The organism is Bradyrhizobium sp. cf659, assembly GCF_900113725.1.
In the GTDB taxonomy this organism is placed as follows: domain Bacteria; phylum Pseudomonadota; class Alphaproteobacteria; order Rhizobiales; family Xanthobacteraceae; genus Bradyrhizobium.
This window is the reverse complement of the sequence record NZ_FOQJ01000001.1, coordinates 1,749,087-1,806,436: the sequence shown is the minus strand read 5'-3', so window position 1 is coordinate 1,806,436 and position 57,350 is coordinate 1,749,087. Positions and strand designations below refer to the sequence as shown.

General features: G+C 66.0%; 49 protein-coding genes and 1 pseudogene (1 of these 50 only partly in view). 23 read left to right on the top strand and 27 right to left on the bottom strand.

The genetic code is table 11. The annotated features are described in order from the left end of the window. A protein-coding gene (locus BM118_RS08720; RefSeq protein ID WP_092184036.1) for a GntR family transcriptional regulator crosses the window boundary here: on the bottom strand, nucleotides 1–771 show its 5' portion. The gene continues 174 nt to the left of window position 1, outside the view; the window shows 771 of its 945 coding nt (coding positions 1–771); the start codon lies at nucleotides 769–771; the stop codon falls past the left edge of the window. 67 nt (nucleotides 772–838) lie between these two features. Between BM118_RS08720 and BM118_RS08715 the strand changes: the two genes are divergently transcribed. Genes BM118_RS08715 through BM118_RS08680 form a run of 8 tightly spaced genes read left to right on the top strand, consistent with a single transcriptional unit; the run spans nucleotide 839 to nucleotide 10,096 of the window. Further along, nucleotides 839–1,999 (top strand): C45 family autoproteolytic acyltransferase/hydolase, encoded by a 1,161-nt coding sequence (locus BM118_RS08715; RefSeq protein ID WP_092184034.1) that lies wholly within the window; start codon nucleotides 839–841, stop codon nucleotides 1,997–1,999. Next, nucleotides 1,999–3,564 (top strand): ABC transporter substrate-binding protein, encoded by a 1,566-nt coding sequence (locus tag BM118_RS08710; protein ID WP_441299747.1) that lies wholly within the window; start codon nucleotides 1,999–2,001, stop codon nucleotides 3,562–3,564. The genes BM118_RS08715 and BM118_RS08710 overlap by 1 nt, the downstream gene beginning before the upstream one ends. Nucleotides 3,565–3,573: 9 nt before the next feature. Next, a complete protein-coding gene (locus BM118_RS08705; RefSeq protein ID WP_092184032.1) occupies nucleotides 3,574–4,518 on the top strand; it encodes an ABC transporter permease in 945 nt (314 codons plus the stop codon). Continuing rightward, nucleotides 4,515–5,327 (top strand): ABC transporter permease, encoded by an 813-nt coding sequence (locus BM118_RS08700; RefSeq protein ID WP_092184030.1) that lies wholly within the window; start codon nucleotides 4,515–4,517, stop codon nucleotides 5,325–5,327. Before BM118_RS08705 ends, BM118_RS08700 begins: the two co-directional genes overlap by 4 nt. Beyond that, the gene (locus tag BM118_RS08695; RefSeq protein ID WP_092184028.1) at nucleotides 5,324–6,931 is read left to right on the top strand and encodes an ABC transporter ATP-binding protein; all 1,608 of its coding nucleotides are present in this window, start codon (nucleotides 5,324–5,326) and stop codon (nucleotides 6,929–6,931) included. The genes BM118_RS08700 and BM118_RS08695 overlap by 4 nt, the downstream gene beginning before the upstream one ends. Before the next feature lie 14 nt (nucleotides 6,932–6,945). Beyond that, nucleotides 6,946–8,487: an ABC transporter substrate-binding protein gene (locus BM118_RS08690; protein ID WP_092184026.1), complete on the top strand. Its 1,542-nt coding sequence runs from the start codon at nucleotides 6,946–6,948 to the stop codon at nucleotides 8,485–8,487. Next, nucleotides 8,484–9,329, top strand: coding sequence for a polysaccharide deacetylase family protein (locus BM118_RS08685; RefSeq protein WP_092184024.1), 846 nt, complete (start codon nucleotides 8,484–8,486; stop codon nucleotides 9,327–9,329). Before BM118_RS08690 ends, BM118_RS08685 begins: the two co-directional genes overlap by 4 nt. Continuing rightward, a complete protein-coding gene (locus tag BM118_RS08680) occupies nucleotides 9,326–10,096 on the top strand; it encodes a polysaccharide deacetylase family protein (protein ID WP_092184022.1) in 771 nt (256 codons plus the stop codon). Before BM118_RS08685 ends, BM118_RS08680 begins: the two co-directional genes overlap by 4 nt. Before the next feature lie 15 nt (nucleotides 10,097–10,111). On the opposite strand, the gene BM118_RS08675 is transcribed toward BM118_RS08680, so the two are convergent. The 3 genes from BM118_RS08675 to BM118_RS08665 all read right to left on the bottom strand — a co-directional run bounded on the left by BM118_RS08675 (nucleotide 10,112) and on the right by BM118_RS08665 (nucleotide 13,261). Beyond that, nucleotides 10,112–11,050 carry an acetamidase/formamidase family protein gene (locus BM118_RS08675; RefSeq protein ID WP_092184020.1) on the bottom strand — a complete coding sequence of 313 codons (939 nt, stop codon included), beginning with the start codon at nucleotides 11,048–11,050 and terminating at the stop codon, nucleotides 10,112–10,114. Between the two features lie 9 nt (nucleotides 11,051–11,059). After that, a complete protein-coding gene (locus BM118_RS08670; protein WP_244550100.1) occupies nucleotides 11,060–12,478 on the bottom strand; it encodes a cytosine permease in 1,419 nt (472 codons plus the stop codon). Between the two features lie 288 nt (nucleotides 12,479–12,766). After that, a complete protein-coding gene (locus BM118_RS08665; protein WP_244550099.1) occupies nucleotides 12,767–13,261 on the bottom strand; it encodes a MarR family winged helix-turn-helix transcriptional regulator in 495 nt (164 codons plus the stop codon). 158 nt (nucleotides 13,262–13,419) lie between these two features. Here BM118_RS08665 and BM118_RS08660 point away from each other — a divergent pair, with 158 nt between their 5' ends. The 10 genes from BM118_RS08660 (at nucleotide 13,420) to BM118_RS08615 (ending at nucleotide 24,331) form a co-directional block, all read left to right on the top strand. Beyond that, on the top strand, nucleotides 13,420–14,697 hold the full coding sequence (locus BM118_RS08660) for an amidohydrolase/deacetylase family metallohydrolase (RefSeq protein WP_092184018.1): 1,278 nt from the start codon (nucleotides 13,420–13,422) through the stop codon (nucleotides 14,695–14,697). Nucleotides 14,698–14,706: 9 nt separating this feature from the next. Further along, nucleotides 14,707–17,100 carry a xanthine dehydrogenase family protein molybdopterin-binding subunit gene (locus BM118_RS08655; RefSeq protein ID WP_092184016.1) on the top strand — a complete coding sequence of 798 codons (2,394 nt, stop codon included), beginning with the start codon at nucleotides 14,707–14,709 and terminating at the stop codon, nucleotides 17,098–17,100. Further along, nucleotides 17,097–17,933 carry an FAD binding domain-containing protein gene (locus BM118_RS08650; protein WP_092184014.1) on the top strand — a complete coding sequence of 279 codons (837 nt, stop codon included), beginning with the start codon at nucleotides 17,097–17,099 and terminating at the stop codon, nucleotides 17,931–17,933. Before BM118_RS08655 ends, BM118_RS08650 begins: the two co-directional genes overlap by 4 nt. Then, nucleotides 17,930–19,129, top strand: coding sequence for a xanthine dehydrogenase family Fe-S subunit (locus BM118_RS08645; protein ID WP_092184012.1), 1,200 nt, complete (start codon nucleotides 17,930–17,932; stop codon nucleotides 19,127–19,129). Before BM118_RS08650 ends, BM118_RS08645 begins: the two co-directional genes overlap by 4 nt. A gap of 74 nt (nucleotides 19,130–19,203) precedes the next feature. Continuing rightward, a complete protein-coding gene (locus tag BM118_RS08640) occupies nucleotides 19,204–20,358 on the top strand; it encodes an ABC transporter substrate-binding protein (protein ID WP_177234109.1) in 1,155 nt (384 codons plus the stop codon). Between the two features lie 235 nt (nucleotides 20,359–20,593). Next, nucleotides 20,594–21,466, top strand: coding sequence for a branched-chain amino acid ABC transporter permease (locus tag BM118_RS08635; protein ID WP_177234108.1), 873 nt, complete (start codon nucleotides 20,594–20,596; stop codon nucleotides 21,464–21,466). Beyond that, nucleotides 21,463–22,509, top strand: coding sequence for a branched-chain amino acid ABC transporter permease (locus BM118_RS08630; protein WP_092184008.1), 1,047 nt, complete (start codon nucleotides 21,463–21,465; stop codon nucleotides 22,507–22,509). The genes BM118_RS08635 and BM118_RS08630 overlap by 4 nt, the downstream gene beginning before the upstream one ends. Further along, nucleotides 22,509–23,291 carry an ABC transporter ATP-binding protein gene (locus BM118_RS08625; protein WP_177234107.1) on the top strand — a complete coding sequence of 261 codons (783 nt, stop codon included), beginning with the start codon at nucleotides 22,509–22,511 and terminating at the stop codon, nucleotides 23,289–23,291. The genes BM118_RS08630 and BM118_RS08625 overlap by 1 nt, the downstream gene beginning before the upstream one ends. Further along, a complete protein-coding gene (locus tag BM118_RS08620) occupies nucleotides 23,284–23,988 on the top strand; it encodes an ABC transporter ATP-binding protein (protein WP_177234106.1) in 705 nt (234 codons plus the stop codon). The genes BM118_RS08625 and BM118_RS08620 overlap by 8 nt, the downstream gene beginning before the upstream one ends. Then, nucleotides 23,981–24,331, top strand: coding sequence for a Rieske (2Fe-2S) protein (locus tag BM118_RS08615; RefSeq protein ID WP_244550098.1), 351 nt, complete (start codon nucleotides 23,981–23,983; stop codon nucleotides 24,329–24,331). Before BM118_RS08620 ends, BM118_RS08615 begins: the two co-directional genes overlap by 8 nt. A gap of 106 nt (nucleotides 24,332–24,437) precedes the next feature. Here the strand turns inward: BM118_RS08615 and BM118_RS08610 are convergent, their stop codons facing one another. The 3 genes from BM118_RS08610 to BM118_RS08600 form a co-directional block, all read right to left on the bottom strand. Further along, nucleotides 24,438–25,298 (bottom strand): alpha/beta hydrolase, encoded by an 861-nt coding sequence (locus BM118_RS08610; protein ID WP_092184000.1) that lies wholly within the window; start codon nucleotides 25,296–25,298, stop codon nucleotides 24,438–24,440. 134 nt (nucleotides 25,299–25,432) lie between these two features. Then, on the bottom strand, nucleotides 25,433–26,968 hold the full coding sequence (locus BM118_RS08605; protein ID WP_092183998.1) for a glucosamine inositolphosphorylceramide transferase family protein: 1,536 nt from the start codon (nucleotides 26,966–26,968) through the stop codon (nucleotides 25,433–25,435). A gap of 29 nt (nucleotides 26,969–26,997) precedes the next feature. After that, nucleotides 26,998–28,188: a glycosyltransferase family 4 protein gene (locus tag BM118_RS08600; RefSeq protein WP_092183996.1), complete on the bottom strand. Its 1,191-nt coding sequence runs from the start codon at nucleotides 28,186–28,188 to the stop codon at nucleotides 26,998–27,000. A gap of 278 nt (nucleotides 28,189–28,466) precedes the next feature. On the opposite strand from BM118_RS08600, the gene BM118_RS08595 reads away from it, so the two are divergent. Together BM118_RS08595 and BM118_RS42745 are read left to right on the top strand one after the other, a co-directional pair. Beyond that, the gene (locus BM118_RS08595) at nucleotides 28,467–30,563 is read left to right on the top strand and encodes a GumC family protein (RefSeq protein ID WP_092183994.1); all 2,097 of its coding nucleotides are present in this window, start codon (nucleotides 28,467–28,469) and stop codon (nucleotides 30,561–30,563) included. 27 nt (nucleotides 30,564–30,590) lie between these two features. Further along, a pseudogene (locus tag BM118_RS42745) lies at nucleotides 30,591–30,674 on the top strand (TadE/TadG family type IV pilus assembly protein); the annotation flags it as partial. Here BM118_RS42745 and BM118_RS08590 read toward each other — a convergent pair. After that, the gene (locus BM118_RS08590; RefSeq protein WP_092183991.1) at nucleotides 30,673–32,019 is read right to left on the bottom strand and encodes a lipopolysaccharide biosynthesis protein; all 1,347 of its coding nucleotides are present in this window, start codon (nucleotides 32,017–32,019) and stop codon (nucleotides 30,673–30,675) included. The pseudogene BM118_RS42745 and the gene BM118_RS08590 sit on opposite strands and share 2 nt — an antisense overlap. A gap of 435 nt (nucleotides 32,020–32,454) precedes the next feature. Between BM118_RS08590 and BM118_RS08585 the strand changes: the two genes are divergently transcribed. Beyond that, the gene (locus BM118_RS08585) at nucleotides 32,455–33,678 is read left to right on the top strand and encodes an FAD-dependent oxidoreductase (RefSeq protein WP_177234105.1); all 1,224 of its coding nucleotides are present in this window, start codon (nucleotides 32,455–32,457) and stop codon (nucleotides 33,676–33,678) included. A 30-nt stretch (nucleotides 33,679–33,708) separates the two neighbouring features. Here the strand turns inward: BM118_RS08585 and BM118_RS08580 are convergent, their stop codons facing one another. Beyond that, on the bottom strand, nucleotides 33,709–34,845 hold the full coding sequence (locus BM118_RS08580) for a GNAT family N-acetyltransferase (RefSeq protein WP_092183987.1): 1,137 nt from the start codon (nucleotides 34,843–34,845) through the stop codon (nucleotides 33,709–33,711). 222 nt (nucleotides 34,846–35,067) lie between these two features. Here BM118_RS08580 and BM118_RS08575 point away from each other — a divergent pair, with 222 nt between their 5' ends. Next, nucleotides 35,068–36,363, top strand: a complete 1,296-nt coding sequence (locus BM118_RS08575; protein ID WP_092183984.1) for an O-antigen ligase family protein — start codon at nucleotides 35,068–35,070, stop codon at nucleotides 36,361–36,363. Nucleotides 36,364–36,374: 11 nt separating this feature from the next. After that, a complete protein-coding gene (locus BM118_RS08570) occupies nucleotides 36,375–37,397 on the top strand; it encodes a glycoside hydrolase family 5 protein (protein ID WP_177234104.1) in 1,023 nt (340 codons plus the stop codon). A 91-nt stretch (nucleotides 37,398–37,488) separates the two neighbouring features. Here the strand turns inward: BM118_RS08570 and BM118_RS08565 are convergent, their stop codons facing one another. The 18 genes from BM118_RS08565 to BM118_RS08480 form a co-directional block, all read right to left on the bottom strand. Then, complete coding sequence (locus BM118_RS08565; protein ID WP_092183980.1) at nucleotides 37,489–38,115, bottom strand: FMN-dependent NADH-azoreductase; 627 nt, start codon at nucleotides 38,113–38,115, stop codon at nucleotides 37,489–37,491. Between the two features lie 3 nt (nucleotides 38,116–38,118). Beyond that, the gene (locus BM118_RS08560; protein ID WP_092183978.1) at nucleotides 38,119–39,690 is read right to left on the bottom strand and encodes an isochorismatase family protein; all 1,572 of its coding nucleotides are present in this window, start codon (nucleotides 39,688–39,690) and stop codon (nucleotides 38,119–38,121) included. Nucleotides 39,691–39,706: 16 nt separating this feature from the next. Beyond that, nucleotides 39,707–40,555 (bottom strand): MBL fold metallo-hydrolase, encoded by an 849-nt coding sequence (locus tag BM118_RS08555; protein WP_092183976.1) that lies wholly within the window; start codon nucleotides 40,553–40,555, stop codon nucleotides 39,707–39,709. Nucleotides 40,556–40,586: 31 nt separating this feature from the next. Then, nucleotides 40,587–41,471: an amidohydrolase family protein gene (locus tag BM118_RS08550; protein ID WP_092183974.1), complete on the bottom strand. Its 885-nt coding sequence runs from the start codon at nucleotides 41,469–41,471 to the stop codon at nucleotides 40,587–40,589. Beyond that, nucleotides 41,468–42,589: a vWA domain-containing protein gene (locus BM118_RS08545; RefSeq protein WP_092183972.1), complete on the bottom strand. Its 1,122-nt coding sequence runs from the start codon at nucleotides 42,587–42,589 to the stop codon at nucleotides 41,468–41,470. The genes BM118_RS08550 and BM118_RS08545 overlap by 4 nt, the downstream gene beginning before the upstream one ends. Beyond that, on the bottom strand, nucleotides 42,586–43,467 hold the full coding sequence (locus BM118_RS08540) for an AAA family ATPase (protein WP_092183970.1): 882 nt from the start codon (nucleotides 43,465–43,467) through the stop codon (nucleotides 42,586–42,588). Before BM118_RS08540 ends, BM118_RS08545 begins: the two co-directional genes overlap by 4 nt. Before the next feature lie 10 nt (nucleotides 43,468–43,477). Continuing rightward, complete coding sequence (locus BM118_RS08535; protein ID WP_092183968.1) at nucleotides 43,478–44,500, bottom strand: xanthine dehydrogenase family protein molybdopterin-binding subunit; 1,023 nt, start codon at nucleotides 44,498–44,500, stop codon at nucleotides 43,478–43,480. Further along, nucleotides 44,501–46,087, bottom strand: a complete 1,587-nt coding sequence (locus tag BM118_RS08530) for a xanthine dehydrogenase family protein molybdopterin-binding subunit (protein ID WP_092183966.1) — start codon at nucleotides 46,085–46,087, stop codon at nucleotides 44,501–44,503. A gap of 10 nt (nucleotides 46,088–46,097) precedes the next feature. Beyond that, on the bottom strand, nucleotides 46,098–46,574 hold the full coding sequence (locus tag BM118_RS08525; RefSeq protein WP_092183964.1) for a (2Fe-2S)-binding protein: 477 nt from the start codon (nucleotides 46,572–46,574) through the stop codon (nucleotides 46,098–46,100). Nucleotides 46,575–46,580: 6 nt separating this feature from the next. Further along, nucleotides 46,581–47,399: an FAD binding domain-containing protein gene (locus BM118_RS08520; protein ID WP_092183962.1), complete on the bottom strand. Its 819-nt coding sequence runs from the start codon at nucleotides 47,397–47,399 to the stop codon at nucleotides 46,581–46,583. A gap of 2 nt (nucleotides 47,400–47,401) precedes the next feature. Further along, on the bottom strand, nucleotides 47,402–47,845 hold the full coding sequence (locus BM118_RS08515) for an SRPBCC family protein (protein WP_092183960.1): 444 nt from the start codon (nucleotides 47,843–47,845) through the stop codon (nucleotides 47,402–47,404). 192 nt (nucleotides 47,846–48,037) lie between these two features. After that, nucleotides 48,038–48,475, bottom strand: coding sequence for an SRPBCC family protein (locus tag BM118_RS08510; RefSeq protein WP_011086163.1), 438 nt, complete (start codon nucleotides 48,473–48,475; stop codon nucleotides 48,038–48,040). Nucleotides 48,476–48,486: 11 nt separating this feature from the next. Continuing rightward, nucleotides 48,487–51,387 (bottom strand): flotillin family protein, encoded by a 2,901-nt coding sequence (locus BM118_RS08505; RefSeq protein WP_092183958.1) that lies wholly within the window; start codon nucleotides 51,385–51,387, stop codon nucleotides 48,487–48,489. 27 nt (nucleotides 51,388–51,414) lie between these two features. Next, a complete protein-coding gene (locus tag BM118_RS08500) occupies nucleotides 51,415–52,248 on the bottom strand; it encodes a phosphoenolpyruvate hydrolase family protein (RefSeq protein WP_092183956.1) in 834 nt (277 codons plus the stop codon). A gap of 3 nt (nucleotides 52,249–52,251) precedes the next feature. Then, nucleotides 52,252–54,468, bottom strand: coding sequence for an ABC transporter permease (locus BM118_RS08495; RefSeq protein WP_092183954.1), 2,217 nt, complete (start codon nucleotides 54,466–54,468; stop codon nucleotides 52,252–52,254). Further along, nucleotides 54,461–55,243 (bottom strand): ABC transporter ATP-binding protein, encoded by a 783-nt coding sequence (locus tag BM118_RS08490; RefSeq protein WP_092183952.1) that lies wholly within the window; start codon nucleotides 55,241–55,243, stop codon nucleotides 54,461–54,463. The genes BM118_RS08495 and BM118_RS08490 overlap by 8 nt, the downstream gene beginning before the upstream one ends. Further along, entirely contained in the window at nucleotides 55,236–56,318 is a 1,083-nt protein-coding gene (locus BM118_RS08485; RefSeq protein ID WP_092183950.1) for a branched-chain amino acid ABC transporter permease, read from the bottom strand. The genes BM118_RS08490 and BM118_RS08485 overlap by 8 nt, the downstream gene beginning before the upstream one ends. Nucleotide 56,319: 1 nt before the next feature. Then, the gene (locus BM118_RS08480) at nucleotides 56,320–57,330 is read right to left on the bottom strand and encodes a branched-chain amino acid ABC transporter permease (protein WP_092183948.1); all 1,011 of its coding nucleotides are present in this window, start codon (nucleotides 57,328–57,330) and stop codon (nucleotides 56,320–56,322) included. Nucleotides 57,331–57,350 lie beyond the last annotated feature (20 nt).

The following is a 57,350-nucleotide window of genomic DNA, read 5'->3' as shown; positions in this document are numbered from 1 at the left end:
GTCGTAGTTTCCGAAGCGACGCAGCCGGTTCTGCTGCTGAACCGCGACCAGCAGATAGCGGTTGCCTGACGCGGCGGCGAGGCCTTCGTGAAAGGCCGCGTTCATCTCGTAGAGCGCAATGCTGGCTGTGTCGCTCCACGGCATCGCCAGCATCTCCTGATGACGGCGACGCATCTGGGTGGCCCACGCCGGATCGAGACGAAAGCCCGGCTCGAGCAGGCCGGCCGGCTCGATCAGCAGACGGTAGCGATAGCTTTCATCGCGTGCCTGTGTATCTGCAAGGGTGGGCTGGAAGCGCCAGCCATGTCCCGGCTTGCGCTGGACGGCGGCGACTTCGGCAAGCCTGGTGAGCACGCGCTGCACGATCGGCCGCGTCGCATCGTAGCGCTGCATCAGGTCGCGTTCCGAAACCTCGTCAGGCAGCCGGCCGGCGCGGCGGTCGCGCGCGATGGCGAGGAACAGCCGGTCGGTATCGTCAGGGCTCGGCTTTGATGGCGTCTTGTGCAGGGCGGGGGTGGACTCGGCGACGAAATAGCCGCGGCTGGCGCCGGCGTGAACGAGCTTGCGCCGCGCCAGCAGTTTCAGCGCGGCGCGCACCGGCGTACGCGAAACCTGGAGGCGCTCGGCCAGCGCAACTTCGGCAAGACGTGTTCCGGGTGCGAGCTGCTCGCTCCGGATCAGGTCCATGATCCCGGCGGACAGTTCGCGCTGAAGACGGCTTGGGGACGCCTTTTCCAGGGTCGATTTCGCGGTTGAAGATTTTTGTTTCATGTCATCACAAAATACATTAGGCTTCACGAGAAAGCAAAAGGAACTTCAAGAAGGAATTTGCCGTCCCATGGTCGAGCCCTTTCCCCTCATCGAAATCTCCGGTCCCCCGCGCGAACGTGGACGTCAATACGGGCAGAAGGCGGCGGGCCGCATCAAGAAGGGGACGACCCATTACTTCGCGCAGTTGAAGGAGCTCTCGCTCGACGCGAAGGGCGTGGCCGCGCTGGTGCGGGACTATCTTCCCATCATCGAGACGTTCGAGCCGAGCTATATCGAGGAAATGCGCGGCATCGCCGAGGGCGCCGACGTTCCGTTCGAGGACGTCGTCCTGCTCAACGCCCGCACCGAGATCATCAAGCTTGCCAATCCGGCGATCCGCGCGCGGCTGAAGACGCCGGAAGATCCGGATGGCTGCACCGGCGTCGTCGTGCTGCCGCAGGCGACCGCCGATGGCCGCCTGATCCACGCCCAGAACTGGGACTGGAAGCGTGAATGCGCAGAGACGGCGGTCGTGCTGAAGGTGCGGCGCGATGACGGGCCGGATCTGATGACCTTCACCGAGGCCGGCGCGCTCGGCCGCTGCGGCTTCAACGCGGTCGGCATCGCGATCACCGCGAACTATCTCGAAAGCGACCGCGACTATCGCCAGGTCGGCGTGCCGCTGGCGCTGATCCGCCGCAAGGTTCTGGAGAACGAGCATCTCGCGCTGGCGATGCGCACGGTCTACTGCACGAAAAAGTCGGCGGCCAACAACATGATCGTCAGCCATCGCGAGGGCGTGGCAATCGACTTCGAATGTGCTCCGGACGAGACCTTCCAGGTGCATCCGCAGAACGGCCTTCTGGTCCACGCCAATAACTTCCTCAGCCCCGTCGCGCTCAGCAAGCTGAAGGACACCGGCATCTTCAATACGCCTGACAGTCTCTACCGCGACATCCGCGTTCGCGATCTGCTCCAGCCTCACATCGGCAGCATCACCTTCGACGCCGTCAAGAATGCGCTGTTCGACGAGTTTGCCTATCCCTGGTCGGTCTGCCGCCCGCCGCGCCGCAACCTCAGCAACAATCTCAGTGCCACCGTCGCGATGATCCTGATGGAACCGGCGAGCGGGCTGATGCAGGCCGCGCCGCTGCCGGCGCTCAATCGCGAGTTCACCAGCTACCGGCTCGAGATCGACGAGATCGGGCGCGCCGCCTTCGAGCGGTCGGCTGCGGCGGGGGCTGCGTGATGCGCCGGCGTCGGCCATCGCCGGCATGGGCGGTTGGTCTCGCCGCATTGGCCCTGCTGGCCATGCTGGGGAAGGCCGGTGCAGAAACACTGTTGAGAACGCGGCTCAACGCCGATATCCGATCGACCGATCCCGGTACCAATCGCGACGCCAACACCGACGGCGTGATCGCGCATGTGGTGGAAGGGCTGGTCGCTTTCCGTGACGACACTTCGATCGGCCCGATGCTGGCCGACAGCTGGAGCGTTTCGAACGAAGGCAAGACCTACACGTTCCGCCTGCGCCAGGGTGTCAAGTTCCACAATGGCGCCACCATGACCGCGGATGACGTGACCTGGTCGCTGAAGCGCTGGCTCGACCCGGCAACGCAATGGCGCTGCCTGTCTGAATTCAGCGCCACCGGAATCGCGCGGATCGAGAAGATCGAGGCGCCGGATCCGCTCACCGTTGTCATCACGCTCGATCAACCGACCGCCTTGTTTCTCCCGACCCTGGCGCGTCCCGATTGCGGCCAGACCGCAGTCATCCATCGCGATTCCGTCGGCGCGGACGGCAAATGGATCGCCCCGATCGGCACCGGCCCGTTCAGGCTCGCCGAGTGGAAGCGCGGACAATATGTCGATGTCGTCCGCTTCGACGGCTACGTCTCGCGCAGCGAGCCGCGTAACGGCTACACCGGTGCCAAGGACGCCAAGGTCGATCGCGTGCGCTTCAATGTGATCCCGGACAGCTCGGCTGCGAAGGCGGGGTTGCTCAGCGGCTCGCTCGACGTCATCATGAGCCTGTCGATCCCCGATCTCGAAGAGCTCAAATCGCGTCCCGAGGTGCAGCTCAGCATCACGCCCGCGCTCGGCCTCACCGGCATCCTGTTCCAGACCAAAGACCCGCTGCTGAAGGACGTGCGGATCCGCCGCGCCATTGCGCTGTCGATCGACACCGCGCAGATCGTCGACGCCGTGATGATGGGCACCGCGCGTCCGAACAATTCCGCGCTTCCGCTCGGCAGCCCGTTCTATAGTGAGACGCAGTCGCACGGTTATGCGCAGAATATCGCGGAAGCCAAGAAGCTGCTGCTGGAGGCCGGCTATCGCGGCCAGCCGATCAAGATGATCACCAACAAGCGCTACAGCTTCGTGTTCGACTCCTCCGTGCTGGTGCAGGCGATGGCGCAGACCGTCGGCATCAATATCGAGCTCGAGGTGATGGACTGGGCGGCGCAGCTCGATCGCTACAACCGCGGCGACTACCAGTCGATGGCCTTTACCTATTCGGCGCGGCTCGATCCCTCCTTGAGCTTCGAGATGCTGACCGGGCCGAAAGCGACGCAGCCGCGCAAGGTCTGGGACAATCCGGAGGCGCAGGACCTACTGCGCCGGTCGATGATGATCGACGACGCCGCGAAGCGGCAGGCGCTGTTCGACGACATGCACAAGCGCTTCATCGCCGACGTGCCGATGATCGTGCTGTTCAACGGCGCCGAGCTGACGGCGCTGCGCAAGGGCATCAAGGGCTATGCCGGCTGGCTTTATCCGCAGCCGCGGTTCTGGGGCGTCACGGTCGAGTAGGGCGGCGCCATGTTGGGTTACCTCGCAAGACGGCTGGCCATGACGATCCCGACGCTGCTGCTGGTCGCGATCGCCGTGTTTGCGCTGGTCCGCCTCATCCCCGGCGATCCCGTGCAGGTGATGCTCGGCGATGCCGCAGATCCCGCGCAGGCGGCGCAGCTGCGTGCGCAGCTCGGGCTCGACCAGCCGATTCCGGTCCAGTTCATGCACTGGATCGCAAAGCTTGCGGCCGGCGATTTCGGGCACTCCATCACCAACAATCTCGCGGTGTTGCCGCTGATCCTCGACCGCTTCCAGGTCAGCGCGGTCATCGTGCTGGTGGCAGTTGGCGCGGCGGCCTGTATCGCCGTCCCGGCCGGGCTCGTTGCGGCCTGGAAGCAGAACAGCCTGCTCGATCTCTCCGTCGTCGGCGGCGCCACGCTGCTGTTGTCGATCCCGAGCTTCTGGCTCGGCCTGCTGCTGCTGCTCCTGTTCGGGCTCAAGCTGAAATGGCTCCCGGTGATCGGCTACGTGCCCTTTGCGGAGAACTTCTGGCAAGCGGCGACCTTCATCGTGCTGCCGATCGCGACGCTCACCATGGTGGAGATCGGCGTGCTCACGCGCATGGCGCGTGCCGCCTCCATCGAGGTGCTGCGGCTCGAATATGTCACGCACGCGCGCGCCAAGGGCGTGCCGGAATGGCGCGTGCTTGCCCGGCACGTCCTGCCCAACGCGTTCGCGCCGACCTGGACGCTGATCGGCCTCGTGCTCGGCCATCTCCTCGGCGGCATCGCCGTGATCGAGACCGTGTTCACGCTCCCTGGCCTCGGCCGGCTCCTGGTCGATTCCATCTTCGCGCGTGACTATCCGGTGGTGCAGGGCTGCCTGCTGTTCACCGCCGTGATCTACGTCGTGGTCAACCTCATCGTCGATCTTTGCTATCCGTTGTTCGATCCCAGGGTGACGATGGCATGAGGATGCGCGCCAACACTGCGATCGGCGGCGCCCTCATGGCGCTGCTGCTCGGCGCGGCCGCCACCGGAGCCTTCTGGACGCCGTTCGACCCGCTGCGCATCAATCTGCGCGCGCGGCTCCAGGCACCGTCGCCCGTTCACTGGCTCGGCACCGATGAATTCGGCCGCGACGTGCTGAGCCGCATCATGGTCGGCGCGGGCGCCAGCGTCGTGATTGCGCTGCTCACGGTGCTGCTGGCGATTGCGGCCGGCATGGTGATCGGCTGCACGGCCGGTTACATCCGCGGCTGGGCCGACCGCGTCATCATGGCGGTCAACGACGCGCTGCTCGCGTTCCCCGGCATCCTGCTGGCGCTGGCCGTGATGATCGTGGTCGGTGCCAACAAGGTCGGGCTCATTCTGGCGTTGGGTCTCGCCTATATCCCGTCGGTCGTCCGCGTGGTGCGGGGCACGGTGCTGTCGATCCGCGAGAAGGAGTATGTCGAGGCTTCGCGTGTCATCGGCAATTCCGAGGTCTATTCGATGATCCGCCATGTGATGCCGAATGCGATTGCGCCGGTTGCGGTGCTCGCGACCAGCATGTTCGGCTGGGTGCTGCTGGCCGAGAGCGCGCTGAGCTTCCTCGGCCTCGGCGTGCCGCCGCCGGCGCCGACCTGGGGCAATATGCTGGCGGCGAGCCGTCCGTTCATGGAGACGGCGGCCTGGCTCTCGATCGCGCCGGGCCTCTGCATCGCGCTGACGCTGCTCGGCATCAACCTGCTCGGCGATTCCCTGCGCGATCGCCTCGACCCCAGGATGGCGCACGGATGACGCTGCTGTCGGTCGAGGATCTCCGTATCGAAGTGTCGGCCAGCAAGGCCGTGATCGTGGAGGGCGTCTCCTTCGCGGTCGAGCGCGGCGAGTTCCTCGCCGTCGTCGGCGAATCCGGTAGTGGCAAGACGGCGGCCGCGCGCGCCGTGCTCGGCCTGCTGCCATCGGGTCTTCGCAAGGCAGGCGGCCAGATCGTGCTCGACGGCATCGACCTCGCCAGCGTCTCTGCGCGACAGATGCGGGCGCTGCGCGGGCCGACCGTTGGCATGGTGTTTCAGGAGCCGATGGTCTCACTCAACCCCGCCATCAGCGTCGGCGCGCAGATGGCGGAGGGGCTTGGCCTGCATGAGCGGCTTGGCAAACGCGAGATCCGGCGCCGCTGCCTCGATATGCTCGCGCGGGTTCAGATCCGCGATCCCGAGCGAACTTTTGACGCCTATCCGCACGAATTCTCCGGCGGCATGCGCCAACGCATCATGCTCGCCTCGGTGATGCTGCTGAAACCGAAGCTGCTGATCGCGGACGAGCCGACCACGGCGCTGGACACGCTGACCCAGCGCGAGGTGCTCGACCTCATGGTCGGGCTCGCCCGCGATCACGGCACGTCGGTGATGCTGATCACCCACAATCTTGGCCTCGTGTCGCGCTATGCGCAGCGCGCGCTGGTGTTGCGCCAGGGCAGGATGGTCGAGACCGGAACGACGCGGCAAATCCTGTTCTCGCCGCGCGACGCCTATACCAAACGGCTGGTCGAGGCCTTGCCGCGCCGCGGCGCCACGACCAAAGCGCGGCAGGGCGGCGAACCCCTCGTCAGCGTGCGGGGCCTCGAAGTCGGCTTCGCCGGGCGGCAGCGATTGTTCCGGCGCGATGCCGGCGTCCGGGCCGTCAACGGCGTCGATCTCGACATCGCCGCAGGCGAAACAGTCGCGGTGGTCGGCGGCAGCGGCTCGGGCAAGACCACGCTCGGCCGCGCCATGCTGCGTCTCATTCCGACCTCGGGCGGAGAGATCAGGTTTCGGGGCAGGGACGTCACGTCAAGTGTCGACCGCGACTTCCGCCTCGCCTCGCAACTGGTGTTCCAGGATCCCTATTCCTCGCTCGATCCACGGATGCGCGTCGGCGAGATCGTCGCCGAGCCGTTGCGCCACGTGCCGCAATTGACGGCGAGCGAGCGCGACAAGCGCATGGAAGCGATGCTGGAGGAGGTCGGGCTTGTGGGCCTCGGCAAGCGCTGGCCGCACGAATTGTCCGGCGGTCAGCGCCAGCGGATCGCGATTGCGCGTGCCATCGTGCGCGAGCCGGCCTTCGTCGTGGCGGACGAGCCGGTCTCGGCGCTCGACATGACCATCCAGGCCCAAGTGCTGAAGCTGCTCGCGCGGCTTCAGGCGCAATACGGCTTCGCCTGCCTGTTCATCAGCCACGATCTCGCCGCCGTCGAGCAGGTCGCCGACCGGGTGGTGGTGATGCAGGGCGGGCGGATCGTCGAGCAGGGATCGCGTGACGAGATCTTCGATCGTCCGCAGCATGACTACACCAAGGCGCTGCTCGCGGCGGCGCCCGTGCTGGACTTTGCGAGGGCGGCAACGGCGCGCGCCTCGGGCTAAGCGGGATCTTGCGTATGAATCGTCTTGTCGTTGCGTTGTGTCTGATGCTCGTCTCGCTATCGACGACCCGTGCCGAGAGCGTTCTGCGCAGCATGGTCACGACTGATATCCGCGGCCTGATGCCGGGTAACAGTCCTGATGACAACACCGGTCTTGTGCTTCAACAGATCTACGAAGGCCTCGTCGCCTGGCGTGGCGACGGCACCGTCGCCCCGATGCTGGCGAAGGCGATCGAGACGTCGGCGGACGGGCGGACCTACACCTTTACGCTGCGCGAGGGCGTGACCTTCCACAACGGTGCACCCCTGACCTCGCGGGAGGTGGTCTGGACATGGGACCGCTTCCTCGATCCGAAATCCGCCTGGCCGTGCCGGGCCAATTTCGACGGCACGCGAAAGATCAGGATCGTCGAGGTCGCCGCGCCGTCGCCGGAGCAGGTCGTGTTCCGGCTGGCCGAGCCGAGCGGCGCCCTCCTCAGCACGATGGCACGGGCCGATTGCGACGGCACCGGCATCGCGCATCCGGATTCGGTCGGCGTCGACGGCGCCTGGCAGAAGGCGATCGGCACCGGTCCGTTCAAGCTCGCCGAATGGCGCCGCGGTCAGTTCATCGAGCTCACCCGCAACGAGGCCTATGCGGCGCGCGGCGAGCCGGCCGACGGACTCGCCGGAGCCAAGCTTGCCAAGGTCGATCGTGTCAGGCTGTCCGTCGTTCCCGATCCGGCGGCGGCGAAGGCCGCGATCCAGTCGGGCAATCTCGACCTCTGGCCGTCGATGGATCCGAAATTTGCAGGCGAGCTGAAGTCGGCGGGTCTTGCGATCGCATCGTCGTCGGTCGCCTCGCTGAATGCGATCGTGATGCAGACGAATGATCCGCTGCTCAAGGACAAGCGCATCCGCGGCGCCATTGCCGCCGCGCTCGATTATCCCAGCATGAGCGAGAGCCTCACCGACGGCTATGCCAAGCCGAGCACCTCGCTGGTGCCGCTTTCGAGCCGCTACTACGGTGCGGTCGAGCAGGCCGGCAACGGCCTCGACATTGCGCGCGCAAGGAAGCTCCTGACTGAGGCGGGCTACAAGGGCGAGCCGATCAGGATCACCACCAATTCGCGCTTTCCTGTCATGAACGACGTGGCCGTGCTGGCGCAGGCGATGGCGCAACAGGCCGGCCTCAACCTCAGCGTCGAGGTCGTGGAATTCGCCACCCAGCTCAGCCGCTACAACAAGGGCGACTATCAGCTCATGGTGTGGAACTACACGCCCTATCTCGATCCCGCGTTCGGCCTCGATCGCTTCGTCGGAGACAAGGCCGCGCAGCCGGACAAGGTCTGGGGCAATCGCGATGCGATCGAGCTGCTTGCGAAGCTGATGGAAACGGCCGCGCCCGAGGCGCGTCAGCCGCTATTCGATGCGCTTCACAAGCTCTTCGTCGATGACGCGCCGATGATCGTGTGGAGCTCCGGCGTCAACGTCTCGGCGGTCTCGCCCGCCGTGCGCGGCTATGCGCCATGGGCCGGCCGCAAACCCCGCTTCTGGAACGTCGAGGTTGTCAGATGATCTCCCTTGCCCAGCGCAAACATCATGCCTGGCCGGACGGCGCGCGCTGCGTCGTCGGCCTCACGCTCGATTTCGACGGCACGTCGCTGGAACGCGGCCGCGGCCAGTTGCCGCTCGGCGCCCGCTCGCACGGCCGCTATTCCGCCAAATGCGGCATCCCGCGCTTCGTCGACATGTTCACGCGGCACGACGTGCCCTGGACGTTCTATGTCTCGGGCTATGATGCCGAGGAGAGCCCGGATCTCGTTCGCGACATCTCGCGATCGGGCATCGAGATCGGCTCGCACGGCTACTTTCACGAGGGCGTCGATCCCGGCGAGGCCGAGCCGGAGCTGCTGGAGCGCACGCACCGGCTGCTTACGGAGATCACCGGCATTGCGCCGAGGGGATGGCGCTCGCCGTCCGGGCACAAGACCGCGCGCACGCTGCGCAAGCTCCGCGAGCTCGGCTATGTCTACGATTCCAGCGACAAGGATTTCGACCTGCCTTATCTCGCGCGCTACGACGGCGAGGAGCGCAGCGACTATGTCTGCCTGCCCAACAACACCTCGAGCCTCGACGATTTTCCGTTCTACCGCGTCAGCTACACGCCGCCGTCGGAAGTGCTCGCGCATTGGCAACAGGAGTTCGACGCCATCTACGCGGAGGGCGGCTATTACAACCTGACCTTCCACCCGCGGGTCGGCTATGGCTCCGGCTCGCCCGCGCGGGTCGCGGCGGTCGAAGGGCTCATCAACTACGCAAAGCGGCACGAAGGCGTGCGCTTTGTCGGCATGCTGGAGCTGGCGGAATGGTGCCTGAATCGTCCGACCGATTGGCGCCGGGACTGGAGCGGACAATGACCAGATCCATCGTGCCGGTTGTCGTGACCGTCAACCTCCAGGGCAAGACGGTCGAATTGACGCAGGCTGGCGAGGACGCCTTGTTCGGCCGTGCCTCGTACGGAAAATACGCCTATGCGGTCGGCTGCGAGCGGCTGTTCGGCCTGCTCGATCGCCACGGCATCAAGTCCACCGCGTTCGTTCCCGGCGCGGAAGCGGAGGCGAACCCGGCCTATATTGCCGCGCTCGCCGGCCGCGGGCATGAGATCGCCGCGCACGGCTGGGCGATGGAGGAGATGGACGCGGCTGACATCGACGAGCGGGCGCTGCTGGAACGCGCGCATGCGGCGCTGTCGCGGATCGTCGGCCGCGCGCCGCGCGGCTTTCGGGCTCCGCATGGCCGCCTGACGGAGCGTACGCTCGGCCATCTCGCCGACCTCGGCTATCGCTATGATTCCAGCTTCCAGGACGACGACCAGCCCTACCGGCTAGATGCCGATGGCGGCCGCGGCATGGTCGAGGTGCCGCATGCGGAGATCCTGATCGACGCGACGCTCTACGGCCAGCGCCAGACCCACGATCGCGTCATCAAGATGTGGCGCGAGGAGATCGAGGCGATGCATCGCGAGCGCTGCCTGATCACGCTGACACTGCATCCGCGCAGCGACTATGGCAGCGCGCGGGCGAGCCGCATTGCCGCCCTTGACGGCCTGCTGACCTGGCTGCGTGGTCTCGATGGTGTTGCGTTTCTCACCTGCGGGGAGGTCGCTGATCGATCGGGGTCTTGAACCTGGCGGCATCGGTCACGGCATGCGGGATTTTGCCAGCACGCAGTGAATGCCCTTGTTGCCGTCGACCAGCTGCGTGACCCGCAGGTCTGCGGCGATCGAGCAGAGCGTATAGGCATCCTGCGCGCTGAGGCCGCTGTGCTCGCGGATCAGCGCGATCATGTCGCGCAGCGCAGCCTTGGCTGCATCGTCGAGGTCCTCGTCAAAGCCCATGGTGATCCAGTCGGACGCCGTCTCGGCGCGCGGCGAGGCGAGGCGAAGATCGCGGCGGACGTGGAACTCGAAGGTGCCGGTGAGCGCCGCCTCGATCGCGGTCAGGCAGACTTCGCCATCGCCCTGGAGCGCGTGGCCGTCGCCGGCGGAGAACAGCGCGCCCGGCACGAAGACCGGAAAATACAGCGTGCTGCCGGCGCCGAGCTCCTTGTTGTCCATGTTGCCGCCGAACGCCCGCGGCTCCTTCGAGGACAATCGGCCCCAGGTCGGCGGCGGCGCGACGCCGAAATTGCCGAAGAAGGGGGAGAGCGGCAGCTCCTGTCCCCAGGGCAGTTTTGCGACGTTGCGCGCGCGGTCCAGCGGAATGTGAATGCGGCGGAACTCGGGAAAATCCTCAGGCAAGGTGCCGAGCGTCGGGACCTGGAGATTCCAGCCCCAATTGCAGCGCAGCTCGATGCTCTGGACGCGCACTTCGAGGACGTCGCCGGGCTCGGCGCCCTCGATGTGGATCGGTCCGGTGAGAAGGTGCGGGCCCGGACCGCGGAACGCGCTTGCCAGCACCTCCGCATGTCCGGGCACGCTGTCGAAGCCGAGCGAGGGATCGGGCAGATCGTCCGGCTCGCCCGACAGGGTCTCGATGGTGACGCGGTCTCCGGATGCGATCCGGAGCACCGGCTTCAGACGTCCGTCCCAGAGTCCCCACTGGACGTTTCCGGGGGTGGATCGCAGGACGAAGTCCATGATCTGACGCTACCTTCCCGCGCTGCTCGCAACGATCGAGGAGGGCGACGTGACGTGCTTGCCCAGCGCAAGATAGACCAGCCCCGAGACCCCGATCCCGAACAGCCAGCTCAGATCGGCCCCGCCCAGGAGGTTGATCGAGACCGGCCCCTGGAGCGCGCCGACGAGGCCGTCTTCCACCAGCCATCCGGCGACGAGGCCGGCGAAGAACGCGATCATGCCGGCCCAGTTGATGTCGCCATAGGCGCTGGTCTCCGGCGAGCGGTAGAGCTCGGCGACGTCGATCTTGCCCTTCCGCTTGAGGAAGAAATCCGCAAGCACCACGCCGGCCCACGGGCTCATCCACAACAACAGGCTGATCATCCAGTTGTCGAACGCTTTCGCAAAGGACGGCGCGAAGATGAAGTACAGCGTCACCAGATAGCCGGCGACGCCGACGATGACGGTGAGCCAGAAGCGCGAGAGCTTCAGCCCCGCGCTCAGCGCCGCCAGTGTCGCCGAGTAGACGTTGAGGATGTTGGTGGCGATCGGGCCATGCAGCACCATCAGCAGGACGAGGATGCTGACCGGTCCGCCGAACACCGCACTGACCATCTTTGCGGGATCGGTGTCCAGCGTCGTCGAGGCGATGGTCGCGCCGAGAATGCCGAGCCAGACCGTCGGCACGAACATGCCGATATAGCTGTACCAGAACACGGATTTCGACGGCACGCTTTTCGGCACGAAGCGCGAATAGTCGGAGGCCCAGGTGACCCAGGAAATGCCCCAGCCGACACCGATCGCGGTCATCAGCAGGGTCAGCATCGCCAGATGCGCGCCCGGCGGCAGCGACGTCGTGAGGCCCCAGTTGACGACGCCGGGGCGCGTCCAGGCCAGAATGCTCATCAGCACCATGATGGCGATGGTGGGCGGCACGGTGTATTTCTCGAAGGTGCGGATCGCGTAGAACCCGTAGACGCCGATCAGGACCTGCGCCGCCATCACCAGCGTGATGATGACGATCTCGATCAGCCAGGTGTCGGGCACGCCGAACTGGCCGAGAATGCCGATCGAAACCTTCACCGGGAAGTAGGTGTTCACGCCGATCCAGCCCAGCGTCATCACGAACATCAGGATGCTGGGCAGGTAGGCGCCGCGGACGCCGAACGCGGACCGGCTCAGTACCATCTGGTTGACGCCGGTCTTGTGCCCCATCACCGTGAAGGTCGCGAAGATCGCGCAACCGACGATGTTCCCGAGCACGATGACCGCGATCGTCTCCATCAGTCCGAGCTTCAGGATGATGCCGAGCGCGCCGAGCGCCCAGTTGACCGGCGCGATGTTGGCGCCGGCCCAGATCCACATTTGCTGCGGTCCGGTCGAGTCCCGGTCCGCATCGGGAATTGGCTCGATGCTGTGAATATCAGCGCGAAGTTCGGAATCCGTCATGACATCCCCCAATACGAAGCACGCTGCGTATCGCCGCAGCATAAATCGTGCCATTGGTTGCACAGCCGCCGGAGCGGGGCGTGCGCCGATGCCGGATGCAATGTGGTTCGCGCCGGATTGCTGTTGAAATTTCAAATGCGATCGACGTCACGCGCAGGCTTGTATCGGCTCATGTCGAGCCACCTGTTTGCGACCCGGCGACCGGCGCGGAGGCTCAGGGTCTTGCGCGTGCGAGCAGCGGTACGATGATAAATTGGGCAGCCCAACTCAAAAGTGCAGCAGCCGCTTCTAGTCGAATAGGGCAGCGGCGCTGTCGCGGCTGGGATTGCCGGCCACGATGCGCTGCATCATTTCGATGAAGAGCGCCTGTTCCCGCTCGCTCAAATCGCCGAGGGTCGCACGATGCGCCCGTCGCGCCGCGCCCTCGATCTTGACCAGCAGGGCGGCGCCGGCAGGCGTCAGGCGGCACAACCGCGCGCGGCGATCGTCCTTGTTGATGGCGCGCTCGACCAGACCTCGTGCGGCGAGCCGCTTCAGCGCGCCGGTCGTCGTCGTTCGATCGAGGGCGATATCGGCCGCCAAAGTGGTCTGATCGGCGGTTTCGCGTGCCGCCAGCGCCGAGAGCAAGCTGTATTGCAGCGGCGTGACCTCGAACGCACCGCACGCTTCCTGAAACAGCGCGACATGAATCTGGTGCAGCCGCCGGATCAGATAGCCGGGACGTTGCGACAATGGCCAGGGGCGGTGCTTGCCCCCGCTGCGACGCGTCTTCCCTTGCCGCAATGCACGCTCTCCCAAGCTGGAACCCCGCCGCGCTTAGCTCGATTCGAGTGCGCCCGCCACCTTCAGATCATGGCACGAAGCTTGCTTTTGTCAAAATGCGAAGCATGCTTCGTATTTCCGGGGCGAAGCAATCGCCGCCGTGAGGAGAGGAGAGCGCCATGTCCATCACTGCCAGCTTCGACCTTCTGCTGCGCGGCGGTCGCGTGATCTGTCCGGCCTCGGGCGTGGACGGCATCAGGGACGTCGCCATCCGCAGCGGCAAGATCGCCGCGGTCGCGCCGGACATCCTGCCGACGAGTGCGAAGGAGGTCGTCGATGTCGGCGGCAAGCTCGTGCTGCCCGGGCTGATCGACACCCATGCGCATGTCTATCAATATGTCTCCGGCCGCTTCGGCATGAACCCCGACATGGTCGGCGTGCAGTCGGGCGTGACGACGGTGATCGACCAGGGCGGTCCGTCCTGCATGACGCTGCCGGGCTTTCGTCATTTCATCGCCGAGCCGTCCCATACGCGCGTCTATGCCTTCCTGTCCGCCTATCTCGTCGGCGGACTGGAGGGACATTATTATCCGCAGCTCTACAGCCCCGATGGTGTCGACATCGATGCGACCGTCAAGGCGGCGACGGCCAATCTCGACATCGTGCGCGGCATCAAGGCCCATGCCGAGATCGGCGGCTTCGCGCGCTGGGGCATCCGTGTCATCGAGATGGCGGCGGAGATCGGCAAGCGCGCCGATCTGCCGGTGTATGTGCATTTCGGCCAGCTCTGGGGCCTGCCCGAGAGCGGCGCCAATGGCGAGGATGCCGATACGATCCTCACGCGCGTGATCCCGCTCTTGCGCGAGGGCGACGTTCTCGCCCATCCGTTCACGCGCCACCCCGGCGGCTTCGTCAACCGCGAGGGCGAGGTGCATCCGGTGATCCAGGCGGCGCTCGATCGCGGCCTCAAGGTCGATGTCGGTCACGGCAGCCATTTCTCGTACCGGCTCGCGAAGAAGGCGATCGCCGCCGGCATCATTCCGACCACGCTCGGCGCCGACATTCACGGCTACAACACCCATGTGCCCGCGCCGGCCGGGACGCCCGACCAGCACGAGGACGAGGAGAACCATCCCTTCGCGGGGCAGGCCAAGTTCAGCCTGGTCCAGGCGATGAGCTCGATGATGGCGCTCGGCCTGTCGCTGGAGCAGGTGGTGCCGATGGTCACCTCCAATCCCGCCAAAATGCTCGGCCGCAGCGCGGAGATCGGCGCGCTCAAGGTCGGCATGGACGCCGACGTCTCCGTGCTCGCGGAGAAGAACGGCCGCTTCGTCCTTGCGGACAACGAGAAGAACGAGGTGATCGCCGAGCGGCTGCTTCAGCCGGCCTTCTGCCTGCGCGCCGGCACGCGCTTCGACGCGGTCGCGCCGATCCTGCCGCAGGCCGTCGCGGCGTAAGGCCAGGCGGTGAAGGAGAACGCGGAGTTGCGCAACGAGCGAGAGTTTCCTTCAGGCAGATCCGGGCAGGGCGTGGGCGCACGGCTGCCGCGGAAGGAGGATGATCGCCTGATGCGCGGCCGCGGCCAGTTCGTCGCCGACATCAGGCTTGCGGGTCTTCAGGACGTCGCCTTTGTGCGCAGCCCGCTGGCGCATGCACGCATCCGCGGTATCCACGTGCCCGAGCGTCATCGTGGCAGCGTCTTCACGGCAGCGGATCTCGTCGGCATCAAACCGATCCGCGCGGTCTCGGGGCTTCCGGGTTTCAAGATCTCGGAGCAGCCCGTGCTCGCCACCGGCAAGGTGCGCCAGGTCGGCGAGCTCGTCGCCATGTGTCTCGCGCCGACGCGGGCCGAGGCGGAGGACATCGCGGCCTCCGTGACGCTGGATCTGGAGGAGCTGCCCGCGATCACCGACATGCTGAAAGCGCGCGAGCCGGGCGCGGTGCTGGTGCACGAGCATTGGGGCGACAACGTCTTCCTGGAGACCAATTACGAGGTCGACATCTCCGCCGCGCTCGACGCGCCGATCAAGGTGACGCGGGAGATTTCGACCGCGCGGCAGTGCATGTCGCCGCTCGAAGGCCGCGGCGTGGTTGCGACCTTCGATTCCAGACTCGATCAGCTCACGCTGCATTCGGCCGCCCAGATGCCGCATATCACGCGCAGCGGTCTTGCCGAATGCCTCGGCATGGAGGAGGGCCAGATCCGCGTCATCTCGCCCGACGTCGGTGGCGGCTTCGGGCATAAGGGGATTTTGCTGCCCGAGGAGGTCTGCCTGTCCTGGCTGACGATGCGCTGCGGCCATCCCGTGCGCTGGACTGAGGATCGCCGCGAGCATCTCGTCGCCAGCTCCAATTGCCGCGAGCATCATTACAAGATCACGGTCTATGCTAACAGCGACGGGACGTTGCGCGGCATCGATTGTGAGGCGACGGTCGATTCCGGCGCCTACTCGTCCTATCCGTTCTCCGCCTGTCTCGAAGCCGCGCAGGTCGCAAGCATCCTGCCCGGTCCCTACAAGATGCCGGCCTATCGTTGCCGCACCTTCTCGGTTGCAACCAACAAATGTCCGATCCTGCCGTATCGCGGCGTCGCCCGCACCGGTGTCTGCTTTGCGCTGGAGTTGATGCTCGACCTCGTGGCGGCCGAAGCCGGGCTCGAGCCCGGCGACGTGCGGCTGCGCAATCTGGTGCAGCCGGAGCAGATGCCGTTCGACAACATTACTAAGAAGCATTTTGACAGCGGCGACTATCCGGAGGCGATGCGGCGCGCGCTCGCCGCGATCGACGTCGAGGCTATTCGCGCGAGGCAAAGCCGGGGCGGGGCTGACGGCCGCCGCATCGGCGTCGGCGTCTCCATCTATTGCGAGCAGGCGGCGCACGGCACCTCGGTCTATTCCGGCTGGGGCATCCCGATGGTGCCGGGCCATGAGCAGGCATCGGCGCGGCTGACGCCGGACGGCGGCCTCGAGCTGCGCGTCGGCGTGCATTCGCACGGGCAGGGCATGGAAACGACGCTCGCCCAGGTCGCGCATGAAATGCTGGGGATAGACGTCGCAAAAATCCGCATCATCCTCGGCGATACCGCGATGACGCCCTATTCGACGGGCACCTGGGGTTCGCGCTCGATGGTCATGGCCGGCGGTGCGGTGGCCACGGCCTGCCGCGAGCTCGGCGAACGCGCAAGGCGCATTGGTGCCAAACTGCTGCAGCACGATCCGGCTTCGGTCGTCCTGCAGAATGGCGAGGTGCGCGGCGTCAATGGCAGCGTCAGCCTGAAGGCGATTGCTCACACCTGGTATCGTCGCCCGCAGGATCTGCCTGTTGACGTCGATTCCGGCGGGCTCGAGGTGACGCAAGGTTACAAGCCCGTGCGCGACAGCGGGACGTTCAGCTACGCCGCGCATGCGGCCGTCGTCGCGGTCGACCCTGATGTCGGCGAGGTCGAGATCCTCGACTACGTGATCGTCGAGGACGGCGGGGTGCTGGTCAACCCGATGGTGGTTGACGGCCAGATCTATGGCGGCCTCGCCCAGGGCATCGGCACCGCGCTCTACGAGGAAATGCCGTTCGATGCCTCCGGCCAGCCGCTGGCGACGACGCTCGCCGACTATCTGCTGCCCGGCGCGACCGAGGTCCCGGCGGCGCGTCTCGATCACATGGAGACGCCGTCGCCCTACACGCAGTTCGGCGTGAAGGGCATCGGCGAGGGCGGTGCGATTGCGCCGCCCGCCGCGATCGCCAATGCCGTCAACGACGCGCTGCGCCCGCTCGGTGTCGAGCTGATGCAGTCGCCAATCACGCCGCATCGTGTCGTCGCAGCCGTGCTGGCCGCGCGCGCGGCCGAACGGAGCGCGGCATGAAGCCGGCGCCGTTCAGCTACGAGCGCCCGCGCGATCTCAATTCGGCACTGTCGATGCTGGCAGCGGCAGGCGGATCGGCGAAGATCATCGCCGGTGGCCAGTCGCTCGGGCCCATGCTCAATCTGCGGCTGGTGCAGCCGGAGCTGATCGTCGACATCTCCGGCCTTGCCGAGCTCAAGCAGGCCGGGCTTTCCGGCGGCGAACTGGTGCTCGGGGCCCTGGTGACGCATGCCGACATCGAGGATGGGCGCACGGCCGACGTGACCCGCGGCGCCATGCGCGGTGTCGCGGCCAACATCGCCTATCGCGCCGTGCGCAACCGCGGCACGATCGGCGGCTCGCTCAGCCATGCCGATCCCGCCGCGGACTGGGTTTCCGCGCTCGCGGCCTTGGGTGCGCGCGTCACGCTGCGCAGTCTTGCCGGTGCGCGCTCGATGGCGATCGAGGCCTTCGTCGTCGGCGCGCTGGAATCGGCGCTGCACGCCGGCGAAATCGTCGAGGCGATCCATGTGCCGGCCCGCGCCGTCTCGGCGCATTGGGGCTATGCCAAGAGCTGCCGCAAGACCGGCGAGTTCGCCCATGCCATTGGCGCGGTCCTTGTCGATCCCGCCGCCGCCTCGGCGCGCGTCGTGATCGGCGCGATCGATACAGTGCCGATCGTCGTGGCCGATGCGGCGGAGCTGTTCGGCGGCCGGATTGCGGCCGACTACAAGCAGCGTTTCGACATCAGGGTCGCCGACACTCTTCTGATGAACGCCGGCATCGACGATGCCGCGCAGCGCCATATCCATGTCAGCGTGTTGAAGCGCGCCGTCCTGGAGGCCGCCGCATGAACACGATCGCGCTTCATGTCAATCGCCGTGCGGTGGAGGTATCGGCCGAGCCGCGCACCAGCCTTGCCGATTTCGTGCGCGACAAACTCGACCTGACCGGCACGCATCTCGGCTGCGAGCACGGCGTTTGCGGTGCCTGCACCGTGCTGCTCGACGGCGTGCCGGCGCGCTCCTGCATCACCTATGCGGTGGCCTGCGAGGGCGCCGACATCACCACGATCGAGGGTCTCGACAAGGACGAGGTCACGACCGAGCTGCGCGCGGCCTTCACCCGGGAGCATGCGCTTCAATGCGGCTATTGCACGCCCGGCATGCTGGTTTCGGCGCGCGACCTGGTGCTGCGTCTGCCGGACGCCGACGAGCGGCGCATTCGCGTTGGCCTCAGCGGCAATCTCTGCCGCTGCACCGGCTATGTCGGGATCGTGCGGGCGGTGCAGTCCGTGATCGAAGCGAGGCGCGCGCGCAACATCGCGCCGCAGGCCGATGGCGGCCGGACCAGTCTCGGCCCCGCCGGATCGGGGCGAGCTACGTCAGGCCGAAGCGAGCCTCGGCCTGCGCGGCAGGCGGTGGCCGCGGCATCAAACCGCGCCGCAGCAAGCACCATTCCCGACTTCACCCCGGCGACCGTTCTCGATCAGCGCTTCACGCTGCAGCACCCGCCGGCAAAGGTCTTTGCGATGTTCGACGATATCGCCGGCATCGCGGCCTGCCTTCCCGGCGTATCGCTGACGGCGCCGCCAAGGCCCGAGCGCGTCGAAGGCGTGATCCGGGTCAGGCTCGGGCCGATCGCAGCAAGCTTCGAGGGGGCCGCGCGCGTCGAACGCGATCCCGCGACACTCTCCGGCCGCATCAATGGCATCGGCACCGACCAGCGCAGTCATTCGGCGACACAGGGCGAAATCCGTTATCGCCTGATCCCGCTCGATGACGGCGCGGCGACCGCCGTCGAACTGTCGATCGGCTACACGCTCACGGGCATGCTGGCGCAGGTCGGCCGTCCCGGCCTGGTGCGGGATCTCGCCAGGCGCCTGGTTGCGGAGTTCGCGGCAAATCTCGACCGCCACATGGCGGGCGCGCCGTCGGGGCAGGCGGCCCCGGCGGAGCTCAGCTTCTGGTCGCTTGCATCAGACGTTGTGCGCGCCCGGCTCGCGCGCATCCTTGGCCGCGTCTTCACCGGAAAAGGTGGAGCGGAATGACCGGCGCGCTCGCGCCGCAGAGTGACGAAGCCTGGACTGCTAGACATCAACAGCGTGGGATTTGGAGAGACAACATGACACGAGCACTCGGACTGGTTCCGGCCATCGCGCTGGCGACGGCCTTGGTCGGCGGCACGGCAGGGGCGCAGACCATCAAGATCGGTGTCAACGAACCGCTCACCGGCGCGTTCGCGGCATCCGGCACCTACGTCGTCAATGGCGCCAAGATCGCCGCCGACGAGATCAACGCCAAGGGCGGCATCCTGGGCAAGAAGATCGAGCTCGTGATCGAGGACAACAAGAGCAACCCGACCGAAGCGGCCGCCGTCGCCGAAAAGCTCATCACCAGCGACAAGGTGCCGGTCCTGATGGGCGCCTGGGGCTCGAGCCTGACGCTCGCGGTGATGCCGAAGCTGATGGAATACGAGACGCCGATGGTGGTGGAGACCTCGTCCTCGGGCAAGATCACGACGACGGGAAATCCCTTCATCTTCCGCATCTCGCCGCCCTCGGCGGTCGAGGCCGCGGCGTTCAAGGGCATCGTCGACAAGCTCGCGCTGAAGAAGGTCGACTTCCTCGTCATCAACAACGACTGGGGCCGCGGCACCGCCGAGGACTTCAGCAAGATGATGAAGGACAAGGGCATCACCATCGGCCTCGTCGAGACCATGGACCAGGGCGCGCAGGACATGAGCGCCCAGCTCTCCAAGATCAAGAGCTCGGATTCCGAGACGGTCATCGTCACGACCGCGGTCGACCAGCTGACGCTGATCTTCAAGCAGGCCGCTGCGCTCGGCCTGAAGAAGCGCATCATCACCACTGGCGGCTCGCAGAACCCCGACCAGATCATCGCCCAGGCGGGAGCCGCCGCCAACGGCACCATGCATCTGACGACCTTCCTGCCTTGGTTCCCGGACAAGACGCCGAACCCCGAGGCAACCAACTACTTCATCACGGAATGGAAGAAGCGCGGTTTCGAGTTCGCCGGCTGCACCGAAAGCTTTCGTGGCTATGACGGCATCCGCACCGCGGCGGCCGCGATCGAGAAGGCGGGCAAGGCCGAGCCGGCTGCGATCAAGGCGGCGTTCTGGGACATCAACATCAAGGGGCTCAACGGCGACATCGTGTTCCGCAAGTCCGGCCCCGAGGGCAAGGAGAGCGGGCAGAGCCAGCCGAACGTCTATCTCATCGAGATCAACGACGGCAAGGTCGAGATGAAGACGCTCTAATGTCGGCCAGTCACAGGCGAGGGCGGCGGGCAGTGTGCCCGCGGCCCATCCTTCGAGACGCCCGCCTACGGCGGGCCCTCAGGATGAGGTCGCGTTTTGCGGCGAGATATTAGACCCTCATGGTGAGGAGCCCGCCAAAGCGGGCGTCTCGAACCATGCAGGCCGAACTCATCCGGCAGCCTCCCGCTGTCGTGTGCAATAGCCCTATCTTACTACGAGTCATTCGGGAACAGCCTTGAGCGAGTTTCTCCAGCACCTGGTCAACATGCTCGTGCTCGGCGGCACCTATGCGCTGCTCGGGATCGGGCTGACGTTGATCTTCGGCATCATGAACGTGGTGAATTTCACGCATGGTGTGCTCTACACGTTCGGCGCCTACGTCATGTTCATCGTGGTGCAGCAGATCGGGCTGAACTTCTTCCTGGCGTTGCCCGTCGCCGTGCTGGCCGGCTGGCTATTGGGGGCGGCTATCGAATTGACATTGCTGCGGCCCCTGCGCGGCTCCGACATCGACACCACGATGCTGGTCATGATCGGCGCCTGGATCGCGATGCAATCGGGCACGCTGTGGATCTGGGGCGGCGTCGCCAAATCGGTGGCGACGCCGTTTCCCGAGGCACCGCTGGTGCTCGGACCTGTCTCCGTGTCCTGGCTGCGGCTGTTCGTGCTTGCCGCCGCGGCACTGCTGATCCTGGTGACGTACCTGCTGATCAACAGGACAAGCCTCGGCCGCGCGATGCGGGCAACGTTCCAGGACCACGACACGGCCTCGCTGATGGGCGTCAATGTCGACATGATCTACACCTCGACCTTCGCGATCGGCTCCAGCCTTGCCGCCGCCGCGGGCGCCCTGCTCGGGCCGGTCTATGTGATCTTCCCGCAAATGGGCGATCTCGCCGCCGTCAAGGCCTTCGCCATCGTCATCCTCGGCGGTCTCGGCAACATCACGGGCGCGGTGATCGGCGGCTTCATCCTGGCGCTCGCCGAGGAGCTTGGCGCGGGCTATGTTTCGTCCGGCTATCGCGACGCGATGGGCTTTGTGATCATCATCGCGGTTCTGATCTTCAAGCCGACCGGCCTGTTCGCACGCGCGGAGCGCGTCGGATGAGAATAGCCCTCACCATTCTCGCCGTTGCAGCCCTTGCCTCGGTGCCGCTCTGGCTGCGCGATCCCTATTTGCTGAACGCGCTGATCACGACCGGTATCTTCGTCATCGGCGCGATGAGCCTCAATCTGCTGCTCGGCTTCACCGGCCAGCTCAGCCTCGGCCACATCGCCTTCTTCGGCATCGGCGCCTATGTCAGTGCGCTGACATCGCTCGGCTTCGACGTCGGCCTGCCCGGAGGCTTTCGTCTGGTTCACGCGCCCTGGCCGCCGATCGTGGGATTCGTGCTCGCGATCGTCATCGCCGGATTGTGCGGCTATTTCGTCGGGCTGCTGTCATTCCGCGTCCGCGGCGCCTATTTCGTCATTGTCACGATCTCGTTTGCCGAGGTCGTCCGGCTGGTGGCGTTGAACTGGGTCGAGCTGACGCAAGGTCCGCTGGCACTGACCAACATTCCCTCCATCGCGCTGCCGTTGCCCGGCCTCGGTGAGCTGACGCTGCGCACCAAGCTGCAGAACTACTATCTCGTGCTGGTCGTGGCGCTCATCGCCTATCTCCTGATCGCGCGCCTCGTTCGTTCCCATTTCGGCCGCGCCATGCGCGGATTGATGGAGAATGAGACGCTCGCCGTCTCCGTCGGCATCGACGTGACCAAGACGCTGACGCTGGCGGCGGTGATCTCGGCCGCGATCGCTGGCGCCGCCGGCAGCCTTTATGCGCACTACATCCGGATCATCGATCCCGAAGTGTTTGCCTTCATCAACACCGTCACCATGGTCATCATGGTCATCAGCGGCGGCAAGGGTTCGCTGGCCGGTCCCGTCGTCGGTGGCCTGATCTTCGGGCTGCTGCCAGTCGCGCTGCGTCCGGTCATGGCGCCGGAGGCGCAGTGGATCGCCTATGGCGGCGTGCTGATCGCCATCCTGTTCGTGCTGCCGCGCGGCATCGTGCCGTCGCTCGCGCAGCGGTTGGCGAGGAGACGGAGCAGGGCGACGGCACTGGCGCCGGTGGCCCTTGCCGAGACAGCCGTCAAGGAGCGTGCGTGATGACGGCGCGCAGCGTTGCCATGACGATCGAGCAGGTCGCGGTCCGCTTCGGCGGGCTCGTCGCGATCTCCGACATGAGCTTCACCGTGGGCGAAGGCGAGATCGTCAGCCTGATCGGACCGAACGGCGCCGGCAAGACCACCGCCTTCAACGTCATGACCGGCTTTCTGGAGCCGAGTGCAGGGCGTGTCACCTATCGTGACACCGCGCTCAACGGATTGAAGCCACATCAGATCGCGGACCTCGGCCTGATCCGCACCTTCCAGCGCACCAGCGTGTTTCCCAACGACACCGTCTACGACAATCTCCTGATCGGACTGCACCGCCAGGGCCGGGTCCGGCTGCTTGACGCCATCCTTGGCCTGCCGGGGGCGCGCGCCTCGGAGCGCAAGCTGCGACAACGGGCGAGCGAGCTGATCGAATGGGTCGGTCTCGAACGCCGTGCCCACGATGCGGCCGGGTCGCTCTCCTACGGCGAGCAGCGTCTGGTCGGTGTCGCGCTGGCGCTCGCTGCGGAACCCTCGATGCTGCTGCTCGACGAACCCGTCTCGGGCATGAATGCCTCGGAGACGCACCGGTTTGTCGAGCTCATCCGCAGCATCCGCGATCGCGGCATCACGATCCTGCTGGTCGAGCACGACATGCCGATGGTGATGACGGTCTCGGATCGCATCGTGGTGCTCAACTACGGCCGCATCATCGCCGAGGGGACACCGGACGTGATCCGCAACGATCCCGCCGTGATCGAGGCCTATCTCGGACATGGAGCGGGGCGTGCTTGAGATCCGCGACATGGTGTGCGGCTATGGTGGCGTCACCGCACTGCGCGGCATCTCGCTCGACGTGAAGGCCGGGCAATTGGTGGCGCTGATCGGCGCCAACGGCGCCGGCAAGAGCACGACGCTGCGCGCGATTTCCGGCCTCGTGCCACCGCGCTCCGGGCAGATGCGGTTCGAGGGCATCGACATCACCGGGGCGAGGCCCCCGCGTGTGCTGGCGAGCGGGATCGCACATTGTCCGGAAGGGCGGCGCGTGTTTCCGCATATGAGCGTCGAGGAAAATCTCGACATGGGGGCTTACCTCCGTCGTGGTTCAGGCGAGATCGCAGCCGATCGCGATCGCATCTACACGGAATTTCCGCGGCTCGCCGAGCGGCGCCGGCAGGCGGCGGGCACGCTGTCCGGCGGCGAGCAGCAGATGCTCGCGATCGGGCGTGCGCTGATGTCGCGGCCGCGGCTGGTCATGTTCGACGAGCCCTCGCTCGGCCTTGCCCCCAACATCGTCGAGCGCACCTTTGCGATCATCCGCGGCATCCGCGATGCCGGCACCACGGTGCTGCTGGTCGAGCAGAACGCGTTCGCCGCGCTGGAGATGTGCGACCACGCCTATCTGCTCGAGAACGGCCGCATCGTGCTGTCCGGTGCCGGCTCTGAGCTGATCGAGAACGAGCATGTGCGGAAGGCCTATCTCGGTGGATGATCCGGCGGTCCGTCCGGACGAGCCGGCGTGGATTCCGGTCTGTGACCTCAGCCGGCTGAAGGCAGAGACGATCGTCCGCGTCGCCGGGCGCGACCTGCTCGTGATCTGGAACGAGGGCGATGTCATCGCCTGCGCACGCGCGTGCCCGCACGAGCAGGCGGATCTCGGCTTGGGGCAGGTGGCGGCGGGGCGGCTGTATTGCCCGCGCCATGCGGCGTCGTTCGATTTGCGCGACGGGGCAATTACAGCGGGCTGGCCAAGTCCGCCATTGCGGCTCTATCCAGTCAAGGTCACGGGAGAGCAAGTCTGTATCGCGGCGCAGGAGCGGCAAGCGGGGCGATGATGGCGTCATGCCCCTGTCTTGCCCGACGTGTCAAAGCCATCCGCGGCGTGGATTTGCATTTGGAAACAACGGCGTTCTACTGTGCATGGGGTTGTTTTCGCGTTTTTTAGTCCAGCAGCCGGCGCGCCGCGTCGACCAGACTGCCGTCAGGGCGACGAAGCGCCTCGAGGATGGTGAAATGGTCGGCGCCGGCGACCGGAATGAGCTTGCCGGGCGCCTTCGCGGCCGCACGCTTCTCATGGAAGTTGATTGAATCCAGCACCAGGGCCGGCAACTCGCCGCTGCCATAGGCGATATCGAGCCGCTTCTGCGTCACGGGCAGGCGAAGCGGCGAGAGCGTGGCGATTTCCTCGTCCGTCAGCTTCAGCGCGTTGTTGAGGCCGGTATCGCGGATCGGCATGAGGTCGTAGACACCCGATATCGCAAGCCCGGCATGGACGCGCGGATGGTCCAGCGCCATCGCCACGAGATGGGCGCCCGCGGACCAGCCCGACAGGACGACCGGTCCGCCGACGCCATAGGATGCGCCATGCGCGGCGAGCCAGTCGAGCGCCCGCGGGATTTCGGCCACGATGTCGGTCAGGGACACTTCGGGCGCCAGCGAATAGCCGGGAATGGCGACCGACCAGCCATGTGCGGCGACGCCTTCGACGAGCATGGCGAACAGCTCGCGGGAATTGCGCTGCCAATAGCCGCCATGCAGGAACACCAGGCAGGGCGCATCGGGCAGCGCGGCGGGGTAGAGGTCGATCTTGTTGTTCGCGCGCTCGCCGTAGGGCAGGTCGAGATGGGATGTCAGCTTGCCTCGCAGCCGCGCCGAAGCTTCGTTGCGCTCGGCGATCAGGGCCGCGCTGTTCTTGACGGCGCCATTGTTGTCATAGGCGGCGTCGCGCTCTGCCTGGGACAATTCCGCCCATTTGGTGCGGGGATCGAAGGGCCGATGTTCCGAACGTGTGTCGTCTGCCATGGAGTCTCCGGGGCGGCATTCGACGTACCGTCGTGGTCATGATCGGCGCCGCTTGCCCCTGTCTGCCACGAATCCTGCTTGAATTGAACATCGGTCGCGCTCAGGCGAGGGATGCGTCGTTCGCGGGACTTTTTTCAGCAGACGGTCGATGGACGGGTTCGCGCAGGCAAAACGGCTGAAGGAAATTGCCTGGTCAACGCGCGGATCTTGGGTTGCACGCGCGATCCGTCGATCAACTCGAGCCGGCCGCAGCGGTTCAGGGTGTGCAGCTTTCGGCCGGGCCATGCGGGTCCCGGCTTCAGTGAGTGGCGGACGATCTGCTTGAACGTCGTCGGCGACAGTTCGATGACCTCCGCCAGGGCGAGCGCTGCACCGTATCCGTCGGCACAATTCTGGACCGGCCGCCACAGTCTTTCATTGATGGTCACGAAATTCCCTGCCGGCCGCGCGCTCGCGCGATCGATCAGGACCGGGTTGCTGGCGTGGGGCAGCCAGGGGCCGCGCAGGCGGTCGGCGTAATAGATCGCAAGCGAATCCGAATAGCCGCCGGTTCCGTCGCGCCAGGCGCCAAACAGATAGTTCAGGCCGTTGTGCCGCGTGATCGTCACGTCGGCGAGCTCGAGACCCGAGAGCAGCGTCGCATGCCGTTCCCATTTGTCCGGAAACCGAACGCATTTGTAGAGGGCGACGTCCCCGTTGATCGAGCTCTCCGGGATCATCCACAACTCGCCATCGTCCTCGATCAGGAACGGATAGGACAGGTGCCAGGGCTCTTCCAGCACGGGCACGACGTCGCCGACTGGCCCAGCGTCACCGAACTCGATCGCCGAAATGATTCCCTTGCCGACCCGGTGATCCAGATCCTCAAAAAAGACGAACGTTCGTCCGCGCCAGGTGATGGGAAAGGGATCGGCGTAGAAGTGGTTTCCGGGATCCCCCAGAACGTTCCAGCGAGGCCCGGAGAGATCTCCCGTCTGCCAGACGCCTGCGCCGTCGTTGAAGCGCCATCCGATATGCCAATGCGGGGCGTAGCAGCAGAGCCGATAGATCTCCTTGGCGATCGAGGCGGCGAGGCCGCGCGCGACGTAGCCAACGGATCCGCGGCGACTTGCATCGCCGGCGGGGCGCGCCAGCTGCGGCAGAATTCGCGGCCGTCCCGACAGGATTGCCGCCACCATGGTCAGGGTTCGCGCCATGACCGTTTCGAGCGCGCCGCTCAGGCCGGCCGCAATTTCCGCCGACGGGTGACCGCGATCGAGCACGGCGCCGTCGATCTCGTTGACGATGTCGATCACCGGCAACTCGCCGCTGAGAATGGCAGCGAGCGCGGCGTTTTCCCCCGCCGTTCCGTTGAACAGCGGGCGCAGATACAGCGGAGCCGAACAATCCCGATCCCGCGCGCCGCTTGTAAAATCGACGATCACGTCGGCCGTACCAGTGTGGGCCTGCGTCCGCTTCGGAATGATCTTCAGCCTGTCGGCGCCGCTGGGTTTGCCCTTGTGCAACACCACGCGTTCGAGCTCGAACAGCGCGTCGAGACCTGCCGGCCGTGACTCCGCCGTCGTCGTCCAGGCGATTTGGACCGGAACGTCCCGCCCGTCGATCGACAGCGTCTCGCGGCGCATCCACCGCCGCGCATGCTCACGTTCACAGCGAAACTCGATGATCATGTCGAGCTAATCCATTCCAGCGGATCAGGTCACGTGACCTGGCCGAGAATTCGAACGTATTCTTCCACCATGGCGTCGACCGAGTACCGCAACCTCAGGCCTTTGGCGTTTTGCCGCAGTTCGTCGCGCAGGGTTTCGTCGGTCAGGAGTTTCGAGACGGCTGCCGACAGCTTCGTATGATCGGAGGCATCGACGAACAGGGCTGTCGGCTTTCCCTCGAAGGACAGCACCTCGCGCAGGACGGGAAGATCGGTCACGACGGAGGGAACGCCGGCGTTTGCGGCCTCGACCGCGGCGAGGCCGAAGGTCTCGGCCTGTGTCGGAAATACGAACACGTCCAGGCAGGCCAGAAAATCGGCCATCTGACGCGGGGCGATTTCCCCGAGCAGATGCAATCTGTCCGATACGTTCAAATCATCCGCCAGCCGCCTCAGCCTGGCCTCGTCGACTCCCTGGCCGGCCAATGCGAGGTGCCAGGATGGTTGATCCGGCAGGAGGCGTATCGCCGCATCGAGCCGCTTGTGCGGGTGCAGCCTCGCGGCACAGCCGAGCAGGATGCGGTCGGTCGGCAGATTGAACTTCTCTCGCGCAGCTTCCCTCGGCAGAGTGAGTGCCTTGTCGTCGAAGCCGTGCGGCACATGCACCATGCGCGACCGGTAGGCCGCGGGGTAGCGCGAATATTCGCGCTGCATGTCCAGCGAGTTCAGCGTGATGCGATCGAAGAAGCCGAGGCTGCCCATGACGATGTCGGCCGTGCGGACCGGCCAGCTCATCGACAGCGCGGACGACACCTGATTGGCGATGACGGGTGCGCGGCAGACGAGGCGAGACACGCCCGCGCCGATGACGTTGCCGAAATGCTGAAAGGTCAGAACGGCATCGGGCCTAGTGGTCCTGATGTGACGGCCGAGCGTCCGCAGCATTTGCAGCAGGGCCAGCGGATGTCCCGGCCGGCTCGATGCGCAGTAGAGCGTATCGGGCGGCTCGTCGAAGGAATCCGATTTGCGGAAGAAGAACAGATTGGTGACCCGATAGCCGCGCGCGGTCAGGCCGGCGCCGAGCAGCCTGGAGATCTCCTGGGCGCCCGCATTCTCGGCCTGCGTCTGGACCAGAAGCACGTGCAGCTTTGGTCCGCTGCTGCCCCGACTTGCGAGTGCCGCTGCACTCGACGGCAGCTTCGGTGCCTCGCCCAGTTCTGCGCCTGGCTGGTAATGCAGCACGGATTCCGACCTGCTAATCAAACGTTCACCTTCTTGATGCCGTACCTAACATGCGAGCCTCGGGCGGACACCGACTAGCAATAAACGGAGTTAATGCGCTGGCCGCCGGAACCGCATCGTTCACATCAGAATGACGGCGGTTTCCGCACGGAGCGAAGTGCACGCGTTAACCAATTGGTCATCCTCGCGTGGAGGCGGGTAACCGCGGATTAACCATAGATATTTACGGTGGAGCAGGCCACTGAACAGTGCTTGCCAGTTGAATCCGAGTAAAGTCCATGACGTTCGGTCGCCGCGCAGACCCGACAAGTTCCGGATCGACCGGTGTCTCCGCGTCGTGGCAGACTCAAAATGCGTCGAACGGTGAGGCTGGCAGCGCCGCAACACGTCTTGGCAGTGTGCTCACTGCCGCGGGCGCGTTCTCCTTCATTCGGGATAATGCTCGCCGCATCCTGACGCTCGCTCTCGCGATCTTCGCCCTCGGGGTCGTCGTTCTGCTGGTGATCCCGGTTCGATTTGCGGCGACCGCGCTGGTCGTTGTCGATCCCCGGGAGCAACGCGTGACCGCGGATCAGGACGTTCTGCCGGGCATAGGGCAGGACAGCGCCGCACTGCAAAGCCTGGTTGAAGTGGCGAAGTCCGACGGCTTTCTCAAGCCGCTGATCGAGCAGCTCAAGGTTCAGGATGACGAAGACATTTCCGGGGGACACACCGACCCCGCGCGCCTGCTCGAGAGATTCCGCAACCGTCTCGATATTTCCCGCCGCGGGCTCACTTACGTCATCGCCATCCGCTTCACCTCGAACCGTCCGGAGCGGGCGGCCTATTATGCCAACGCGATAGCGGAGTCGTTCGTCGCGAGTCAGACGCGCAACCGCACCGAGGCGACCGACGAGGCGGCCGACTGGCTCAGTGGGCGGCTGAAGACGTTGAACGACCGGCTGAGGGCGTCAGAGGACGCCGTGGCCACGTTCAAGCTCGAGCACAGGATCGTCAACGCGGGCAAGGATGCCACGACCCAGCAATTGCGCGTGACCGAGCTGTCGCAGCAGGTTGCCGCCGCGCGCGCCCGGACCGAAGAGGCGAAAGCGCGATACGAGCAGGCTCAGCGCGACCTGAAGGCGAATGTCGAGGGTCCCGTCAAGCAGGACCTGCTGAGCGCGCTGCGCGCGCAGCGGTCGGCGCTCAATGATCAAATCGCGCAGAAGCGGGCGGTGTTCGGCGATCGCCATCCCGACCTCGTCATGTCCTACAGCCAGCTGAACGATCTCAACAGGCAGATCGAGGTCGAGCGGACAAAGGGCATCGACACTGCGAAGTCGGAATACGAGGCCCAGCGTGAACAGCAGAAGGCGCTCGAAGGCCAGATGAAGGCGGCTGAATCGCAGCTCCTGGTCGACGGTCAGGCCCTGGTCCGGCTCCAGGAATTGCAGCGCGACGCCGAGGCCAACAGAAACATCTACGAACAGTTCCTCTCGCGCTCCAAGACGACGAACGAGCAGCGTCTGTTGCAGAGTTCCCAGACCAAGATTGCTTCGTCCGCCATTCCGCCGCTTCGCTCGACGCTTCCGCCGCTGCCCTTGCTGCTTGCCGCGCTCGCGATCGGCTCGCTGCTGACATCGACGGCGGTCGTTGCCGCCACCGGACGCGGATCGGACGAGACCGTCGAAGACACGCGTGCCCCCGATCCGGCTCCGCGCCAGCCCGCGCCGTGGCCACGCCCGCCCGTGTGGGCCCGCATTCCCGACCTGCTGCCGAGCGATGTGCCCAGAAACATCTGGCAAGGTCCGGTCTCCGCGACGACTGAGCTCGATCTCGGTCCCCATTTGCGCCCGCTGCTCGACCGGCTGGAGAAGTTGCCGGGAGCCCGGGGCAAGGTCGCGCTCGTGATGTCGGTCGGCAAGCGGGCCGGCGGCAACACCGTCGCGCGGTCGCTGAACCGGTGGGCGGTGAACAAGGGGAAGCTGAGCGTCCTGATCCGGGTCGAGCCGGACCTCGGCGGTGCCGGGGCTGGCCTTGCCAAGGGGCAGGCGAACGGCATGACCACGGCGGATTTTCGCAGCGTCGATGCGCTTCTGGGCGCCGGCAAGCGGCCCGAGGCATCGCCCGCGGACGACATTCGTTCGGAGTTCGATCTGATCGTCGTCCATGCCACCTCGCTGGCCTTGCAGCCGGAGGCGGCGGCGCTGGCCGCTCACGCCGATCTGGTCGTCCTGGTCGCTTGCGAAGACGCAGTCGATTCCGCTGCAATGCGCAGGGCAATGGCTGCGCTCTCCCGCTTCGGCGGCGTGCCGACCGGGCTCGTCATCAATCGCGTCCCGGCCGATCCGTCGGCGGCGCGCCGTCGGGGCGAAGTGTTGGGCCTGGCCGGTTGATCGGCGCCCAGAGCGTTTTCGAGCGAAGTGGATACCGGTTCGCGTAAAGAAAACGCGTCAAAACAAGAATCTGGAGCTTCGTTCCGATTCCATCGGAACGGGAAAGGCTCTAGTCGCCGGAGTCGGCACCGCGGACCGCGAAGGCGCCGCGTTTCGATGCCGAGAAGCGCAAGAGCACGAGAATTGAAGGATCGACTCCGGTTCGCCGGCGACAGAGAATGTTGAGCGCGATGGTCGCGAGCGCCAGCGACACCGTCGCCGAGATCGCTGCGCCAAGTACGCCGAGCCAGGGAATCAGGACCAGAAATCCGACCAGCCGCAGTGCCACGTTGGCCGCGACGACGGGGACATAGACGCGCTCATGGCCGGTCAGCTGCAGGATCGCCGCGGATGGACCGCCCGCCGCCTGGAACGCCGTGCCGATCGCGAGCACGATCAGGACCCAGTGCTGTTCGGCGAAATGGGGCCCGAACAGGTTGAGAAGCTGGGGGCCGCCGATCCAGATCAGGAGAAGTCCGCTGGCCACGCAAAGTCCGGTCACTTCCGCCATGAGCTGCAACGTTCGCCCGAACTCCTGGTGGTTCTTGCTGAAGTACAGCGAAGGAAGCCGGCGCGCCCCGAAACTGTACAGTGCTGCCGAGACCATGGCGAAGATGTTGGCCAGGCGCGAAGCAGCAAAATAGATTCCGGCGGTCGCAGGATCCAGCATCCAGTAGACCAGGATGACGTCGAAATACTGGTTGGCGGCTTCGAGGATCGACGCGACCCAGAAATGAAGCGCGCTCGATCTCCAGCGAGAGGTCTCGGAACGCGCCGCCGTGCTGCGCAAGTCGGGCAGCGCTCGCGCAATGGCAACGACCTGCGCGACCAGGCCCACCGACATGGCGATCGTTATCACGGCGAACAACTCGGCGGGATCGAGCTGCTGATGGCCGAACAACATGGCAAGCAGAAACAGGACGACGATGACCCGCCAGAAGAACTCGCGGTTGCCTTCGCCCATGAGAATGCTGACCAGCGAGCGGGCGATCTGGCTGCCGAGCATCAGTCCGGCATTCACCGCAGTGTAGGCCGAGACAGCGAGGATCAGCAGCCACCAATCGCCCCTCAAGCTCGCGGCCAACGCGACTGCGGCGATCGCGATCAGCATCGCGGTGGCGGTGATCCTGAGGCTCGACAGGAGGACACCTTTGACGAGATCGGGCCTGTCTCCGACCTGATACTCGTTCAGGAATCGCACCAGAAGCGATTCCTGGCCGACCAGCCCCACGACCGCTGCGATCTGGGCAACCGAAAGCCAGGTCGCAAAGATGCCGAATCCATCAGGCGACATCGTTCGCGCCGCCAGCGAGAACAACGCAAACGCAAGCGCGCCGCTGCCAACCTTGAGGAGGATGGTCCCGACAACACCGCGCGTCACGTCGCGCCGCAGGAACTGGATGATGGATTGGATCATTGACGCTGCGGGACGACTTTCCCCTGGGGATACGCGTTACGATAGCGGCGACAGCCTAGCATGGTGAAAAACCGCGAGTGTTAATGGGGGCCTCTGGAATCCTGTTGGTCGCGGCCGATGTCGGCGAAACGTCCGCTGCGTCACGGTGGGACACGTTCGTTCCGCCTGTCCCGGATAAAGCAAAGGCCGGCTCTGTCGAAAAGCGACGTGATGCCGCTCTGACGAGAAGCAGCCATGCATTCCACCGTGGCATTGCCGAAGATCCGGTCCTTGTCGAACATCCTGAGCAAGACGCGTGCCGGGATATCGTCCGGCCGGAGCGATTCTTCGGTTCGTTAACCTCGATCGACGGAAATGATCGCGTTCGGTCCTGCGATGCGACATCAGGCGGGATAATTGCACATGGAACCACCGTTAACCGTGGGAGCCTGGACCATGACGGCGGATAGCACCGTGACCGAGCCGATCGCCGCAGCTGCGACCGCGACGACGTTCGCGGACATCGCGATTGTCGGAGGTGGCCTTGCGGGTTCGCTTGCGGCTTCTGTCCTTGCGCGGGCAGGGCATCGCGTCGCGCTGGTCGACAAGCGTGCGGTCTATCCGGACGAGTTTCGGGTCGAAAAGATCGGAGGCCAGCAGCTGGAGATGCTCCGCAGGCTGGGCTTCATCCGCAGCCTCGCGAGCGTCGCCTGTTCATACGATCGTGTGCTCAATGTCAGGGAAGGCAAGGTGGTCGATGTCAGCGTCGGCCAGGCTTACGGGCTTCCCTATGCCGGCCTCGTTGCCATGGCGCGCGGCCAGATGCCCGATCCGTCCAGTCTGATCGTCGACGAGGTCACTGCAGTCACCTGCAGCGACGACGTCCAGCATCTCGAGCTTGCCTCCGGACGCCGCCTGAATGCACGTCTTGTCGTTCTGGCGACGGGCATGGCGGGGGCTCTCGGCTACAAGCTGGGCATCAGGAGACGCGTGCTGGCCGCAAGCCATTCGGTCTCCTTCGGCTTCACGATCGCGCGCCGGGACGGCACGCCGTTCGATTTCAAGGCGCTGACCTGTTACGGCGAGCGCACTGCCGACGGCGTCGATTATCTCAGCCTGTTTCCGGTACCCGCCGGCATGCGGGCCAATCTCTTCATGTTCCGCGATCCGACCGATCCGGTCATGCGCGATCTGCGTCGCGACACGGAAGCGACAGTCCTGCGGCTGCTGCCGGGATTGCAGCCGTACCTCGGTGATTTTCGCGTGACGGACCGGGTGCGGAACTGGGTGATGGACCTGTCCGTCGTCGAAGGACACCTCCAGCCCGGAATCGTGCTCATCGGCGATGCGTTTCAGACCAACTGTCCCGCTGCCGGAACGGGCGTAGCCCGCCTGCTGGTGGACGTCGAGCGCCTCTGCACCGAATATGCACCGCGGTGGCTCGCGACCGAAGGGATGGGCATCGAGAAGATATCGGAGTTCTATTCCGATCGCGACAAGATCGCCGCAGACCAGCAGTCACTGAAGATGGCGCGCTTCCGCCAGGCGCTGACGTCCCGCGACGATATCAGCTGGGATGTGCGGCGACGGCTGCACTTCCTGAGGCGCAGCATCACGCATCGGGTCGATCAGATGCGGCCGGGCTGGCTTGCGCATGTCCGCAGCGCGCTGCGCGCCTGAGGGCTGCAATCCGCCGGCGCCTCGCGCCGGTCAGCGCGTCGGCGTCGAGGTGCGGGTTGGCGAGAGCCGGAACTCCGAAATTCGCTTGGCGGCAAGTTTGAGCCAGGGCGCCTGCTTCAATGCGAACATAGATATCGCGCCGGTGGTGCTGCCGGCCTGCGTGACCGCCCACATCGGCGAGGGCTGCCCGCCGAACAATTTCTTGTATGGCTCGTCGCCAATCGTGAAGTCGAGCATCTGATCCCCGCGCTCGATGCAGTCCTTCGCCACCTGCTCGAACATCAGTGCGCCCAGGGACTGGCTCTTGTATCCGGCAATGTCGAAGGCGCTCATGATGACGAGGAAACTGTCGCGGTGGTGCAACCCGAGCACGGCGGCAATCACCTCGCCATCCATCTTCATGGCATAGAGCCGCGCAAGGGAGCCGAGACCACGGACCGCGATGTCGGAATAGAAGTCGTAATATTCGGGCCGCTGGAGCAGGTCTCCGTCGCCCTGCGACTGGAACCGAGGACCGCGAAACTTCCTCATCACGTCCAGCGCCTCGAGGACGGCGGCGCTGTCGTTGCAGCACGAGAAGCTCAGCGCGCCCTTCTTCTGGAGCTGTCGGTACTTCTTTGCGAGCTCCTTCTGATAGGAGCGATCCATCGCGCTGGCCCGCCATTGCTCGAACGGGGCGACGAGAACCGTTGCGTAGGCATTGGTGTCCATCGCGACGCGGCGGGGCGCGGCCAGAAGGTTCTCGATCGGGAGCCGCCCGTCCGGCAGCTTGGTCATTCGGAGCAGGTCGAAAGGGCGAACGAGGCGGCGAATCTCGGCGCACGCCTCCGCATCCCTGAGCAACTCGGAAAACACCATCGGACCGCAAACCGGCGCCAGATAGTCGGAGACGCGGAGGTCGGCGAATTCGACGGTCCGTATCGGACCGCGCCGGATCCGGAGCAAGGGCAGCACCATCGCAAGGGCGCCCGTCGCGCGGTAGCGAACCACGACAACCAGAGGGGTTGCTCCCGCATGGGACGCAAGCCCGCCGTAGAGGCTGTGCAGCCAAAGCGGATGCTGGAACGCGGTGGCGGCCGAGTGGTCGAACAGCTCGGCATAGTCCGGCGACAGGAAGTCGAATGCCGGCTCGACGGCGATATCGAACGTGTTGCCAAGCGTGTTCATGCGTAACCAGGGAAGCCGGATAAGTCGGGAGTGCTCGATCGAGCTGAGGGCTTATAGCAGGGGAGTGACGGTCGAGATACCGCAGTGGTACGATTTGCATTAATGGACCGAGCCGAGCTCGTATCGTTACCGAAGTCTTAAGATCTCGCGGCCGCGGGGGCCGGAATGTGGAGACCTGCCCGCGCTAGCAAATAATTAACCACGTTTAAGGAAGGTCAATTCATGGCCAGCCTACAGACCGAGGTGGACTCCGGGGCTCCCGGGAGCGCGATCTGGAAGACGCGCAGCGTTGGCGTTGAGAAGATTGCCAGGGCCGCAATTGGCTGTTCGATCACGATCAACGTCGTCGCGTCGATGGGCACCTTCAACACCGCGCTGTTGCCGGCGGAGCTGACCTATCTGCAGCAGGCCGTCGCGATCCTGATGTGGGGCGTCCTGATCTACGCCAGCGCATTCGTGCGCCCGCGGCTGCGCTTGCAGTTCAATCCCGATTTGATCGTCCTGGTCGCATTCTACGCCTTCGCTGTTACTTCCGTGTTCTGGACCAGTCTGAACGCTGCTGCGATCATGAAGAGCCTGGCGCTCGCGATGACGACCTTCGGCGCATTCTGTCTCATCACGCGCATCGACATGGACGAGGTCGTCAGGGCCACAGCCCTTGGGCTTTTCATATTGGTGGCCGCATCGGCCTTCTGCGCGCTCGCCGTACCCGATATCGGGATAGACCATAGTTGGATGCATAACGGTCAATGGCAAGGCGTCTATGAATCGAAGCAGACCCTCGGTTTCGTCGGTGCGTATCTGATGTTCTTCGCCTGCTATCTGAAGCTGAAGGGGCAGGGGTGGCCGGCTTTCCTCCTGACGTTCCTTCTGGCGTCCACATGTGTCCTCGCGTCGGAATCGCGGGGCGCCGGTGCCGTTGCCCTGGCCGCCTGTGCATTGCTGGTGACCTCGATGTGGTCGGTCACCTGCATGAGAATCTATGCGGTCCTGCCGTTCGTCATGTGCTTGCTGGCCGGCGCGCTGATCTTCTATTTCTACGCGACGGGGTATGAGGCGATCCATGTCGGTGATGCGTCCATCGATCTGACCGAGCGGACGTTCATCTGGCATTACGCCATCAGCCATTTCGATGACGCGCCGCTGCTCGGCTTCGGGATCAACGGCTTCTGGACGGTCCCGTCGATCTACGACTATTTCGAACAGAACCATGGCTGGGTGCTCGACAATTATCACAGCGGCTATATCGCGATCCTGATGGAGACGGGGTTTCTCGGCTACATGCTTTTCGCCGCGAGCGTCCTTCTGTTCTCGAACAAGGTTCTCCATCTGATTTCGGCCCGCGCGATCGACCGGTCGCACTGCGCGCTCATCATCGGATTTGTCGTTCTCAGCTTTCAGACCAATTTTACGGAGACGACGTTCCTCCGTTCGACCATGTTCACGTCGGTGCTGCTGGTGGCGTTCTTCTTTGCGACGTGCAGGCCTGTGCCGCAGACCGATTTCCAGTCTCCATGAATGGAAGCAGGATGACCGCGATCCGCGCTCGGACGAGAAGCTTCAATCTTGCGGCAACGGCATTTTTCCTCGTGTCGTCCTGCTTCCATGCCCATGGCGCCGGGCAGGCTGCTTCCCGCGACCTGCCGAAATTGGGGCGCGGCATCAATATTCTCGGCTATGACGGGATCTGGGAAGGCGGCCGGAACGCGCCGTTCCGCCTGGACAATCTGACGGCAATCAAGAAGGCCGGATTTTCGCACGTCAGGATCAATTTCTTCGGCTTCAAGTTCATGGGCGAGGGAAACGTCCTGGACGAGATCGTTCTGAGGCGGCTTGATGCCGTCATCGAGGAAGTCCTCGCAAGGAACCTCATTCCGATCGTTGACGAGCACGACACCCATGTTTGCCAACGCGACGTTTCCGGATGCGGCGAGAAGCTCGGGGCGTTCTGGCGGCAGATCGCCGAGCGCTATGCCGGAAAATATCCCGCGCTGGTCTTCGAAGTCCTGAACGAGCCCGGCGGGCAAATGACGTCCGCCGACTGGAATTCTCTCCTCAACGAATGTCTTAGCATCATCCGCCGCACCAACCGGGAGCGGCCGGTCATTGCCGCCGTTCTCAACACGGACGACATCCCCGTCGACGAGCTGGCGCTGCCGGCCGACGACAGGAACCTCATCGTCACGTTTCACTATTACGCGCCGATACGATTCACGCATCAGGGCGCGCCGTGGTCTGCGACGTTTTCGCGGATCGGGCCGCTGGATTGGGGCAGTCCGGACGACGAAGCGAAGGCTGCCGCTGACTTCAGGAAGATGGATCTCTGGGCGGAGAAGGAGAAACGCCCGGTTTATCTCGGCGAGTTCGGGGTGTATGAGCGCGCGCCGTCCGACAGCCGCGCGAGATATTTGTCGTTCATGGCGAGAAGCGCCGACAGGCTTGGCTGGTCATGGGCCTATTGGCAATTCGACCATGATTTCGCGGCCTTCGATAGCGCGCGTCAGGCCTGGAAGCCGGACATCTTGCGTGCGCTGATTCCGCCGAAGCGTTGAAGCGACAGCCGCGATTTCGTTGCACCGTTATCTTGGTCCCCGCGCGGAACTTTTCACTCCGCCCGCAATCGCGTAGCGCGGCACCAATCGATCAAAACCATGTGGCGATCTCCCCGAGGCGTCGATACGCCGTCTCGCGCGCGGCGAGGATCGGGCCCGCCGGGCCGGTGGTCGGTCCGATCGGCACGAAGCGCACGTCGCTGATGCCAATGAAGCGCAGCACCTCGCGCAAATAGGGGGTCGCCATGTCGGTGCGGCCGCGATTCATGCCGGTGACGAAGTCGCTGCCGCTGGCGAGGATGACGATGGTCGGCCGGTCCTTGAGCAGCGGAACATATCCCGACGCCGGGTCATACCGGAAGGTAAGTCCGGGTTGGACGATGATGTCGAACCACTGCTTGAGCTTGTAGGGGATGCCGAAATTCCACATCGGCGTCGAGATCAGCACGCGTTCGGCGAGCGACAGGCGCGTCGCCATGCGCTCGGCCTCGGCAAAGCTGTCGCGCTGGGCGTCGTCGAAGGCCTGGGCCTTCATCCGCGCATATTTGGCCTCGACAATGGGCCCCGCAAACTCCGGCATCCGCTCGCGCCACAGATCCATGACATCGATGTCCCAGTCGGGACGCGCCTTGTGAAATCCGTCAAGGAAGACGCGCGCGCCGGCGCTCGACTCCGAGTCGGGACGCGGCGAGCAGGAGAGGTGCAGGAGCTTTGCCACCGCTCATCCCAACGCTCTGATGACGGCATCCGCTCGCGTGACGATGGCGACGTTCTGCATGGCAAAATTGATCGAGGCGGAGTGCCAGTCGGCATTCATGGTCGAGCAGCAGTCCTCCGGCACGATCATGAAATAGCCCTTGTCGGCGCCGGTGCGCGCGGTGTGCTCGACCGACATGTTGGTCCAGGCGCCGGTATTGATGATCATGTCGCGGCCGGTGGCCTTCAGGATCGTCTCCAGCCGCGTCCCCTCCCAGGCGCTCATTCGCATCTTCTCGACGACGAAATCGCCGGGCCGGGGCTCCAGGCCCGAGACCGGCGCCGCGCCCCAGCTGCCTCGTACCATCGCCTTGCTGTCGACCAGCCCCTCGAACAGCGGTGCGTTCAGTGTCACGCCAGGGGCGCCGGGCTCGACCACGAACCAGACATGGATGATGGCGACGCCGCGCGCCCGCGCGGCCTCGGCAAGACGCCGGACATTCTCGACGACATGCTGCTGCTTCGCGTGAGCAGGCGCGCCTGACTCGGCGAATGCGCCGCCATCCATGATGACGTCGTTCTGAAGATCCTGGATGATCATGGCGCAGCGCTGCGGATCGAGCCGCATCTCGCCGTCGGTGAGGATGGGCGCTGCGGCCGTGGGCCCGGCGCTTGCGCCGCCGCCGCGCTTGCCGCTCATATAGGGCTCGTGGCGCGGTCCTACCTTGGTCGGGATGGCATAGACCGAATGCGTCGAGGTCAGATAGAGCGTGCGGAAATCCGGCCCGCCCCAGGCGAGGTTGGCGACGAGCTCGGGCACACGAAGCTTGCCGAGCAGTTCGCCGCGCGGCGTATAGACCCAGACGCCGCCGGGTGCGGTGACCCAGATATTGCCGTGCTGGTCGCACTTCATGCCGTCGGGCAGACCGGGCTCGAGCTCGGACTTGATGCCACTCGCGAACACCCGCGCGTTCGAGAGCGCGCCGTCGGCGTTGACGTCGAACACGCGGATCAGCGCCTGCACGGTGTCGTTGACATAAAGCAGCCGTTCGTCGGGCGAGAAGCACAGTCCGTTCGGCTGGTCGAACAGATTGCGCTCGACCACGAGCTTCGGCTCGCCGCCGGGCATGACGCGATAGACGCCCTGGAAGCCGAGTTGCCGTGGCCGCTCGACACCATAAACCGGCATGCGGCCGTACCAGGGATCCGAGAAATAGATTGCGCCCGAGGAGTGCACGCAGACGTCGTTGGGGCTGTTGAGCTCCTGGCCTCCGAAATGCGAGGCCAGCACCTCGCGTCGCCCGTCTGGCCGCTCGCGGATCAGCGACGACGTCGCGTGCTCGCAGACGATCAGATTGAGCTCGGCGTCGTAGGTCATGCCGTTGCATTTGTTCGACGGGCGCTTGACCTCGGCCACGCCGCGCCGCGCGTCCCAGCGCCGCCGAACGTCGCCAGGCATGTCCGAGAACAGGAGGTAGTGATCGACCGGATGCCAGATCGGGCCTTCCGTGAAGTCAAAGCCCGTTCCGACCTGTGCGACCGGCGCATAGGGATCGATCAGGGTCTCGAATTCACTTCGCAAGGTGACATGCGTCATCGGTCGATCCTTGGCGTCAGGCCGGGAACCAGTTGCGCGGGGGCAGCGACTGCACGATCGGGCCGGGGACCTGGTCGTGCAGCCGGCCGACGACCATGCCGCCCTCGATCTTGGCCGGCCTGTCGTGCACCGGCAGCAGATAGCGCGAATTGCTCAGCAGCTTCTTGATCGAGGCCTTCTCCGCCCGCTTGCTGGTGCCGTGGTTGCCGGTCGTCCGCGGCTCCCAGTCGTGAATCTCGTGGAATGGCGTGACGATCTGGTCGTTGAAATCGTAGATCACGTCGCCGCAGATGGTGGCAATGCCGTCGGCGGTCTCGACGATGATGTTCATGGAGCCCTCGGTGTGGGCGTTGGCGGCGTCGCAATAGACGCCGGGCATCAGCTCGATCGGGCCGGTGATCTCCAGATCGAGGAAACGCAGCGCGCTCTTGGTGTGCAGGCGGTCGATCAGGTGCTTGATGTCGGGCGCCGGATATTGCGGATGCATCAGGCCGGAGACCGAATATTCCAGCTCCTTGCGGTTGAGGACGACGGTCGTGTTCATCGGGAACAGATCGTCCTTGCCGGCGTGGTCGATGTGCAGATGGGTGTGGCAGACGAAGCGCACGTCGCCCATGCGCACGCCATGGCGGGCAAGCTGGTTCTCGATCATGTGCTCGTGGTACTGCAGCCCGCGCATGCCCAGCGTTTCCATGATCTGGTTGGAGCGGTAGCCGGTGTCGACCACGACCGGATATTTGCCGCCGAGGATCAAAAAGCCGAGCGTGAGGACGCGGCGGGTGCGGCCGCAATCGCGGCCGAGAACCAGAAAGCTGGATTCCAGCTCGATATCGCCATAGTCCAGGATCTTGATCTCCAGCGCCATCCGTGTCTCTCCCTGTCTCGTTTCTTGTCCGTCAAAGCCGATAGACGCGCGCCGCGGTGGTCCGGAAGATCGCGTCCTGTTGCTCGGTACTCAGCGGAGCGGCCGCCGCGCGAAACGCGCCGACGAGCTCGCGATAGCTGGTCCACAATTTCTCGATCGGGAAATTCGATCCGAACAGGCAGCGCTCGGCGCCGAAGATCGCGACCGTGTCGGTCAGTACCGCCGCGATATGCGCGGGATCGTTGCGGTGAATGAACGTGCCGAGCCCGGACAGCTTCGACACCACGTTCGGACATGCGGCGAGGCGTGCCGTTCCCGCGCGCCAGGCTGCGCGGCCTGCCGGCGAAAGATCCTCCAGCATCCCGGCGTGCTGGAGGATGAACGTCACCTTGGGGCAGGCCTCGGCAAGGTCGGCGGCGCCCGGCATCTGCGGCGTGAACACCTGGAGATCAAAGCTCCAGCCGTAGTCGGCGAGGTGTCCGACGTTGCGGCGGATCAAGGGGTCGAGACAGAGATCAGGCCGGCTGGCAAAACGATAGAGCGGGTTCTCGTGCCAGTGCAGCTGCATCCGCACGCCGCGCACGAGCGGATACCGCTTGAGGCGGTCGAGCTGCGGGCGGACGTCGTCGACGGCGAAATTGGTGTAGGCGACGATGGCATGGGGCCAGCCGTGCGCATCCGCGGTCTGCTGCACCCACGCCGCCTCGTCCTCGAAACGGTCGTTGGCCCAATTGGTCTGGACGTAGACCGAGCGGGTGACGCCGGCGCCCTCGAGGTCGTCGAGATATTCCTTGATCGGATAGTCGCGCCGGATCGGCTCGTAGGGTCCGAAGATGCGGGGCTGCATGGGGCCGATCAGCCAGGGCAGGTCCGCCTGCCGCCAGATGTGATGATGCCCGTCGACAATCTCGGTCACGCAACTCTCCTTCGTCCCAGTGCCAGCACATGCGCGACGATCGACGCGCTCGACCCGCCGTCGACGAGATCGTCGACGAAGCGTTCGATGGCGACGAGCGCTTCGGTCTGCGGGCGAAAGCCCGGGCCCGTCGCGAGCGGCGTCAGCCAGCTCAGGCGCCAGGCCCGCCGCGACAGTTTCGCCACGGCGTCGCGCAGCGCGTCGGGTGCGCCGCGCTCCAGCCCGTCCGAGACGACGATGACGGCCGCCCCGCGCGCATAGCCGCCGAACCGCGGCACCGCGAGAAAGGCTTGCAGGGCATCGCCGATTCGGGTGCCGCCGTCCCAGTCGCTGACGAGATGGGCGGCCGCATTCAGCGCCTGTTCGCGCCGTTTCATCCGCAGCGCGCGAGTGACGCGGGTCAGGCGCGTGCCGAAGGTGAAGACCTCGACATTGGGCGCGGCCTGCACCAGCGCGTGCGCGAGCTTCATGTTCTCCTCGGTGCGGCTCTTCATCGAGCCCGAGACGTCGATCAGCAGCAGAGATTTTCGCGGGCGCTGCCTGCGCTTCAGGTGGCCGAGACGCAGGACCTCGCCGTCGCTGCGTACGGAGTCGCGCAAGGTGCGGCGGAGATCGGCGAAGGGACCGCGACGCGCCTGCATCCGCCGGTGGCCGCGCCGCTTCGGCAGACGCCGTGGCGCTTCGCGGGTCAGGCGGCGGAGCGCATCGCTGGGAGAGAGTTGCGCAAAGCGGCGCTCGACCAGCGCCTCGGTGCGGGTCGCGGTGAGGCCGGATTCGTTGGCGTCGTCGGAGAGAAGCGGCGCCTCGTCGCCGCGGCCTTCCTCCTGAAGCCGGACGGTCTCGTCGTCCTCGCCGTCGTCCTCGCGCGTGAGCGCCTCGCTGCCACGGAAATGGAGATCGAACAGCCGGTCGAAGGTCGCGCGTCGCTCGGGCGGCGGGGCGAGGGTGGCCAGCGCCGCCTGGCGGATATCGCCGAGGTCGCGCGGGCCGAGCAGCTCGATCGCGGTGAGGAACATGGTGGTCTGCTCCGGCGCGACGGCAAAGCTGTTGGCGCGCAGCAGTGCGACGAAGGAGACGAACACGCGTACCGCCTGCGGCAGTTGCAGTTCGGGTCTCATGCGGTCGCCTCCGCAAGCATCGCGTCGAGCCGGGGCGAGATGAAGTGCAGGTCCTCCTCGTCCTTGAGCGCCACGCCGATCGAGCGTTTGAAGGCATCAGGCCAGCGCGCGCCGCCCTTGTGCAGCAAAGTCGCCGCCTCGGCCCAGTCGACGGCTTCAGCGATGCCCGGCGCCTTGCTGAGCGGCTCGCGCCGCAATTTGCCGACCGCCGCGACGACGGCCCGCGCGGTCGCCTCCGCGACGCTAGAGGCGCGCAGCATCACGATGCGTGCCTCGCGCTCTTCCGTGGGATAGTCGATCCAGTGATAGACGCAGCGGCGTCGCAGCGCCTCGTGCAGGTCGCGCGTCCGGTTCGAGGTCAGCACCACGACGGGGCGCTCCGCCGCGCGGACCGTGCCGCGCTCGGGAATGGAGATCTGGAAGTCGGACAGGAATTCGAGCAGGAAGGCCTCGAACTCCTGATCAGCGCGGTCGATTTCGTCGATCAGCAGCACGGTGGAATCCGGCGCGCGCAGCGTGGCGAGCATCGGCCGTTCGATCAAGAACGTCTCGCCATAGATGTCGATGCTGTCGTCGCCGGCCTGGCGGATCGCGAGCATCTGGCGCGGGTAGTTCCACTCGTAGAGCGCCGCGGCTGAATCGATGCCCTCATAGCATTGCAGCCGGATCAGCCGGCGGCCGAGCACTGCGGCGATGGCCTTCGCCGCCTCGGTCTTGCCGACGCCCGGCGCGCCTTCGAGCAGCAGGGGCTTGCCGAGGGCGAGGCCGAGATAGGCGGCGGTCGCGAGGCCCTCGTCGGCGAGGTAATAGGCCGCGCGCAGCGCCTTCTCCAGTGCTTCGGGGCTGTCGATGCCGACGATGTTGCTGCGGACCGCCATTGCAAGACCTCTAGCGCCGTGCCTGCGGCCGCGCGCCGCCCTGCGTCTTGATCGCGCGCAGGACTTTTTCCGGCGTGATCGGCAGATCGTCGATGCGGACGCCGACCGCGTTGAAGATCGCATTGGCGACGGCCGGCAACACCGGATTGGCGCACATCTCGCCGGGGCCCTTGGCGCCGAACGGACCATCCGGTGCAGGGCGCTCCAGCACGGCGATGTCGTGCGGGCAGATATCGCCGGGGCCGGGCATCAGATATTCGACGAAATCGCGGGGGCCGTGAACGGGGTCGGGATAGTAGGGCTCCGGTGTCTCGTAAAGCGCATGGCTGACGCCCATCCAGGCGCCACCGACCAGCTGCTGCTCGACCAGACGCGGATTGAGCGCGCGGCCAAGCTCATAGGCGGAGTCCATGCGCACCATCGCGACCTCACCGGTCTCGTCGTCCACCTCGACCTCGGCGACCAGGCAGGCATGGGCGTAGCAGGTTGCCGGCGACATCTCGCCGGTCTCCGGATCGACGCTGGAGAGGGGAACGAGGAAGATGCCGCGGCCGGAGATGGTCTTGCCCTGCTTGAACTGCGCGGCGATCGCGACGTCCTTGGTCGAGATCGAGCGGTGCGGCGCGCCCTTGACATGGATGTTGCCGCGTCCGTCGGTCTCGAGATCGGCAGCGTTGACCTCGAGCTCCTCGGCGGCGGCTTCCATCATCACGCCGCGCGCCTCGCGCGCCGCGGCCATCACGGCATTGCCGACGCGGTGGGTGCCGCGTGAGGCGAACGAGCCCATGCAATGCGGGCCGGTGTCGGAGTCCGCCGTGTCGACATAGACGTCCTCCACCGGCACGCCCAGCGTCTCCGCGCAGATCTGCCGCGTCACCGACTTCATGCCCTGGCCGAGGTCGATCGACGACAGCGCCACGGTGAACTTGCCGCTCGGATTGGAGTGCACCAGCGCCTGGCTGGGATCGCCGCCGAGATTCATGCCGATGGGATAGTTGATCGACGCCATGCCGCGTCCGCGATGTCGGGCCATCTAGCGCCTCCTGGTGCCGAAAACGGAGGAGAAACGGGTCGCGCCATGCGAGGGCGCAGCGGGCCGCGGGGGAGGCGGCGCCGGTGGTGGCGGCTCACGCGGCGGCTCGCGGGTGACCGTCGGCGGAAGCCGGTCATAGGTCGTGCGCTGCTGCGCGGCCACCGCCGGCCGGCTGCGCGAATCCGCCGGTGTCGGCGGGATCACGGCGCGGCTGCCGCCGCCGTCCTTGCGCGAGGACGCCCGCTTGAACTCGTCGCGGATCGGCCATTTTGCCTTTTCGGCCGCGACCTGGACACATTCGATCAGCGCGGTGTTCTTGGCTTCGCGCCTGTGCGCCTTCATGTCGCCGTCGCGATAGGCGTTCAGGATGCGGAACTCCATCGGGTCCATGCCGACGAGGTTTGCCAGCTTGTCCATCTGGCATTCGATGGCAAAATCCATCGCGGTGACGCCGAAGCCGCGCATCGCGGTTGCAGGCGTCCGGTTGGTGAAGACGCAATAGACGTCGCCATAGACGTTCGGGATGGTGTAGGGGCCGGGCAGGTGCGCGGCGCATTTCACGGCGGCGTAGCTGGACAGCCGCGTATAGGCGCCGCTGTCGAAATAGGCGCGGATCTTGCGCGCGACGATGCGGCCGTCGCGCATCACGCCATCCTTGATGTAGATGCGCTCGGCGCCGCGCGGCGGGCCGTATTGCATCTCCTCCTCGCGGCCGAACACGTAGCGCACGGGCCGCCCGGTCAGCATCGCCCCCAGGATCGCGAGCGGCTCGGTCAGCGTGTCCACCTTGCCGCCAAAGCCGCCACCGACGGTGCCGCCGATGAAGTGGAAGGTGTTGGAGGGCACGTCCAGGATCTTGGCGCAGGTGTCGACCGAGAAGAACAGCGCCTGCGTCGAGGTGTAGACGACATAGCGGCCGTTGGTGTCGGGTGCGGCGATCGCGCCGTTGGTCTCGGTCGGCGCGTGCTCGATCGGCGACATCTGGTAGCGCTGCTCCAGAACGTGATCGGCCGTGGCGAGCGCCGCATCGGCGTCGCCGAAGCGCAAGCGCTGGTGATCGTAGACATCGTGATAGGTGAATGTGTTCTTCGGGTAGGTCTCGTTGACCACGGGCGCGCCGGGCTTCAGCGCCTCCTCGACGTCGAATACCGACGGCAGCACCTCGTAGTCGACCTTGACCTTGGCGATCGCCTCGAATGCCTCGCGCTCGCTGTCGGCGACGATGGCGACGATCGGCTCGCCCTTGTAGCGGACCTTGTCGACCGCCAGCGACGGCTCGTCGTCCTTGCCGAAATTGATCAGGCTCAGCAGCGTGTTGAGATTGACCGGCACGTCAGCGCCGCGGATGATCCGGCGCACGCCGGCCGAGCGCTCGGCCTCGGTGGTGTCGATACGGCGCAGCCTTGCATGCGCCTGGGTCGAGCGGACGACCTTCAGGTGCAGCATGCCCTGGAGCTTATGGTCGTTGAAATAGCTCGACGTGCCCGTGACGTGGCCGAGCATGTCCTGGCGCTGCGTCCCTTTGCCGATTTCCTTTAGATTATCGTCGCGCTCGTCGGCGAAGATGTCCTTGCGCAGTTCCAGCATGATGGAGTCCTCAGGCACTCGCTCGGCCGCCGGAAGCAGCGAGGATGGCGTCGATGATGGGCTCGTAACCGGTGCAGCGGCAGATATTTCCCGAGATCGCCTCGACGACCTCGGCGCGGCTCGGCGCGGGGTTGCGGTCGAGCAGGGCCTTTGCGGCCATCAGCATGCCCGGCGTGCAATAGCCGCACTGGGCGGCAAAATGGTCGGCAAAGGCGCGTTGGAGCGGATGCAAATTCGGGCCCTGCTTCATGCCGTCGAGCGTCTCGACCGCGCGGCCGGCGACGGTCTCGGCCAGCGTCAGGCAGGAAAGGTGAAGCTCACCGTCGATCAGCACGCTGCAGGTGCCGCAGCCGCCCTGGCCGCAGCCGAATTTCGGCGTCATGTCGCCGATCTGCTCGCGCAGCGCCACCAGCAGATTGGTGCCGCCGTCGACGAAGATCGCGACGTCGCGGCCGTTGTGACGAAACTGCAGAGGTATCTTGGACATGACTGTCTATTCCTGGCCGGACAGCAGGCGCCGCAGATGGACGCCGACGATCTCGCGGCGGTACCAGGCGCTGCCGAGCGCGTTGTCGGATGGCGATGTTCCTTCGGTCGCTGCGGATGCGGCGGCCGCGATGGTCGCGGTATCCAGCGAGCGGCCCTCGAGCGCGCGCTCGGCTGCGCGTGCGCGGATCTGCGTCGGTGCCATCGAGCCCAGCGCGATGCGGGCGCCCGCGATCCGGCCGCCGCTGACCGGCAGATGCGCGGCAAGGGTGATGACCGAGCCGCCCTTCGGCTTGATGCGTGCGATCTTGCGATAGCGGAAGGCCTCATTGCTGGTCGGCCGGGTGCAGGACACCGACAGCACCAGTGTCCCGGCCTGGCGGTCGCGCGCCTGCAGGAACTCCTCGATCGGGATGTCGCGCGCGCCAAAGCCGCCTTGCACGGCGACGGTGGCGTCGAGCGCGAGCAGCGCGACGGTGAAATCACCATAGGGATTGGGGGCGAAGAGATTACCGCCCACGGTGCCCATGTTGCGCACGGCGGGACCGCCGATCGAACGGGCAGGGGCATGCAGGAAGGCGAGGTCCCGTTCGGCGAGGACGCGCGCGAAGGTGACGCCGGCCCCGAGCGTCACGCGCGGACCGGATGCGTCGATCCGGGTCAGCGCCTGGTCGTGGGCGCGAACGACGGTCGAGATCGTGACGTCGCCCTCGTTCAGCGCGCGCATCACCAGCGTGCCGCCGCCGAGATAGCGCGCGCTGCGGTCCGAGGACAGCGCCCCGGCCGCCTCGCTGGCACTGGTGAACGTCTTCACTGTCACGGCCATGATTATGCGGCCTCCTTCAGATGCCGGCGGATCGCCTCGAACCCGGCCTGGTAGATGTCTTCGGCGACCATGTGGGTGATGCGGTCGCGATCCTCCGGCCTCGTGGTGAAGCGTGACTCCCAGTGCCAGAAGGTGCGGTCGCCGTCGGTGACCGGCAGCAGCCGGACATGGGCGACGTAATTGAACATCGGCACCGGCGTATCGAGCAGGCAGTAGCTGAAGGACTGTTCCAGATCGGACAGCGCCAAGAGCTGCTCCCGCAGCTCGGAACCGTCCTTCAGCTTGAAGCGCCTGATACAGCCGATCTTGTCGGAGGATTGTGCGCGCTCGATCGTGGAGGTCGCAACCGCCGGGTGCCAGCGGTCGTGCCCGTTGAAATCGCGCAGCACGGACCAGACCGCATCGGTCGCCGCATCCAGGATCGTGCTCTTGACGATATGCGGCACGGCTAGGCCTCGGTTGTTTTCTTCACCTCTCCCCGCTTGCGGGGAGAGGTCGCGCCGCAGGCGCGGGTGAGGGGGAGTCTCCGCGAGTCCAACTGCCGCCGTCCCCGGAGAGACTCCCCCTCACCCCAACCCTCTCCCCGCAAGCGGGGCGAGGGGGCGCGGCGAGCCTTGACGAAGGAGTCTTGAACCATGTCAGCCTCCGAACACGCGCTTCAGCGCGTCAAACCCGCCCTGGAACACGCCGCCGCCGATATTGTTGACGAGTTCGGTCTCGCGCTCCGGCGCGCAGTCGAACTCGGCGGTCCATTCCATAAACGTCTGGTCACCATCGGTGACGGGTGTGAGCCGCAGGGTGGCGACGTAGTTCTCCACGCCCATGGGCGATTCCAGGATCGAATAGGTACAGAACATGTCGTAGTCGGAGAGGCCGAGCAGCTTCTCGCGGATGCGGTCGCCGTTGCGCAGGCGAAAATCTCGCACACATCCGATCTTGTCCGAGGGCTCGCCGCCTTCGATCCGGCTCTCGGCGATCGCCGGATGCCAGTTCGGCAGGCCGTTGAAATCGCGCACCCGCGCCCAGACGCGGTCGTTGCGGGCATTGACGACGGTGGAGACGTAGACGCGGGCCATGAACGCGATCCTCAGCTCTTCTTCCGCGGCCCGCGCTCGGCCGGCGGTTCGCCTTCAGCGGAGGGTGGCGCGGCGGGCTTGTCGCCACCTCCACCGCCGCTCTTGCGGGCGGACTCCTTGATGCCCTGCATGTCACGGGCTTCGCGGATCAGGCCCGGCATCTTGGCGAGGCTGCCGCCCTCGACGCCGATGTCCGACAGGAGGGAATCGATCAGCGGGGCCTGGACGCGGTAGCGCAGCGCCGAGTCGATCACCTCGTCGGTGGCGCTGCGGCCGCCATTGCCGCCATGGCCGTTGCCGTTGAGCCCGTCGACCTGGAGGATGCGGATACCCTCGATCTTCTCCATCGGCTTGACGCTTTCGCGCACGATGCCTTCGATACGGTCGAGCAGCTTTCGACGGAACAGCGAGTAACGCGCCTGATCCGTGAGGACGTTCTCGGCCTCGTTGAGCATGCGCTGCGCTTCGGCCTCGACGGTGGCGCGGACGCGCTCGGCGTCGGCCGCGATCCGGGTCTCCTCGGCCTGCTTCTCGGCCAGCAGCACCTCGACCGTCTTGCGCCGCCTTGCGATCTCGCTCTCGCGCGCGGTGATGACGCGCTCGGTGGCTTCCGTCGCGTGGATGCGGGCTTCCTCCGCGGCAGCACGCGCTGCGGATTCTTCCAGCGACTTCTGATGAATGGCGATGGCCTTCTCCATCAGAACCGTCTCGACGTCCTTTTCGCGATTGACCTCGAGCTTGCGCAGCTCGCGCTCGCGGCCGATCCGAGCCTCGTCGAGGCCGCGATCGGACGCGATCCGCGCGCGCTCGACCTCCTCGCGCGCGGCAATCTCGGCCTCCTGCAGCGACTGGACGCGGGCGACCTCGAGCTGCTCGATGGCGCGGCGGCGCTCGATCCGCGCCGCTTCCAGCGCCTGCTCGCGCGACACGTCGGTGGTCTCGACGTCCTTGCGCGCGACGATCTCGGCCTGCTTGACCTGGCGGTCGGCATCGATCCGTTCCGAGCGCTTGGTGGAGAGCGCGATGACGCGGTCCTCGTCGGCGATCTCGATCGCCTTCTTCTGCTCGATGTTGAGCACTTCGCGCTTCTTGGACGAGTTGATTCGTTCGGCCTCGAGCGCGAGATCGACGCCGATGCGCTGGCGTTCGATCGCGTCGCGCCGCTTCAGCTCGGCCGCCTCCAGAACGCCGGTGCGCTCGATTTCGAGCGCGCGGGTTTCGCGCTCGGCCTGTATGCGCTCGGCCGCCACGGTCTTCTCTTGCGCGATCCTGGCGGCCTCGATCGCTTCGCGCGAGGCGATGTCGGCTTCCTCGACGGCACGGTTGCGGGCGATCTCCAGCGAGCGCACCCGTTCTTCCTGGGCGATGCGGGAGGCTTCCGTGGCCTCGCGCGCGGCGATGCCGGCGACGTCGAGGGTCTGGTTGCGCTCGATCTCGAGCTGCCGCGTGTTCTGCTCGGCGGCGATGCGCTCGGCGGCCAGCGTCCGTTCGCGGGCGATGCGGGCGGCCTCGACCGCGCGCTGCGCCTCGATCTCGGCCTCCTGGATGGTGCGGACCTGCTGGATTTCCAGGGCGCGGGTCCGCTCGTCCGAGGAGATGCGCTCGACATTGACCGTCATGGTCTGGGCGATGCGCGCCTTCTCGGTGGCCTCGCGTGCAGCGATCTCGGCCTCCTCGACAGCGCGGGTGCGCTCGATCTCGCGGCGCCGCGTTTCCTCCTCATTGGCGATGCGGGCATCGGTGACGACGCGGTCCTGCTGGATGCGGGCCTTCTCGATCGATTCGCGTGCGGCGATCTCGGCTTCCTCGACGGTGCGCATGCGCTCGATCTCGCGCTGGCGCACCTCGCGCTCCGAGGCAATGCGGGTGGTGTCGATCGAACGCTGGTTGGCGATCCGGGTCTTCTCGATCTCCTCGCGCGCCAGCAGCTCCTTTTCCTCGATGGTGCGGGTTCGCTCGATCTCCTTCTGGCGGGTCTCCCGCTCCGAGGCGATGCGGGCCTCGGCAATGGCCTGGTCATTGGCGATCCGCGCGCGCTCGATGGTCTCGCGAGCGGAGATCTGGGCCTGTTCGGCCTCGGTCTCGCGCAGTGCGCGTTCGCGGGCGACTTCCGTGCGCTGGAGCGCGCGGCGCATCTCGATGTCGCGTTCCTGCTCCAGGCGCGCAGTCTCGCTCTCGCGCTCGATCTCCAGCGCCTGCCGTTCGGCCTCGAGATTGCGGGAGCGGATCTTGATCATCGAGTCCTGCTCGATATCGTTGCGCAGCTTGCGCTTGGCCTCGATGTCCTCCATCAGGCGGGTCAGACCTTCGGCGTCGAACCGGTTCGACGGGTTGAAGAATTCCAGGTCGGTCTGGTCCAGATCGGTGATCGCGACCGATTCCAGTTCAAGTCCGTTCTGGGCGAGGGCCTCGGCGGCGTTGGCCTTGACGCGGGCGACATACTCGCCGCGCTGCTCGTGCATTTGCTCGAGGGTCATTTCGGAGGCGATCGACCGGATCGCGGAGATGAACTTGCCGGCGAGGAGGGCGTGGAGCTGCTCCGGCTCCATGGTGCGGCGGCCGAGGGTGGCGGCCGCGATCGACACGGCTTCGCGGGTCGCCTGGACGCGGACATAGAAATCGGCCTCGATATCGACGCGCATACGGTCGCGGGTGATTACGGCGTCCTGCCGGGAGCGCACGATGCCCATCGGCAGCACGTTCATGTTGACCGGCGTGTAGTCGTGGATGAACGGCAGCACGAAAGCGCCGCCGTTGATCACCACGCGCTCGCCGAGGAAGCCGGTCCGGACGAACGAGGTTTCCTTGGAGGAGCGATGGTAGAGCCAGTTCACGATGTAGACCGCCACGACGATCACGATGATCGCGACGATCAGCCAGAGGATCAACTCGCCGACCAATATTCCTGACATCTTGTCCTCCCTCGAACTCTAAAGGCGTTATCGCGCGCCGATCGCCTTGAATTGACGTACCTGTTCCGTCAGAGCCCGCTCCACGGGCAGTCGCTCCATCGAGGAGGCGCCATAGAAGCCGTGACAGTTGCGGGTGTTCTTCATGATGAAATCCGCGTCCGCGGGATCGGCAATCGGCCCGCCATGCGCGAGCACCAGGATGTCCGGATTGACGCTGAGCGCGGCCGAGGCCCAGGTGTCGATGTGCGCCGGGCAGTCCTTCAGTTTCAGCGCCGTCTGCGCCCCGATCGTGCCGCCGGTGGTGAGCCCGAGATGGCAGACGATGATGTCGGCCCCGGCTATCGCCATCGCGGCGGCTTCCTTTTCGCTGAAGACGTAGGGCGTGGTCAGCAGGTCCTTCTCGCGCGCCTTCGCAATCATGTCGATCTCGAGCGCATAGGACATCCCGGTCTCTTCGAGATTGGCGCGGAACACGCCGTCGATCAGGCCGACCGTCGGAAAGTTCTGCACGCCGGCGAAGCCGAGTGCCTTCAACTGGTCGAGGAACACGTCCATGTCGCGGAACGGATCGGTGCCGTTGACGCCGGCCAGCACCGGCGTCTTGCTGACGACCGGCAGAACCTCGCCGGCCATCTCGAGCACGATGGCGTTGGCGTCGCCGTAAGCCATCAGCCCGGCGAGCGAGCCACGGCCGGCCATGCGATAGCGGCCGGAATTGTAGATGACGATCAGGTCGACGCCGCCGGCCTCCTCGCATTTGGCCGACAGGCCGGTGCCGGCGCCGCCGCCGACGATGGGCTCGCCGCGTCGTGCCATTTCGCGGAATCGCTTCAACAATGCTGCGCGTTCAAACCGGGCCATCGGTCACCTCGCTAGTCGCCGGCGCGCCCCAGCGCGGCCGAACAAGGTTCGAAACGCGCCGACCAGGGTGGAGGCGAACTCGGGATCGTTGATGTTCTTGGGGACACGAACGAGCTGGCGGTTGGCGGTCTGCCGCACGGACCGCTCCAGCGCGCGGAACAGCGCTGCGTCGGCATCCGGATCCCAGAATGGCTGCCCTCGCGCGTCGAGCGCGGAGACGCCGCCTTCGGGCAGGAAGAAGCGCACGGGCCCATCCATCTGGTTGAGCTTTTCGCCGATCCAGCGGCCCATGCGCTCGTTCTCCTCGGCCGTGGTCCGCATCAAGGTCACCTGCGGGTTGTGGACGTGGAACTTGCGGCCGCGGTAGCGCTCCGGGATGGTGTCGGGCGCGCCGAAATTGACCATGTCGAGTGCGCCGACCGAACCGACATAGGGGGCGCGTGTGCGGATGATCGCACCGAAGCGGTCTTCGGTCGCGGGAAACACGCCGCCCATCAGGAGGTCGCAGACTTCGGTCGTGGTCAGGTCGATGACGCCCGCGAGCTGGCCGGTCTCGACGAGCTTCTCCATCGAACGGCCGCCGACGCCGGTGGCGTGGAAGACGAGGCACTCGAAATCCTCGCGCAAATCGGCGGCGATCTTCTGCACGGCCGGCGTCGTCACGCCGAACATGGTGATACCGATCGAGGGCAGGGTGGCGGCGGTTGCGCGCTCCCTGGCTTCGCGCTGATCGAGGCGCGCCTTCACCATGCCGGCGATGGCATTCGCGCCGTTCGACAGCACCGCGCGCGAGATCGCGTTGAGCCCCTGCACGTCGGTGACCGAATACATCATGGTGATGTCGGCGGGCCCGACATAGGGCCCGACGTCGCCGGAAGCGACGGAGGAGATGATCAGCTTCGGCACGCCGACGGGCAGGGTACGCATGCCCGGCGCAACGAGCGACGCCGCACCGGAGCCCCCGGCCGTGATCACGCCGGCGATATTGCCCTGCCGCCGCAGCCAGTTGGCGAACGCATCCGCCATCGCGGTCACGGCGGCGCCGCGGTCCGGGCCGAACACGGCCGAGCCGCCGCGTCCGTGGTTCAGCGCGATCTCCTGTGCGGAGACGTCGCAGCTCGCATGCCTGCCGCTGGTGGAGACGTCGACCAGCCGTGTGCGCAGGCCGCTCTCCGTGATGATGTCGCGGATGAAGCGCAGCTCGGCGCCCTTGGTGTCGAGCGTGCCGACGACCAGCACCACCGACGGTCCGGATGCCTGCGCCGCCGCCGGCTCGCGCTTGCGCCGCGCGGTTTCGTCGAGACGTGCAACCTGCGTCGAGAGCGTGCGTGCGGCGGCTTCGATCCGCGCGATCGGGACCGGCTGCGACCAGCGCGTCGGCAAGGTGGGATTGGAGACGTAGATCCGGATCGGGCCGCTCGGCCGCGACGGCTGCGGGGCCGGCTTCGCCTCGGCGCCGGCAGCGGGCGCGTCGGTATCCGGCTCGAGCGCCGCATGCAGTCCGACGCCGAGCAGGCGCTGCTGGAGCTCGCGATCGGCGGCAAGCCGCGCCGAATCGATGATGCGGTTGATGCGGCCGTTGACCATGATCGCGACATTGCGCGAGACCGCGGTGGCGACGCCGATGTTCTGCTCGATCACGAGCACGGCCATGTCGCCGTCCTCGCCGAGCCGCAGCAGCATCTCCTCGACCTGCGCCACGATGACGGGCGCGAGCCCCTCGGTCGGCTCGTCCATGATCAGCAGATGCGGATTGGTGAGCAGCGCGCGCGAGATCGCGAGCATCTGCTGCTCGCCGCCGGAGAGCTGGCCGCCGCCATGGTCCTTGCGCTCGGCGAGACGCGGGAAGGTGTCGTAGATGCGCTCCACGGTCCAGGCGCCGGATCGCATGCTGCCGGCGAGCCGCAAATGCTCGTCGACGCTGAGCGAGTGCCAGAGACGGCGGCCCTGCGGCACATAGCCGACGCCGAGGCGCGCGATGTGGGCCGGCGAGCGCCGCGTGATGTCCTCGCCGCGGATGCGGATCGATCCGCCGCTGACCGGCACCAGTCCCATGATCGCCTTGCACAGCGTGGTCTTGCCCATGCCGTTGCGGCCGACGACGGAGAACACGCCGCTCGCCAGCGCGAGATCGACGCCTTGCAGCGCGTGCGAGTGGCCGTAGTAGACGTCGAGGCCGCGGACCTCGAGCGCGGCGGCTGTGCGGCGGGCCTCATTCATGGCCGCCTCCGAGGTAAAGCTCCTGCACCTCGGGATCGGACTCGATCTCCTGCGGCAGGCCTTCCTTGAAGACGCGGCCGTTGTGCATCATCGTGACGCTCTCGACGACGCGCAAGGCGACGTCCATGTCGTGCTCGATGATGATGTAGCCGATATGCGCGGGCAGCGAGGTCAGGATCTCGATCAGCTCCTGCCGTTCGGTCGGCGACAGGCCCGCGGCCGGCTCGTCGAACAGCACGAAGCGCGGGGCACCGGCAAGCGCCAGCGCGATCTCGAGCTGGCGCTGCTGGCCGTGCGCGAGCTCGGCGACGCGCTGGTCCTTCACCGCGGTCAGGTGCACGGCCTGCACGAGGTTGTCGGCTGCGTGCATCAGGGCGTCGTCCTGTCCCGGGCGCAGGAACGAGAAGCGACCGCGCGAGATGCCGCGGCAGGCGAGATAGACGTTGTCCTGCACGGTGAGGCCGGGGAACAGCGCCGAGATCTGGTAGGTCCGGCGCAGCCCGCGGCGGATGCGTTCATAGGGCGGGAAGTGCGTGACGTCCTCGCCGAAGAAGCGGATGGTGCCGGAGGAGGGCGGGAAGTCGCCGGTGATGCAGTTGAACAGCGTGGTCTTGCCGGCGCCGTTCGAGCCGAGCACGGCGCGCCGCTCGCCCGGACGCACGGTGATGGTGACGTCGGTCAGCGCGGCCAGTGCGCCGAACAGGCGCGTGACGCCGCGCAGCTCGAGCGCGGCGCCGGCGCCGACGGCGGAGAGGCGTTGGGCGACGCTATCCATGGCCGCGCGCTCCGCCCGAACGGCCCGTCGTGGGGCGATGGCCCCGGCGCCAGCGCTGCCACAGGCCGATGACGCCGTCCGAGGACCAGAATACGATGGCGAGGAAGCCGAGCCCGATCAGCAGCCGGAAGCGGTTGCCGTCGAGCCCGAACTTGATCAGGACATCGAGCGCGAAGGTGCGCAGCAGCACGAAGATCAGCGCGCCGATGAAGGGACCGATCGGGCGCGTGATGCCGCCGACCACGGCGATGATCAGCACGTCGATGCAGGCGCCGACGCTGACCGAGCCCGGCGAGATCTGGCGGTAGTTCCAGACCTGGAGCACGCCGGCGAGCGCCGCGACGAAGGACGCGAAAGCATAGGCGGCGACGCGGTGCGCATTGACGTTGAAACCGAGCGCGGCCATGCGGCGCGGATTGTCGCGCACGCCTTGCAGCGCCAGGCCGAACGGTGCGCGGGAGATGTAGTCGACGGCGAAGTAGCACAGCGCGGCGACCGCCAGCACGATATAGTAGAAGGGAATGTCGGCGCGCCAGTTGACGCCCCAGAAATGCGGCGTCGCCACGGTGTTGATGCCGGTGTGGCCGTTGAAGATCGCCCAGTTCTGATTGGTGAAGTAATAGAAGGCCGCGCCGATCGCGAGCGTGATCATGATGGTGTAGATGCCTTCGGTGCGGACGGCCAGCGCGCCGCCGAGCGTGCCGAAGATGGTCGCGAGCGCGAGCGCCATCGGGACCGCGAGCCACCACGGCCAGCCGAGGCTGATATTGACGTTGGCGCTGACGCCGAACACGGCGACCATGTAGGCGGCAAAGCCCGCGATGGTGAGCTGCATCAGGCTGACCATGCCGCCATAGCCGGCCAGGAACATCAGGCTCAGCGCCATGGTGCCGAGGATCAGCGTGGTGGCGAAGATCTCGATCAGGAAGAAGCCGTTGGCGATCAGCGGCATGATCAGGAGGAGGACCGCGACGATCCAGGCAGCGGGATTGTCGATCTCCGGCCATGCCCGCGCAGACTGCTGCGCCGTGGTGGCGGGGCGGACGGCAACGCGGGCGTCGTGCGCGAGGGACATGTCAGCGCCTCGCCAGAAGGCCCTGCGGCCGGATCGCCAGCACCAGCACCATGATCAGGAAGGTCACGACGATGGCGTAGGTCGGGATGTAGACCGAGCCGAGCTGCTCGGCGAGGCCGATGATGAGCGCGCCGAGCGCCGCACCGGGGATCGAGCCCATGCCGCCGACGATCACCACCACCAGCGAGGCGAGCAGGAAGCGAATGTCTTCGCCGGGGGACAGCGACTGGAAGGTGCCGCCGACGACCCCGGCGACGCCGGCAAGCCCGGCGCCGAACGCGAACACCAGCACGAAGACGAGCTGGATGCGCACGCCGGTGGCGGCCAGCATGTCGCGATCGTCGACGCCGGCGCGGATGATCATGCCGATCCAGGTGCGGTTGAGCGCGAGCCACATGCCGACGCCGATCACGACGGACGCTGCGAAGATCACCAGCCGCACCACCGGATATCGGAGGTAGACCGGATCGCCCGAGGATTTCACCGCCGTGATCAGCGGCAGGTCCACGGGCCCGATCAGCCAGCTCGGGGTCTGGATCTGGTAGAAGTCGCCGCCGCAGGCCCAGAGCATCAGGTCGGCAAACACGATCGAGAGCCCGATCGTCACCATGGTCTGCCTGAGGTCCTGGCCTTCCATGCGCCGGAACACGATCACCTGGAGCAGCACGCCGACCAGTGCAGTCAGGACGAAGGCAACGATGAAGCTGAGGAGCCAGGAGCCGGTGGCTGTGCTGATGGCGTAGCCGACATAGCCGCCGAACAGATAGAGAGAGCCGTGCGCCAGGTTGACGTTGCGCATCAGGCCGAAGATCAGCGTGAAGCCGCTCGCGACGAGGAAGTAGAGCCCGCCGAGCGTGATGCCGTTGAAGACGGCGTTGAGGAAGACGCGCTTGCGGCCGATCGCCTCTTCGAGGCCCGGCGGCCAGACTGCGAAGACCAGCCAGAGCGCGACGGCAATCGCGATGATCACGATCAGCGCCCAGGCGGGATGGCGTTCGATGAAACGGCTCATGTGCGCCGCCCGCTTGTCCA

Excerpts from the sequence above, each read along its gene's own strand:
- BM118_RS08715 (WP_092184034.1), top strand. The coding sequence starts at position 839 with ATGGTCGAGCCCTTTCCCCTCATCGAAATCTCCGGTCCCCCGCGCGAA.
- BM118_RS08710 (WP_441299747.1), top strand. The coding sequence starts at position 1,999 with ATGCGCCGGCGTCGGCCATCGCCGGCATGGGCGGTTGGTCTCGCCGCA.
- BM118_RS08705 (WP_092184032.1), top strand. The coding sequence starts at position 3,574 with ATGTTGGGTTACCTCGCAAGACGGCTGGCCATGACGATCCCGACGCTG.
- BM118_RS08700 (WP_092184030.1), top strand. The coding sequence starts at position 4,515 with ATGAGGATGCGCGCCAACACTGCGATCGGCGGCGCCCTCATGGCGCTG.
- BM118_RS08695 (WP_092184028.1), top strand. The coding sequence starts at position 5,324 with ATGACGCTGCTGTCGGTCGAGGATCTCCGTATCGAAGTGTCGGCCAGC.
- BM118_RS08690 (WP_092184026.1), top strand. The coding sequence starts at position 6,946 with ATGAATCGTCTTGTCGTTGCGTTGTGTCTGATGCTCGTCTCGCTATCG.
- BM118_RS08685 (WP_092184024.1), top strand. The coding sequence starts at position 8,484 with ATGATCTCCCTTGCCCAGCGCAAACATCATGCCTGGCCGGACGGCGCG.
- BM118_RS08680 (WP_092184022.1), top strand. The coding sequence starts at position 9,326 with ATGACCAGATCCATCGTGCCGGTTGTCGTGACCGTCAACCTCCAGGGC.
- BM118_RS08675 (WP_092184020.1), bottom strand. The coding sequence starts at position 11,050 with ATGGACTTCGTCCTGCGATCCACCCCCGGAAACGTCCAGTGGGGACTC.
- BM118_RS08670 (WP_244550100.1), bottom strand. The coding sequence starts at position 12,478 with ATGACGGATTCCGAACTTCGCGCTGATATTCACAGCATCGAGCCAATT.
- BM118_RS08660 (WP_092184018.1), top strand. The coding sequence starts at position 13,420 with ATGTCCATCACTGCCAGCTTCGACCTTCTGCTGCGCGGCGGTCGCGTG.
- BM118_RS08650 (WP_092184014.1), top strand. The coding sequence starts at position 17,097 with ATGAAGCCGGCGCCGTTCAGCTACGAGCGCCCGCGCGATCTCAATTCG.
- BM118_RS08645 (WP_092184012.1), top strand. The coding sequence starts at position 17,930 with ATGAACACGATCGCGCTTCATGTCAATCGCCGTGCGGTGGAGGTATCG.
- BM118_RS08640 (WP_177234109.1), top strand. The coding sequence starts at position 19,204 with ATGACACGAGCACTCGGACTGGTTCCGGCCATCGCGCTGGCGACGGCC.
- BM118_RS08630 (WP_092184008.1), top strand. The coding sequence starts at position 21,463 with ATGAGAATAGCCCTCACCATTCTCGCCGTTGCAGCCCTTGCCTCGGTG.
- BM118_RS08625 (WP_177234107.1), top strand. The coding sequence starts at position 22,509 with ATGACGGCGCGCAGCGTTGCCATGACGATCGAGCAGGTCGCGGTCCGC.
- BM118_RS08610 (WP_092184000.1), bottom strand. The coding sequence starts at position 25,298 with ATGGCAGACGACACACGTTCGGAACATCGGCCCTTCGATCCCCGCACC.
- BM118_RS08605 (WP_092183998.1), bottom strand. The coding sequence starts at position 26,968 with ATGATCATCGAGTTTCGCTGTGAACGTGAGCATGCGCGGCGGTGGATG.
- BM118_RS08595 (WP_092183994.1), top strand. The coding sequence starts at position 28,467 with ATGACGTTCGGTCGCCGCGCAGACCCGACAAGTTCCGGATCGACCGGT.
- BM118_RS08590 (WP_092183991.1), bottom strand. The coding sequence starts at position 32,019 with ATGATCCAATCCATCATCCAGTTCCTGCGGCGCGACGTGACGCGCGGT.
- BM118_RS08585 (WP_177234105.1), top strand. The coding sequence starts at position 32,455 with ATGACGGCGGATAGCACCGTGACCGAGCCGATCGCCGCAGCTGCGACC.
- BM118_RS08580 (WP_092183987.1), bottom strand. The coding sequence starts at position 34,845 with ATGAACACGCTTGGCAACACGTTCGATATCGCCGTCGAGCCGGCATTC.
- BM118_RS08575 (WP_092183984.1), top strand. The coding sequence starts at position 35,068 with ATGGCCAGCCTACAGACCGAGGTGGACTCCGGGGCTCCCGGGAGCGCG.
- BM118_RS08570 (WP_177234104.1), top strand. The coding sequence starts at position 36,375 with ATGACCGCGATCCGCGCTCGGACGAGAAGCTTCAATCTTGCGGCAACG.
- BM118_RS08560 (WP_092183978.1), bottom strand. The coding sequence starts at position 39,690 with ATGACGCATGTCACCTTGCGAAGTGAATTCGAGACCCTGATCGATCCC.
- BM118_RS08555 (WP_092183976.1), bottom strand. The coding sequence starts at position 40,555 with ATGGCGCTGGAGATCAAGATCCTGGACTATGGCGATATCGAGCTGGAA.
- BM118_RS08545 (WP_092183972.1), bottom strand. The coding sequence starts at position 42,589 with ATGAGACCCGAACTGCAACTGCCGCAGGCGGTACGCGTGTTCGTCTCC.
- BM118_RS08540 (WP_092183970.1), bottom strand. The coding sequence starts at position 43,467 with ATGGCGGTCCGCAGCAACATCGTCGGCATCGACAGCCCCGAAGCACTG.
- BM118_RS08535 (WP_092183968.1), bottom strand. The coding sequence starts at position 44,500 with ATGGCCCGACATCGCGGACGCGGCATGGCGTCGATCAACTATCCCATC.
- BM118_RS08530 (WP_092183966.1), bottom strand. The coding sequence starts at position 46,087 with ATGCTGGAACTGCGCAAGGACATCTTCGCCGACGAGCGCGACGATAAT.
- BM118_RS08525 (WP_092183964.1), bottom strand. The coding sequence starts at position 46,574 with ATGTCCAAGATACCTCTGCAGTTTCGTCACAACGGCCGCGACGTCGCG.
- BM118_RS08520 (WP_092183962.1), bottom strand. The coding sequence starts at position 47,399 with ATGGCCGTGACAGTGAAGACGTTCACCAGTGCCAGCGAGGCGGCCGGG.
- BM118_RS08510 (WP_011086163.1), bottom strand. The coding sequence starts at position 48,475 with ATGGCCCGCGTCTACGTCTCCACCGTCGTCAATGCCCGCAACGACCGC.
- BM118_RS08505 (WP_092183958.1), bottom strand. The coding sequence starts at position 51,387 with ATGTCAGGAATATTGGTCGGCGAGTTGATCCTCTGGCTGATCGTCGCG.
- BM118_RS08500 (WP_092183956.1), bottom strand. The coding sequence starts at position 52,248 with ATGGCCCGGTTTGAACGCGCAGCATTGTTGAAGCGATTCCGCGAAATG.
- BM118_RS08495 (WP_092183954.1), bottom strand. The coding sequence starts at position 54,468 with ATGAATGAGGCCCGCCGCACAGCCGCCGCGCTCGAGGTCCGCGGCCTC.
- BM118_RS08490 (WP_092183952.1), bottom strand. The coding sequence starts at position 55,243 with ATGGATAGCGTCGCCCAACGCCTCTCCGCCGTCGGCGCCGGCGCCGCG.
- BM118_RS08485 (WP_092183950.1), bottom strand. The coding sequence starts at position 56,318 with ATGTCCCTCGCGCACGACGCCCGCGTTGCCGTCCGCCCCGCCACCACG.
- BM118_RS08480 (WP_092183948.1), bottom strand. The coding sequence starts at position 57,330 with ATGAGCCGTTTCATCGAACGCCATCCCGCCTGGGCGCTGATCGTGATC.